This window comes from Paenibacillus sp. PL91 (genome assembly GCF_012935325.2).
Taxonomy (GTDB): Bacteria; Bacillota; Bacilli; order Paenibacillales; family Paenibacillaceae; genus Pristimantibacillus.
This window is the reverse complement of the sequence record NZ_JABBYG020000024.1, coordinates 1-57,671: the sequence shown is the minus strand read 5'-3', so window position 1 is coordinate 57,671 and position 57,671 is coordinate 1. Positions and strand designations below refer to the sequence as shown.

The window sequence follows — 57,671 nt, the reverse complement described above, 5'->3', positions numbered from 1 at the left end:
ATGGCGGAGGCGCTTGATGCTGGCGCCAGTGATTATGTGATGAAGCCTATCAATAAGATGGAGCTGCTGGCAAGGATAAGATCTGCATTAAGGCTAAAGAAGGAGATTGATTGGCATAAAGAAAGGGACAAGCAGGTGAACTTTAAGCTGGAGCTTGCCAAAAAAGTGCAAAGAAACGTATTAAGCCAGCCGATAAATGATGAGAAAGTTGGCATAAGCGCGATTTATCAGCCGTCAACGGAGCTTGCCGGCGATTTTTACGCCTGGTATCGCATTGACGAAAACCGATATGGCGTTATTTTACTCGATATGATGGGCCATGGCATTGCATCTTCGCTCGTTTGCATGTATATATCCTCGGTGCTCAAGGATACTATTACACGTATAACGGAGCCTGATCTGGTCATGCACGAGCTGAACCGGTATATGAACCAGCTATATAAGAAGGAAGAGCTGCTTAACTACTATTTTACCGCTATTTATTTAGTGCTCGATACAGCTAAGCGGACGATCGATTACGTAAATGCCGGACATCCTCCAGGCAAGCTGCTGATCGGTGATCAGGAGATGCTTCTGACGGAGGGCTGCTGTGCGATTGGATTGTTTCCAAGCATAGACATCCAAAAAGGAAGCCTAGCCTACAAAGATCAAATGAAGCTTGTCCTCTATACAGATGGTTTAAGCGAATCCTTGGGCGATAATGAAGAGGCTAAGCTGGATAAATTGGTGAATCAGTTAATTGAAACAGAAGCCGATGAGCATGCGGCGATCGTTAGCGATTTTATCGCGGAGCTTGACAATGAAACCCAGAAGGATGATATTTGCTTGGTTATGATCGCTACGAAGTAAGGCTTCGGGCATTAACTGCAGAAAATGATATTTTCATAAAATAAATCGCTTGTTCCTGTTTCAAGGCTTCGGATATGGTTTATATATACGTATAGCAACAAGATGAAGAACAATCCCGCAAAAGGAGGGAGATCATATGAAGAATATTATTATTATCGGCTGCTTGATCGGAGGCATATTCGCCTTTTCGAGTGATTACGGAAAGGTTACGAATACCTATTCCTTATCAACGAGCGCAAGCAAGGTGATGGCTGAGGCATCTGCTGAAGCAGCCGATGAAATGATGAATGCTTCTATGCCTCCCTCAACCGTAACGAAAGTTACCTATGCATCAAATGAAGCCGAAGCCGGAGCTGAAGCTAATAATCCAGAGGCGACGAAACAGCTTTTTACGCTTCAAGCGGTCAACGGCATCACTCTTTATGATGATCCCAGCAGTGTTGTGAAGAAGCTTGGCAAGCCTAAAAGTATTTCGGAAGATCCGCATTTAAAGGAATTGAAGATTTACGAATACCCGAATATGAATGTGGTATTCAGTGAGGGAATGGTTAATTTCGTGGAAATAACGGAGGGCTCCAAAACGTTGCTGATTGATGGCGTGGAGATTCCAGCAACGATTGAAGCGATTAAAGAAGCGCTGGGAGAGCCCGATTATGTGACGGAGGACGGTATTGCATTCGAGCGAAATGAAGCGATTTTAAAGGTATTTGTCGATTCGGATACACAAAAGCTAACGTCCATTCATTACTTCTACAGCTTTTCGATGTAAGAGGTGCTTGTCACCTTGTACAATGGGAACGATATTTGCTACTATTTATTAAACAAACGCGAGCGGAGTGAATAGAATGAAAGCTGAGCAATTTGAAGTTGTGCAGAAGGAAACGAAGGATCAATATATCCTTCATGTAAACGGAGAACTGGATTTATCGGTCGTACCGCAGCTTCGATCCGCTTTGGAGCTGGTCATGAACAAAACTGATAAAGCATTGGTGCTTAATCTTAAGCAATTAAAATATATCGACAGTACCGGAATCGGCATCATCGTTTCGGTGCTTAAATTACGTGACGAGCTGAACGCGCCGTTTTTTGTACGCGATATTCCGGCTTCGATTAGACGTCTATTTGATTTGACGGGCATCTCCAGATATTTAATAGAAGGGACAGAGGCCCAAGCATGAATGCCATTCGATTACAAATACCGGCCCATGCAGACTATATCGATATGGTCAGAATCTGTCTATTTGGAATCGCTTCGAAGATGAGCTACGCCTATGAGGAAATCGAGGATATGAAGGTAGCCGTTTCTGAAGCATGCAATAACGCAGTTATCCATGGCGATCAGTGGACCGATGAGGGTATCATCGACGTTACTTTTGAGCATGACGATACGGTACTAACGATAAAAGTAAAGAACAACGGCTCAGCCTTCCTAGTGCCTGACGCGCTTGATAAGGCTGCGCCTTTGCCTGAGGCAGACGTTAGCGGGCTCCGTGTTGGCGGTCTGGGCATCTATTTAATGCAGGCGCTGATGGACGAGGTAGAGGTTAACGCTTCAGAAAGTGGAACGGAAGTTGTTCTGACGAAATATTTGAATGCAGCTGAAGAGCACTAGGAGTTACGGCTGCAACATGCAATAAAAGAAGAGGAAACGACGCCAGCCGTCATTTCCTCTTCTTTTTTGTCATCCAACATTTGACATACAAGTGTATTACGTGCATAATACGCCTATGAAGTGTATTATGCGCGTAATACACACGCTTGTTAAGAATGAGAGGTAACGCGATGAACATAAACGACGGGTGGACGGAAATTCTGTTCAATACGAGGGACCCTGTATATTTGCAAGTCGTTAGGCATTTCAAAGAACGAATCGCAACGGGCCGGCTTGCTGCGGGTCAGGTGATTCCCTCTAGAAGGGAACTGGGCAGCCTAATGAAAATTAATCCGAACACGGTACAGAAAGCGTATAAGGAAATGGAGGAGCAGCAATTGATTATTACGGAAGGCAACTCTCCCAGCACAATTACGACGGAAACAGAGCTGCTCAAGCAAATAAGGTCGGAACTAATTGGCGAGGCGGTTATTTCCTTTGTGGCGTCCATCCGAAAAATTGATGTTCCAATCGACGAACTGCTGCAGCTGGTTAAAACCAAATATGAGGAAGGAGGGCCAGATCATGATTGAGGTCAAAGATATCCGCAAGCGGTATCGCCGCCGCAACGTGCTGAACGGCGTATCCTTCACTGCGAATAAGGAAGAAATCACTTGTCTGATCGGTGTGAATGGAGCAGGCAAGTCGACGATATTGAAAGCGATCATGGGACTGACTCCGATATCGGGCGGCACTATCCGAATTGATGGGCAATCGCTAAGTCCAAGCCTCTATGAGAAAATAACCTTCGTTCCTGACCATCTGACGATGCTTCCCGGCATGAAGCTATCCGAAGCACACCGGTTTATGGCAGACTTCTATGATAGCTGGAATAAGGAACGAGCAGACGAGCTCATGCAATTTTTTCGGCTCGAATACTCGGAAAGAATCGGCAACTTATCGAAGGGAACCGCTGCTAAATTCAATCTGCTGCTCGGTCTCGGACAAGATTCTGATTATATATTAATGGACGAACCGTTTTCCGGGATCGACTTATTCAGCCGCGAAGCGATAACGGAAGTATTTACGAGCGATTTGATCGAGGACCGGGGGGTGCTGCTCACGACGCATGAAATCGGAGAAATGGAGCATTTGATCGATAAAGCCGTTTTATTGCAGGACGGCAAGGTTAGCCGCTCGTTCAACTGCGAAGAAATGCGAAGCGAGGAAGGCAAATCCGTCATTGATGTCATGAGAGAGGTGTACAGGGCATGAACCGATATTTGAAGCTAGTCCATATGGAAGTGCATCGCTTTCGCTGGGTGCTTGCCGTCTTAATGGGAATCACGGCTATCTCTCAGATTAGTGCTCTAATCTGGACACTTACTAAAGAACTGTCTCGACGGAAAGAAGAGCTGCCGCTGAATATGGGAGACAGCTATCTAGCTCCGGCACCAGATCAACTTACTTTCGAGTGGGCGGTGTTTAATACGCAGATGTGGTTTATTTTGCCCATACTCGCATGTATAGGTGTACTTGCCTTATATGTTTTCTTCATCTGGTACCGCGAGTGGTTTGGGCGTCATACGTTTATTTATCGCTTGCTCGTACTGCCAACAGCAAGGCGCAACATTTATTTAGCAAAGGTATCCGCATTTCTCCTATTCGTTTTCGGCTTTGTTTCCTTTCAATTGGCGCTGCTGCCTGTCGAGAAAATGATATTCAAACTTGTTGTTCCTGCGGATCAGAGAGCAGACTCTCATATCGTGGACGCTATAAGCCGCAATCAAGCGCTAGTTGAGCTTATACCAAGGCAGTTTGAACAGTTTCTCTACTATTACGGAATAGGCACGATTGCGGTATTAGCGATCTTTACTGCTATATTGCTGGAAAGAAGCTATCGCCGTATGGGGATTTTGTATGGCGTGCTGTATTTGGCGGGCTGCGTGTCAGCTGTTATGCTTCCATTCTTTTTTCTTGGAGTAGATAACAATTTCATGTATGTCTATTCAAATGAAATGTTCGTCATTGAGCTAGCCATGTGCGTTCTTGTGCTCAGCCTATCGGTGTGGCTTGGAATGAGGCTGCTTGCCAAAAAGATTACGGTGTAAGGAGAATGCAAATGAGGCGTTATTGGTTATCCATCATTATTGTTGTGCTCGCAATTAGCGGGATTGGCACTTATTATTCGTTCGGCAGACTGAACCATTTGCCCGAGTACAGGCTCGAAACGATTCAAGGAGATTCTAAAGAAGGCGCAGCTGTCCAATTATTAGGTGGTTATCGCGGGGACATGAATTACGAATACTTAGAAGTAAATACAAGGGGCAGTGAATATGGCGGCTTGAATAAAAACCTTCGAGTAGAATTTTCTAAATTCGGTCCAGAATTGTACAGACAAGCTGATTTCCAGCAGCTATTAATCGATCATAAGTCGTTTATGCGGGGGAAGAACAATGAAAACGGCTTTTATCGTGATGAGGAGTGGGTGATCTATTCAGATGTATCTTTAAATATTAAGAAGTCAGAAGCTCCAGTAGCTGTATTGCAGCTCAATCTTCTCCATGAAGCAACAGATAAGATTACTGCATTTAAACAAACTTTCGAGCTGCCTGAACCGTTAAACAACTTATATATTGAAGATGTACAGCGCCTGAACGACAGGATCTATATTCTGGTTAACAAATACTATAATAGCAGTAAACCGAAACCAAGAGAATATGAAGTATTTGAATTGGACCTCGCTAACGGGAAGCTGCTAGGAAATGAGAAAATTGATATTGAGGGCAGCGACAAACCAGACATTCAACTGCAGCTTGCAGACATAACAACAGATGTGTCTTCCGCTCCCACCGAAACGATCTTCTTTATCGCAAGTGAAATGAAGGTCAACAAGAATGGAGAAGAAGAAGATATTTTTTCCGATAAGCTAAGTGAGAAGTATTATTCTTTTTCGTATCGTACGGGCTTGATGAGTGAATTGCCCGAAATGATTTCACAATCGAATGGTGATACGAAAAAGTCGCGAAGCCTGCAAGTTGATTATTTATATTTTGCGGAATACGATCCTGAGCATCTTACCTTAAAGCGTTATAACCCTCAGACTAAGAAATATGAAAACGCGTATGCAACGGTATCGGCTGAGCAGCTAGGCGTGGACGAGATTAAAAAGGTGCAGTTTGGATTAAACCGTTTGTACATTCTATTTAATCAAGCGGGCGTTCCTGGAACAGCCGTAATTGATATTTCAAACGGGAAGCTGCTGTTTACAGGTCGTGCAGCCGTAGTTGGTGACAAAGAGTATGAGAAGAAGGAGATAAACAATCTCCTTTTAACAAATATGAAGATCAACGAAACGATAAAAAACTGATTTGATGAGGAATACTTATGAACGTTATGAGCGCAGCATTACTAAGGGATCACAAGCTTCAACGATTAAGAGGACTTGAGCAGTTCGCCTATCAGGTTGCCCATTTCATCCTGCAAGATGAGGTTCTCGCTGCTGAGGCGGCAAAAGCGGCATTGTTGGAATTAAGCCGGATGGAGAAGCCGTTAGCGGGTTCAGAGGAAGACCTTCGCAGCCATGCGAAAAAGGTGACGATGAACGCCTCGATCAAGATAGCCCGCACGGCTTCTATTGCTAACCAAACAGCGGCATTATAACAATAAGAGCCAGATTCCTTGGGAGAGGAATCTGGCTCTATTTTTTATTAAAATTAACTGCTCATCTTGCGGAAAATGCGCTCTGGCGCATTAAAATCCTCGTATTTGTTCTTATGAGACGTTAAGAGCGATTCCATATTGCCTAAGGCCAGAAAGCCTTCCAAAGCAAGGCTTTCAAAAAACAGCTGATGCACATGGTTTTGCAGGTCAGAGTCAAAATAGATGAGAACGTTTCGGCATAAAATGACGTGAAATTCATTAAATGAACGATCCGTTGCCAGATTATGCTGCGCAAACATCATGTTTTCTTTGATATAAGAATGGAACGTGGCATGCTCATGATTGGCTGTATAGTAGGAGGAGAACTCCTTGGTTCCGCCAGCCCGCAAATAATTTTTTGTAAAGGACTGCATGCGCTTAAGCGAAAATTTACCTACTTTTGCGCTTTCGATTACATGCTCATTCATATCCGTTGCATAGATCTTTGCTTTATCCAGCAGCCCTTCCTCATGCAGCAGGATGGCCATGGAGTAAACCTCTTCCCCAGTCGCGCAGCCTGCATGCCATATCCGAATTTCGGGAAGCTCCCGAAGCAGCGGAATAACGTCTTTGCGGAAGGATGCAAAAAAACTGGGATCACGAAACATTTCGGTTACTTTTATCGAGAAGTCATTCAACAGCTTATCGATAAATTTTGGCTCATGAAGCACCTTCTCAAGAAGAGATGTTATCGTCGGCAAGCCTTCAAGATTGATCCGATGATAAATACGCCGACGCAGCGATGAGCGCAAGTAGTTTCGAAAATCGAAACCGTAGATGCTGTAAATGCCTTCGAGCAGCAAATTGATTTCTATGCGCTCCAGCTCGTCCTGCGTGATCGAATCCTCATTAATGAAGTCATCCTCATTCCAATCCTTGCTCAATTACCCACCTGCTTTGTAAGCCATACCCGCATAAGCGAGAATAACTGCTCCATATTGAGAGGCTTGCTAATATAATCGGAGGCGCCGGCCTCCAAGCATTTATCGCGGTCACTCTTCATCGCCTTGGCTGTCAACGCAATGATAGGCGTATCCTGCATTGCGGGAACAAGACGCAGCGCTTTCATCGTTTCAAAACCGTCCATAATGGGCATCATAATGTCCATGAGCACCAGGTCGAAGTCGGTATTTTTGTTGATAATGTCCATACATTGTTTGCCGTTGCTTGCCACTGTCACTTTAATTTTCTTATTCTCCAGCGATTTGACCAGGGCGAATACGTTGCGGGAATCATCCTCTACGAGCAGTACATTTTTCCCTTCAAAAAGCGAGCTCTCATTGTCCATTAACTCGGTATCCGTCTGTTCGATCATGTCTGGTGCTTGAGCGACGACCGAAGGTTCAAGCTCAGAGGCTGCTGCTATTTCCTGATGGTAGGAGACGAGCTGCTCTTTTTCCATATTCGGCAAGCTTGGCACAAAGAGTGTGAAAGTGCTGCCCATGTCCGGCTGGCTCTCCAATATAATACGTCCGCCTAGCAGTCTGCTGAATTCATTGCAGATCGATAATCCAAGGCCAGTACCGCCATATTGGCGATTCGTTTCGCCGTCAACCTGCTGGAACGCTTCAAAGATTAGCTGCTGCTTGTTCAGCGGAATGCCAATGCCCGTATCGGTTACCGATATAGCTAATACCTCTTTGTCGGCATGGGCAGGAAGATGCTGCTTCACGCTGTTCGGATCGGCGATTTGAATATTTAAGGAAACGCTCCCTTGCTCGGTAAATTTAAAAGCATTGGACAATAAATTTTTCAAAATTTGCTGCAGTCTCTGTCCGTCTGTATAGAGTACAGGCGGGACGTTTTCATCCACGTTGATCCGGAAAGCAATTTCTTTCGTTTCAGCTACAGGGTTAAAGAGAAGCTTCATATGCTCTGGAATCTCACTTACGTTTACTTCATCCATGATCAAAATGATCTTTCCGGCTTCGATTTTGGATAAATCGAGAATGTCATCAATAAGCGCAAGCAGATCATTGCCGGATGTATGGATGACTTTAGCATACCCTTCTTCCTCTGTATTCAACGTTCTATTCTCATTTTCAGCCAGAAGCTGAGACAAAATTAATATACTGTTGAGCGGAGTACGAAGCTCATGCGACATATTGGCGAGGAAGTTGGATTTGTATTGCGAGCTTTTCTTAAGCTGCTCGGAATACGATTCGAGCTCTTCCTTCGCTTTTTCCAATTCCTTCGTCTTCTGCTCGGCGAACAGGTTTTGCTCCTCTAGATGCTCGGTGGTCATGCGCATTTCTTCTTGCTGCATCTGCAGCTCCTCCGACTGCGTCTGAAGCTCCTCGGTTTGAGTCTGAAGCTCCTCCGTCAAAACTTGCGATTCGCTGAGCAGCCGCTCGACCTCCATACGCCCTGCGACATTATTGATCGCAACGCCAAATGAGCTTTCAATCTGCTCCAACAGCTTCAAATGCTGTGAAGTGAACGATTCAACAGATGCGAATTCAACGACAGCGGCTACCTTTCCTTCAAATTCGATCGGTACGATTAGAATGCTCTTCGGCTGCACGGATACAAGACCAGACGTAATGCTGATAGGATGGTCAGGAGCTGAGTTGAGCAGGAAATTGCGATTCTCTTGCGCTGCTTGGCCGATGAGGCCTTCGCCCATACGGAAGCTGACATGTCCGGCCCTCTCGCCTGTTACAGCATAGGAAGCGATTTTGAGCAGCTTCTGCTGATCGCCGTTTCCTTGCTTAATATAAAATAATCCATAGGTTGCATTAAGCATGGGAGCAATCTTTGATAGAAAGGAATCCGCTAACGTCGTCATATCGTTAATTCCCTGATTCATGGTTGCTACCTCTGCGACCTTCGTTTGAATCCAATTTTGATCGTTTAAATTGTCGAGCAGCGCATTGGTTGCATGAGCAAGATCCCTGATCTCATCTCGCGTGTTTACTTTAATCCGTGTGGAGAGATCTCCTCCGGAAGCAGCGATATCGGTTATCGTTTTGACGACATCTTTAATCGTTCTGACAATTGTCCCAGATACAAAAGATACGATTAAGAGAGCGACAACGGAAACGACCAGCAGCATGCTATACAGGCTGATAATGAGCATATCGTTCCGGTTTTCGAGCTGCATAATATGATTTTTTGTTGATAATATTTCCTTTTGGCGCATGGTTTCTAACTGCGTTCGAAGGTTTTCAATATCTTTTTTTCCTTTGTCTTCATTAAAAAAATCGATGATCCCTTGCGTGTTGTTCGCCTTGCGCAGCGCGACCGTAGGATCGCCGGCCACCTTGATCCAATTTTGAATGGTTAGCTTGATTTCCTCAAGGTTTTTGCGTGTAGTCGGGTCATCGGATAGGTATTGGTACAAGGCATTGTAGTTGGCCTCCCATTCCGCTTTTGCTTCAATATAGGGATCTAAATACGACTCATTGCCGGTAATGACAAATCCTCGCTGGCTAGACTCCATGCTCACGGCGTTATAGCGAATGGTCGTAATCAAATTATGGACTTCGATGTCACGACTTGTAATCGTCTCAATTTCACTTTGCAAGGATGATATTCTATCGCTTACTACAATAATGGAAGCTCCCAGACAGCAAATAATAAGAAAATAGCCGATTAAAATTTTCGAGCGAATGTTTAATCGTAAATTACTAAACATGATAAGCTCCTTTGTATTCAATATCGATATAATAGAATCTTTCTATTATATCATGAATAGATCAATTGACAATTTTCTTCCTGCTATTAGCAATGGATGTTTGCCAGTTGTTTCAAATAAGGCAATAGCGGGTAACTTATGAAAAAAAGAAAGTGGTGACGACGATGGATATGTTATTGCAAATCAGTATTGCTGTTATAGCAATTGCGTTTCTTGTTCTCTTGTATTCGCTCATTCAAACATTGAAAACTTTGCGCGGCACGTTGGAGGAGATGCGGGTAACGGTCGGTTCATTGCGAACAGAGGTGACGCAAATCAGCGTTGAAGTAAAAGAGGCCGTTCATAATACGAATGCGATGACGCTTGATGTAAGGTCGAAGCTTAGCTCGTTAGACGTGCTTTTTGCTTCCGTTAACGATCTTGGCCATGCGCTGCATTCGTTTACCGGAGCAGCCAAAGAGTCAGCAGCGAGCGTGGTAGCCTCAATAAAAGGCGAGGGCAAGAAGGCAAAGCCGGCAGGAGAGCCAGGATTAATTAGTACCGTTTATGATGGTGTTATATCCACGATAAGAGTTTGGAATAAAGTCAAAAACATATGAGCAATAATAGGAACTTACAAGAGAGGACAGAAGAAACTATGAACTCATTCATTCGGTTGACGATTCCTGCGAGGGCGGAATATATTGATATTGTTAGATTGACATTGTTTGGCATTGCGAACAAAGCAGGTTTCTCGTATGAGGAAATTGAAGATATGAAGGTAGCGGTTACGGAAGCCTGTACGAACGTGGTGCTTCATGCTTATAGCAATGCACAGCCAGGCGTAGTAGACATCACCTTTGAAATTGAGCAAGAAGGGCTATCCATCCGGATTAAGGATGAGGGCGAAAGCTTCAAATACGAGCCTGCGATAAGCAAGTCCGTCTCCCTCCACGGCAAGGAGTTGAAAGAAGCGACCGCGGGCGGACTTGGCCTTTTTATGATGCATGCGTTAATGGATAAGGTGGAGGTTTTTTCCGAAAGAGGTACAGAGGTGATTCTCACCAAGTTATTTGGTAGGAAAGAGGAGATGGCATGAGCGTGAATTCATCCTGCCTGGATCCAAAAGAAACGATAGAAAAAATGAAAATATATCAGGAAACGAATTGCAATGATACCGCGACGGTATTGCTGCAGCATTTTGAACCGATCGTGAAGATGGCAGCCGCCAAAATGTCCCGCAGTCGACCTGACCTCTATGAGGATCTGTATCAGGTGGGACAGCTTTCCATGCTTCGCTTGTTCAAGCAGTATGACAGCTCGCGGGAAATTCCATTTGAAGGCTACGCGATGAAGAGCATCATCGGCCACCTGAAAAACTACTTGCGCGATAAATCATGGTATATTCAAGTGCCAAGACGAATTAAAGAGAAGGGCCTGCTCATCCAGCAGGCAATCGATCATTTGACGGTGGAGCTTGGGCATTCGCCAAAAATGGAGGAAATTGCAGCCCATCTTGGTCTCTCTGTAGAGGAAACGATCGAGGTGCTGTCCTGCCGCGAATCCTATCATTATGTATCGCTCGATACGCCTTTATCTAGTGAAGGGGATAGCGCTGCCACGATCGGCGATCTTATCGGCACAGACAAGGACGATTATCAGAATGTTGATAATCGTTTGGACCTGGAGGAGGCGCTGGATCAGCTGAAGGCGGAGGAGAAAAAAGTGCTTCTGCTCGCTTATCACAGTGGCAAATCGCAGCGGGATATCGCTGAGGAGCTAGGCGTATCGCAGATGAGTGTGTCTCGCATTCAGAAGCGGGCGATTGAGAAGCTCAAGCTATTGCTCGTGGATCAGCGTGCGGATTATATCCTTTAACCTTTTATATAACATCAAAAAAACCCCTTTCCATATCGAGTATGGAAAGGGGTTTTTTGATTGTTATTGTTTTTTTATTGAGCGGGGTCTGGAATCAGACCCCGCTCAATAACCTCAGCGTTGGTTTCCATCTGCTCCATGTCCTCGCCCAGCTTGATCATTTCTTCCTCAGTCGGGGCCATGGAGTTTGTCGTTTCTTCAAGTTCGGTCTTCATCGCAGCATTACCTCCCTGAGGTTGCAAGACCATCCTTGACGTCCTCCTTAGTGGAGGAAAAGGAATCCATGATCGTTTGGTTTGATTTTTTGGCATGGTCGACCAGATCGCCGGCTTCCTCTTTGATGTTGCTGGCTAGGTCCTTTGTGTTCTGCCCGACAGTAGTGGCGAGCTCTTTCGTATTTTGTCCCACCGCAGTGGCGATGTCCTTTGTTTTCTCGCTGATCGACTTGAACTTGTTCGAGAGATCCTCCCGAAGGTTTGCGCCTGTTTTTGGTGCAAACAATAGAGCCGAAATGGCACCGATGGCACCTCCTACAATTGCGCCTAACAATACGCCGTTACTAGAGTTTTCTCGTGACATTTGTCATCTCTCCTCGTTTGGTATTTGTTGATCATGTGGACCAACGGTTGTTCAATTTCTTAGTTATATATAAACGTATACCGCTTTTTTGAAACAAATAATGAAGTAAATAATTTACATTTAACGATTATTGTGCTTCGCTGCGGATGAAATCTCAAGTTTTCAGGAGGGAGTGAGTAGAGCCATTCTGACAGTAAAAATATGGTACAATATAGCTTGATATTTATATTATTTAGCAAATTTTTTTCTGGAGGTGCTGACCGTGAGAAAAATACTAATTTTGGGCGGGACAAGATTTTTCGGGAAAAAGCTGGTTGAACTTCTGATAGAGGAACAAAACGATATAACAATTGCTACGAGGGGGAAGACAGCTGATTCGTTTGGCCATTCGGTAAAGCGGCTTCAGTTGGATCGAACCGATACTGCTGCGCTCAGCGAGGCGCTTGGTTCCAATGCGTTTGATGTGGTGTACGACAACATTTGCTACAACCCGCAGGAAGCGGAGGATGCAGTGAAGCTGTTTACGGGCCGAACAGGCAAATATATCGTAACTTCATCGCTCAGCGTCTATCCGTTCGGAGAACCCTGTAAGGTAGAAGGGGAGTTTGACCCTTACCGCTATCCTTTACCAGAGGTGCATGCAACTCAAGTAGATTACGCGGAGGGAAAAAGGCTGGTCGAAGCCGTTTTCTTTCAAAAAGCTGCATTTCCGGGAGCAGCTGTACGTTTTCCGATCGTATTAGGGCATGACGACTATACGCGGCGTTTACATTTTCACGTTGAGCATATTTTGCAAGGGCTGCCTATCGGCATCCCGAACCTAAATGCCAAAATGTCATTTATCCACTCTGATGAAGCGGCCTCCTTTCTAGCTTGGCTAGGGCATTCGAATTTGGTTGGACCGGTCAACGCTTGTTCTCATGGACAATTAACGATTAGGGAACTGATATCGCTCATCACGCAAACGACAGGCAAGAAGGCGAATATTGTAACGGAAAGTGAAGAAGCGCATAGCTCGCCATTCGGTGTCCCTGATTCATGGTATATGGATACAACAAAGGCTGAAGCAGCGGGCTTTGCGTTCAAGCAGCTTAGCGAGTGGATGCCGAATTTGATTAAAGAGATCGCTATTAAGCTATGACTATTAAAAGCATAAAGAACAGGAAAGAGCATGCTGAGCTTCAGCATGCTCTTTCCCGTTCTTAACGCATCGGCTCGCTTTGATCGCGCTCGAAGGCGATGATCCATTCCCTTTGCGTGGCTGCATAGCCGGTATCGCCTTCGACGACCAAGCCGTATATGTTTTTGACGTTCCAATATTCCTTGCGTGTCCCGTTATCGAATTCCAGGGTGATATAGTAGTAGTCAGCTTGAGATCATTTTTTATGAAACAAACCCTTTAAATATAGAACAATATATGTTATGTTATTTAACATAAGATTAAAATTAACGATTATCGTTCAGATACACGATTATATTGTGAGGAAATGTTCCATAAAAGTGAAAAATAATAGTTTTCTAGGGTTCCGCGGACGTTAGGTTCGGACTGGACCGAGAGAAAACGCACAGCATGCTGTGTTCACGGAGGGATAAAAGCCCGGGAGATTGTCTAACGACGATGCCTCCCGGGTTTTTCTTGTTTTTTAAAAGCAGAGAAAGACCAATTAACAGGGCAGAGGGTGCAGCAAATGGAAGAGAACGTGGCGTATCAGAGATCATTGACATTGTTTCAGGTTGTAACCTTAGGCCTCGCGTGGATGTCGCCTATGATTTATTTTACCGTGTATGGTATCGCTTACGAAGGCTCGCGCGGATGGATGACGAGCTCGTACAGCGTGGCGGCGGCAGCTATTCTATTAACGGCGTTCAGCTATATGATTATGTCCAAAAGATTTACATCCTCTGCCTCCGCATATAGCTATGTTAGGAAAGCTATCCATCCCTATGCCGGTTTCTTGGTCGGCTGGGTGGTGCTGCTCGAATATATTTTCTCCCCTGTCATCGCATGCTTGACGTTCGGCCTTTATATGCATGCCCAGTTCCCAGGTGTTCCAGCCTCGGTATGGATCATTGGCATCAACCTTATTTTTGCGGTTGTAAATATCGTGGGCATTAAGTTCTCTGCCGGTATCAGTAAAATATTTGTAGTCGTGCAAATATTGTTTATTGCGGTATTTTGCATCTTTCTGCTGAAGGGTCTGGCGGGCAGCGCTGCTGCGATTGCTGTTCAGCCGATTTTGCCGCAAGGGGAATGGGGGGGTTCCGCGATATTGACGGGCGCGTCGATCGTCTGCTTCTCCTTCCTTGGCTTTGACACGGTAACAACGCTAGCTGATGAGACCATCAACGCTCAGAAAACGATACCGCGCGCAATCATGCTCATTGTTCTTATTGCTGCTGTCATGTATATCGTCGTTTCTGTTTTGACGAAGCTGGTGTTTCCGAGCCTTGCGTTTACGAATGGAGATGCAGCTGGCTTTGAACTGATGCGTCTAGTCGGCGGTGCAGGCCTTCAGTCGCTTTTCATATCGGTGTTGATTATGGCTGTATTTACGCAAGGGGTCATCGCGGTGACGAGTGCTTCGAGACTTCTGCATGTCATGGGCACTGACTCCACGCTGCCTAGACGGTTTTTCGGCAAGCTGCATTTGAAATATAAAACGCCCGTCAACAGCATTGTCGTAGTATGCGTCATTTCGATGCTCGCGCTCGTCTTAAGCTTGGAGACAGCCATAAAATTCGTTAGTCTCGGCGCGTTAACTGCCTTTGTGTTCGTTAATGGTTCAGTCGTCGCGCAGATGTACGTGAAGGAGAAGCGAAGATCGTTTAAACAAACGATTATTTACCTGATTGTCCCGCTTATCGGGGCTTGCTTTGTAGGATGGCTCCTGACGCTGCTGGATCGAACCGCCTTACTGATGGGAGCATGCTGGCTAATAATTGGAGTGTTTTACCATTTGCATCGTACGAAGCCGATGCTTGCTGCCGTTATGCAGAAACGCCAGATGGATTAGAGGAAAATGGTTGACGGATAGAAAGCATCATGGTAAATTTAATTTATCCTATTGAATTAGTCGGAAATAGAAATGGGAATTGAATAAGAAAATTATGGCATTAGTGTCGCTGTATTTTATTCACATTCGCGCTCGCTAGAAAACTGGAGGCGCATGCCAACCGAATGCCGAATCGGTTGTCGTGCGCCTTCTTTTTATTTTTTTCAAAACATATAACTTTGGAGAGGGTGTTGATTATGTCTCGACCGGTTGAGGTTGCTGATGAGTGGTTGAAACGCATTAAGGAGCAATTGGTAGGGGTTCAATACGGCGTCATTCAAATTACGATTCATAACGGACAAATCGTCCAAATTGATCGGACAGAGCGCAGTCGCTATGACACGGAGAAATCTCCATCTGCTGCCCGGAAGCAGAGATAATGAAGAACAACCTTACTATAGGCGTATACGAATGGCCTGATTTGGCTTTTCATCATTATTGCTTGCAAATGTATCGGCTGAATCGTGGAATTTATAATACGATTGATCAGTGGCTATACGATAATGGCTATCCCGAAATTAAACGCAGACGGAAAATGATCATTCGTTTTTTGGACCTTATGACGCAGAGGCAGGCTGAGGAAGGGCGAAAGTTTTTATCCTTCGGAAAAGGCAAATTAATTGTGGAGCTCAGCGAGTTTGTGGCCGAGCAGGAAATTCATGCAAGAAGCGTATTGTCCGCATACTGAGCTAAATAACTGCAGAGATGATGGTTGACATCAGCCTGCGGTACTCTTATTATTTAAAATGCACTATTCTCATATGAATACTAATATTTATCGACCGGATAACCGGAGACATCTAGCATAGCATGTCTCCGTTTTTTTTGTTCATACGATGATCGATTATAGGAGGAGATTATAATTATGGAATATCGCAGATTAGGAAGAACAGGGCTCAAAGTATCGGAAGTAAGCTTAGGCACGATGGCATTTGGAAGATGGATTGATGAGCAGGCTTCGGCTACCATTTTGGATTTAGCGTTAGATCATGGCATTAACCTCGTCGACACCGCGAACGTCTACGGAGCTGGTGAATCCGAGCGAATTCTTGGCAATTTGCTCAAGGAAAGACGTCAGGACATCGTACTTGCAACCAAGGTTCATGGCCGTGTAGGCGAAGGCGTCAATGATTCCGGGCAAAGCCGCTATCATATTTTCAAAGCGGTTGAAGACAGCCTGAAGCGATTGAAAACCGACTACTTGGATCTCTATCAGGTTCATCGCTTTGATCCGAACACGCCGCTGGATGAGACGCTGAGAGCTTTGGATGATCTGGTTCGTCAAGGGAAAGTGAGATACATAGGGGCTTCGAATTTTGCTGCATGGCAGCTGGCGAAGGCTCATGGTATCAGCGCTCTTCATAGCCTGCATCGTTTTGAGAGCCTGCAGCCGGAATACAGCTTGATCTCGCGTGAAATTGAGCAGGAGATTATACCTTTCGTTCAATCGGAAAATGTTGGCGTTATCGTGTACAGCCCGCTTGGCAGAGGCATACTCTCAGGCAAATATCGCGCTGGAGAAGCGCCGCCTGAAGGCTCGCGACTAGCAGCAGGCGAACAACGGCTTGAAGAGCTGCTCAAGAAAAATGCGATCAAGCTGGCAGAGGCGATTAAGCCGCTAGCGCAGGAGCGCGGCTTAACCCAGGCGCAATATGCATTGTCTTGGGTGCTGAGCCGTCCGGGAATTACCTCGGCTATTCTTGGTGCATCTAAGCCGGAGCATATTACAGAGGCCGCAAAAAGCTGGCATGAGCGCTTGAGCGAAGAAGAGCTGGCGAAGGTTGACGAAGTGACTGCAAGGCTGCAAATCGCGAAAGAAGCAGCGGTTGTGAACTAATCCATTAACTTCATACATTCTACCGTATCAATGGAGGATATCAGAGCATCACATGATATCCTTATTTTTTTTGGCGGGAATCTTGTTCTGATAGGAGGTTGTTTTGTGGCGGGAGTTACGATTAATCATTTATATAAGCGCTATGGCAAAGACAAGCACGCAGTTGTGCAGGATTTCCAGCTGGAAATTAAGGATAAGGAATTCATTGTGTTTGTAGGGCCATCCGGCTGCGGCAAATCGACGACGCTGCGGATGATTGCCGGTCTGGAAGACATATCCGAGGGCGAAATTTTTATCGGCGACCAATTGGTCAACAAGCTTCCGCCTAAGGATCGCGACATTTCGATGGTCTTTCAAAACTATGCGCTTTATCCTAACCTGAGCGTATATGAGAATATTGCGTTCGGCCTACGGATGCGCAAGCTGCCTAAGCATGAGATCGATTTAGCGGTGAAAAATGCAAGCCGGATTTTGGAAATAGAGCCTTACTTAAACCGCAAGCCGAAGGAGCTGTCGGGCGGTCAGCGTCAACGGGTGGCGCTGGGCAGAGCGATCGTGCGCGATCCGAAGCTGTTTTTGATGGATGAGCCGCTGTCCAATTTGGATGCAAAGCTTAGGGTGACGATGCGAATGGAAATTACGAAGCTGCACAAAAAGCTAGGAACGACCTTTATTTTCGTCACGCATGACCAGGTCGAAGCGATGACGATGGCCGATCGAATCGTCGTGATGAAGGGCGGCGTCATTCAGCAGTGCGATACGCCTGAGCTTATTTATTCCAAGCCGGCAAACACCTTTGTGGCGAGCTTTATCGGCTCTCCCCAAATCAACTTTATCAATGGGCGCATTCAGGAAAACCCGCAAGGGAGGTTGGAGTTTCATACGAGCCGCTTTAGCTTGAAGATTCCTGAAGCAACGGAGGATATTTTGCGCAATCATAACCAAGTAAACAAATCAATTATATTGGGGATTAGGCCGGAAAATGTGAAGCTTGAGGGCTTATTCTCCGAGACGATCATTACCGGCACTTATCGCGATAATGAGCTAATGGGCGCCGATCGTTTTCTTTATTTGGACATTGGACAGGAGAAGCTGCTAATCGCTCGTGTGGACCCGGATAATCGTTTCGCTGAAAACGAGAAGGTAAAGGTTGAGCTCGATATTTCGAAGGCTCATTTTTTCCATAAGGATACGGGAGTAAGATTTGCAGACTGATCGGATTTTGGCGAAGGAGGGAGGCGGCTTCTCGTTATGAACATAAAGCGAAAATGGATGCTGTATAGCGGAAGCGTTGGAATTGCGGCACTGCTGCTCTTGTCTGGAGCGGCAGTAAGCCCCGTATCCGGCGAACAAACCGAAGCGGTCAATTATGACGGACTCATTACAACCTTTGATTATGAAACCGATCCTTATTTTAGCGAAGCGCTTAAGGCTTGGCAGGAGCAAGGAGTGAAAAACGCTAATGCTACGATACAGGTGGAGGGAGCGAAGCCATCCGCCGTATCGAATGATCGAGACATCAAGCCAGGCGAGTATGAGGGGAAATCGAATGTGCTGCTTTGGAATTCGAGCGATACAGGCTGGGTCGAATATAAAGTTGACGTTGCAGAGAGTGCGCTGTATGAAATCCATGTTTCTTATAATCCGCTAAAGGATGCAGGGAGAAAGGGCGCGATCGGGTGGGGGGTGACCATAGACGGTCAAAAGCCGTTTAGGGAAGCCTCCTCCGTCTCGTTATATCGTACATGGGAGGATGTCCGCCCTATTTTGAAAAACTCGGATGGCGATGAAATCAGGCCTCGTTCGAATGACGTTACGGGCTGGAGCGATAAGCCGTTAATTGATTCGGGTGGAGCATACGCGCAGCCTTTGCAGTGGCATTTTACTAGAGGGACGCATACGATTCGTTTGCAAGGCTTTGACCCGGTTGCAATAGAGAAAATCGAGCTTTCGCCAAGCAAAACGATTCCAGCGTATGAAGAGGTCGCCGCTCAAAATGCCGAGGCGCCTGCTATTGATGGGGATGCTTTAACCATTCAGGCAGAAGATTTTGCGTCCAAGAATGATACGGCAATCAAGCTGTATTCGGATAAGAACGCCCGAACGCTGCCGCGTTATAAGGGGCGAATTATTTACAACACCGTTGGCGGACCGCGCTGGCTGGAGCAGAATCAGGAAATAACATGGTCGTTTGAAGTGCCGGAGTCCGGGCTTTATAAAATCGGCTTTCGCGCCTTGCAAAATACGATCGCTCAGAAGACCTCCTATCGTGCCGTTCGGATCGACGGTGAGGTGCCGTTCAAGGAGTTTCTAGCTTATGGCTTTCCTTATTCAACCGGCTGGCAAGGGACGATTTTGCAGGATAAAAGCGAGAAGCCGTATCTCCTTAAGCTGGAGAAAGGAAAGCATACGCTGTCGCTCGCGGTTACGCTGTCGCCTGTCAAATCGATTATCGTCGATGTGGAGAAGCTGATTGCTCATCTTGATGCGATCGATTGGGATTTACGGACCATAACGGGCGCCAGCACGAAGAAGTCGATAGATCGCAATCGGACATGGAATATGGAGCAGGATTTCCCTGGCCTAACCGATCAAATGGCACTTGCGGCTGATGTGATGGAGTCATTGTCTAAGCGGGTTGTTCAGGCTAACGGCAATAAGGACTCGATCAGCCAAGGGCTGGATACTTCAGCGAAGGATTTGCGGGCATTGCTGGGGAAGCCGGAGGAAATTCCGTATCAGGTGGAAGAGATCTCGTCCATGAGAGAGAAATTCGGAACGTTCATCGATACCCTCATGAAGCAGTCGCTGCAGCTGGATGAGGTTTATATCATTCCGGAGAAGGCGGATGCGCCTAAGATGGAAGCCGCATTTTTGGACCGGGTATGGGGCGGGGCTCAAAACTTTATTTATTCATTCGACGCTAGGGACAGTCTGAACGACCTGGATGACACAAAGCTTAATATTTGGGTGCAGCGCGGAAGGGATTACGTTGATCAGCTGCAGCAATTGGCGGATGAGTCGTTCACGCCGGAGACAGGCATTGAGGTGAAGGTGAATTTGCTGCCGAATCCGGAGCTGCTGCTCATGTCCAACGCTGCCGGCGTTCAGCCAGATATTGCGCTTGGCCTGACGCAGGACTTGCCGGTTGATTATGCGATCCGAGGAACGCTTCAAGATTTAACAGAGTTTGATGATTTTGATGAGCTGTATCCCAAGTTTAGTCCCGGTTCCTGGCTGCCGCTGCATTATGATGGCGGCTACTATGGCGTACCGGAAACGCAATCGTTTCAGGTGCTCTACTATAGAAAGGATATTTTGCAGCGCTTAGGGGTTAAGATTCCGCAAACGTGGGATGAGGTGTACGATTTACTGCCTACGCTGCAGCAAAATTTCATGAACTTCTACGTGAATCCGAAGGAGTTTACACATTTCTTCTATCAGAACGGCGTCGAGTTCTATGAGCCAGGCGGGGTGAAATCGGGGCTGGATACGCCTGAGGCGTACCGCGCGTTCAAGCAGTGGACGGATTTGTTCAATACGTATGCGGTGGAGCGGGAGGTGCCGAGCTTCTATCAGCATTTCCGCAGCGGAACGATGCCGATCGGCATATCGGACTACAACATGTATGTGCAGCTGTCGGCAGCAGCGCCTGAACTGAACGGCCGCTGGGGTATCGCGCTTATTCCGGGAACGAAGCAAGCGGACGGGACGATTAGCCGCTGGGCTGGCGGGGGACAACGGACGGGCGTTATTTTCGACAAATCGAATAAGAAAAAAGAAAGCTGGCAGTTTCTGAAATGGTGGCTCTCTGCCGAGGTGCAGGAGCAATACGGCTCAGATCTAGAGGCTGTGAACGGCGTTGCTTTCCGCTGGAACACGTCCAACGTCGAGGCCTTTACCCGTCTTCCGTGGAAAAAAGAGGATGCCGACATTATTTTGAACCAATGGAAGTGGTATAAGGATATTCCGAATGTGCCGGGAGGCTATTTCCTTGAGCGCGAGACGAATAACGCTTGGATCAGGTCGGTCGTAAGGACGACAAACTATATGTCTTCGTTAGAGCAAGCGGTTAGGGATATCAATCGGGAGCTGCTGCGAAAGCAGCAGGAATTTGGCTTTATCGATGAGCTTGGCAATCAGGTGAAAACATTAGATATTCCAGTTGTCGATCAGCCTTGGGAAGGGATAGATCGCTATGTGGAGTAAGCTTTGGTCGTTTCGCATTTCGTACTTATTTATCGCGCCGTTCTTAATCTGCTTCGCCTTGTTTATCGTCATCCCGATTTTGGCTGCAATAGGCCTCAGCTTCACTTATTATAACGGGATCGAGCCGCCGCGCTGGATTGGCTGGAGCAACTTTCAATATTTGATCTCGCAGGATTTGCTGTTTCTCAAGTACGCGCTGCCGAACACGTTCAAGTTCGCGGTTATAGTAGGTCCAGGCGGCTACGCGGCTGCCTTCCTGCTTGCTTGGCTCATTTCAAGGCTGCGCGGAAGCTATCGCAAATGGGTGGCGCTCGCGATGTATACGCCATCGCTTACGGTAGGGATAGCCATGACGATTATTTGGCTGCCGCTGCTATCAGGCGATAGAATCGGCTATTTGAACAGCTTCCTATTAAAGCTTGGACTAATCGATGTGCCGAAGCTGTGGGTAACAAGCCCTGATTTTCTAATGAGCTCGATGGTCGTCGTAACGCTGTGGTCAAGCATGGGTGTTGGCTTTCTTGCGATGCTAGCCGGCATTCTTAACGTGGATACGATTTTGTATGAGGCGGGCAGAATCGACGGCATCAAAAACAACTTACAAGAGCTGTGGTATATTACGATTCCGTCCATGAAGCCGCAAATGCTGTTCGGAGCGGTTATGGCGATCGTCACAACGTTTAAGACAGGGGCTATTGGCGTTGAGCTTTCTGGTCAAAACCCGACGCCGGAATATGCCGGCCATCTAATCGTGAACCATATCAACGACTATGGCTTAATCCGCTTCGAAATGGGTTATGCGGCGACGATATCCGTATTTCTTCTTATATTAATGTATTTTGCGAACAAGCTTAGCTGGGGATTGTTCGGTACGAAGGAGGAATAACACCTGAAACAATCAAGCCTTGCCGCCAAAATTAGCTTTAACGTATTTATGCTTCTGTTGTCAATCATGATGGTGCTGCCTATCATTTATATTTTTAATCATGCTTTCAAGCCTTATCATGAGCTGTTTATCTATCCGCCGAGATTTTTTGTCAAGGAGCCGAACATACAGAACTTTGTGGAGCTGTTCTGGGTGACTTCAAATTCTGTCGTTCCGGTATCGCGTTATTTATTCAACAGCTTGTTTATCTCGGCTGCGAGCGTTATTGGCGTAACGGCAGTGAGCGCCCTGTGCGCTTATCCTTTGTCGAAGCACCCGTTCCCCGGACGTAAGTTTATTTTTGCCACCATTATATTAATGTTGATGTTCACGCCAGAGGTTATTCAAATTCCTAGGTATTTGGTCGTCAGCAATCTCGGCATTATGAACACGTATTGGGGGCACCTGCTGCCCGTGCTTGCTTTGCCGGTAGCCGTCTTCCTGCTTAAGCAATTCGTGGATCAGATCCCGGACTCGCTGCTGGAAGCTTCAAGAATAGACGGCGCAAATGAGTTTATCGTGTTTGCCCGCATCGTTATCCCGATGTGTATGCCGGCGATTGCGACGGTAGCGATTTTAGCCTTTCAAAACTCATGGGGCAACGTGGAGACGTCAATGCTGTTCATGCAGGATGACGAAATGAAAAACTTCCCGTTCTTTCTCTCGACGCTGACGAACAATCTTGCCAACAATGTAGCGCGCCAAGGCGCGGCTGCGGTAGCGGCGCTCATTATGCTCGTCCCGAATTTATTTTTCTTTATTATTCTTCAAAGCAAGGTCATTTCTACGATGGCGCATTCGGGAATTAAATAGATAAGGGGGAAATCGCTTGAAGAACAGGAGGCTGCGGATTCGTCTGGCCATCATTGTCTTGATTACGGCGATTTACATAGCGTGGCCCGGCTTGCAGGCTACAGCCTCACAGTTACCGTACGAAACCTACTATAAGGATGGATTCGGACAGCTGGTGCAAACGCAAGCGGCGTATATTCCAGCCGGCATTGTTGGCACGGATGTGATTCCTCAGGAAGCAAGCCAGTCAGCTGGCGCCAAGAAACTGGCTAAGCTGCAGCTAAACCAGCCTAAGGATATATTTGTGGACGAGAGGGATCACATCTATATTGCGGATACAGGCAACAATCGCATCGTTCATTTGGATGAGCAAGGACACTATATCCGAGAAATCAAAGTAAGCGAAAGTCCGCTTAAGAAGCCAAGCGGATTGTACGTTGACAGGGCAGGAGAAATTTACGTTGCGGATACTGGCAACAATCGGGTCGTTCGGCTCGATCCGAATGGGAAGCTGCTGAAGGCATTTGGCCGTCCCGAATCCAGCTACTTGCCTGCTGGCTTCAAATACGATCCGATCAATCTGATCGTTGATAAACGAGGCTTTATTTACGTAACGACGCTTGGCGCCTATCAAGGCCTGGTGCAGCTTGATCCCGAAGGAAGCTTCGTCAGCTTTTTTGGTCCGAACAGAGTGCCGTTCTCTTTATTTGATGCCTTTAAACGATTTGTCTATACGCGAGAGATGTATCAGCGGGAGCTGAAGAAGCTGCCGGGAGCGATTGCTAACTCTACAATAGACAAAAACGGCTATATTTACACGGTAACGAAGGAGATACAGCAGGACCAGGTTAAAAAGCTAAATATAGCGGGACTCGATCAGCTGGTTGGCAAGGGAGAGTTTGCCGCTTTGCAGCCCGTTAAATCGTACGGTGAGTATTTTCACTATTCGCAGCAAGGCATTAGCCCGCAGTTAAATGACATTACGGTCGATTCTGCCGGCAACATTACGGTTATCGATTCGGTCTGGAACATCATTAGCCAGTATGATCTTAATGGGAATCTGCTGTTTTTCTGGGGCGGCGACGTCATTACGGCTACCTCGAAGACTGGGGTCGTCAAAACGCCGGCTGCCATTGCAAGCAATTCGAAAGGCGAGCTGCTGGTGCTCGACAGCGTAAACAATTTGATTCAGGTTCTCCGGTTATCGGAGTTTGGAAAGCTCGTCCATGAGGCGAACGGGCTGACGCAGGAAGGGAAGTATGAGCAAAGCGAGCCCTTATGGCGCGAGGTTCATCGATTGAATGCACAGTATACGCCTGCCTTGATCGGTTTGGCGAAGGCAGCATACAAGAAAGAAGATTATGCGAGAGCCGAAAAGCTGTTTTATCAGGCGGGAGTCGTTGGCGGCTATTCGGAATCCTTTTGGCAAAATCGGTTGAAATGGTTTCAAAGCCATTTTGGCCTGCTCATGAATAGCGCGCTTGTACTCGGGATCATCTATCTGCTATGGAACGGTTTGTCCAAGAAGCTTCAATTGAAAACCAGACAGAGCGCCAAGCTTCGTCGTCCGAAGCCGTTGTGGATAGAACAGCTGAAGCATGTTTTCTATTTAATCAAGCATCCGGTTGATGGCTTCTATGCTATACGATATGAGAACAAAGCAGGCTTCTTAAGCAGCATCATTTTATTCGTATTAGCGGCGGTATCGTACGGTTATATGCAAGCTGGCACAAGCTTCATATTCAATCCGGCTGTCCATGTCGGCGTTGATTTGTTTCCGATCACGATTCAATTTGTAGGCATATGGCTTGGGTGGATCGTCTCCAACTATTTGATCAGCTCGCTGCTTAGAGGCGAGGGGAGGTTCCAGGACGTATTTTACAGCAGCTCGTACGCCTTATATCCGATTATTCTCATAGGAATACCGGTAACTCTACTCTCAAATGTGCTCACTCTGAATGAGCTTGCCATCTTTCATTTTTTGAAGCTGTTTATCGTCCTATGGGTGGCGCTGCTGTTTATTTGGATGGTTCAGGGGATACACAACTATACGTTCATCGAAGCGATCTTTATTATTCTGTTATCCTTGCTTGCGCTAGCGATCATCGTCATTCTGATCTTCATCTTAATCAGCCTTAGCATAGAATTGGTCAACTTTATTAATTCCTTATACCAGGAGGTGATCATCCGATGACTGCCCGTAAAATCAACGTTAAGCTCATTGCGAAGCTGGTGCTCGCTATCGTTTTGCTGGCCTTTATTGGATGGCTGGCTTTACTGGTAGGAGAGCAATGGAGCAAACCGTCTAATGAGGCTGCGATTGTCACTAGTCTTTTCGAGAAGAAGGGAGCTGCTCCCTATAAGGCGGGCTTGCCTGACGAAGGCGGCTTTGAACAGCTTGCCGAGTCCGGCAGCTTAAAGCTGCTTGCGGATAAGACGACTGGTCATTTTCAAGTGATCAACAAATCGACGGGGAAGGTATGGCGCTCGTATCCTGATCCGCAGTATTGGAAGGATGAGACGGTTCCTAATACGTGGAAAAATAATTTGACCTCGCCGATTATAGTCGAATACGTCAATGCCAAAAACTACAAGTCATCCTCGGTGACGGCAGGACTAATCGAAAACCAAGGCTATCTGGAAAACTTCCAGCCTACCGCAGCTGGATTTACCGTCACCTTTGCGCTGCCAAAGGCGGAGTTCAAAATTCCGATTGAGGTAAGTCTGCATGACGATTATGTGGAGACGCGGATCATGGATTCGGGCATCGTGGAAGGCGCTTTAAGCCTATTGAATATTAAGCTCTACCCGTTATTCGGAGCAGAGCCCTCAGTGGGGCAGGAGGGGTATATTTTGCTGCCGGACGGTTCAGGCTCGTTGATCAACTTCGCACAAGACCGGATTATGCAGCAGCTTACCTATAATGAGAGCGTGTATGGCCCGGACTTATCGTACTATAACGAGAATACCGGCCGGCAAAGAATCGGAATGCCCGTATATGGAATAAAGTCCGGCGATCAAGCGTTTGTTGCGATTATCTCGCAAGGGGAGGCGTTCGCGAACGTCTATGCTGCGCCATCGGGCGCGGTCGGGCGCTCGAACTGGGCGACGACTGAGTGGCAGTATCGCAAGCGATTTTTCCAAAGCGTAAGCAAAAGCACCGGCGAAGGCTTCTATACGTACAGCGGCGACAAGTTTTTAACGGATGGTCGCGCAATGCGCTACTATCCGCTGCTGCCGGAGAAAAGCAATTATGTCGGAATGGCAGAGGCTTATCGTAACTATTTGATTCATGAACAGGGTGTTAAGCCGCTGGCAGCGCCTAAGAAGGATATTCCGCTTTACGTCGATATTGTAGGGGCGGACATCGAGAAAGGGCTTTTTGCCGACTCTTACCTAAAAGCAACCACGACGGCAGAAGCGACCGAGCTTGTTCGTCAAATTTACGAGCTTGGCATTCAGCATATGCAAATTAACTTCGCGGGCTGGCAGCAGGATGGCTACAGCACCCATGGCGGCTATTTCCCGGTAGATAAGCGTTTAGGCGGGAACAGCGGCATGAGAAGCTTTATATCGTTTGCCCATTCCTTGAACATTCCCGTCTATTTAACGGCCAACTATACGCTAAATACGAATGGCGATGATCGGTTTTGGTGGAGGCGCGACGGCTTGCGGAATTTGGCGGGAACGGTGCTGGAGGAGCAGCGAAATGCCGATCAGGATGTCGGCAAATTCGTTAGCCCAAAATTTTACGAGAAGGTTGTCTCGGCTGATTTGAACGACTATAAGAGCTTAGGGGCGGACGGCATTTATTACGAGGATGGCATCGGTCAGCAGGTAAATACCGATTTCAACAGCCGTTACCGAGCAAGCAGGGCGGACGTCGTTGAGGTGCAGCGCGGCATTTTGAAAAAGAGCAAGGAAGCGCTTGGATCGATAGCAGCGAATAACGTAAACTTCTATGCGCTGGATCAGATCGATCATGTCCACCGATTAACGGACGATTATTCGTATGACGTCTTCATTAGCGAAGAAATTCCGTTTGCCCAAATTGTTCTTCATGGCCTTCGCACGTATACGCTGGAATGGTCGAATTTGCGCGATGAATTCGGCGATGAGTTTTTGCGGAGCATCGAGTACGGGGCATACCCTGCTTATGTGCTTAGCGGCGATAAGGCGGCTGACCTTAGAAAATCGTATTCCTTATGGTATTACAGCTTGAATTACAAGGATTGGATCGATGATCTAAAGGGTGAATATGCAAGATCGAATGAAGCGCTGGCAGCTGTGCAGGATGAGTATATAACGGCGCACCGCGAGCTCGCTCCTAAAGTAAAGGAGACGGTTTACGGCAGCGGCTATCGCATTGTCGTTAATTATAATGAGACGGATTACAGCAAGGACGGCGTATTCGTTCCGGCAAAAGACTTTGTGGTCATTAAAGGGGGAACGAAGCGATGAGGTGGAGCCGCAAGCTTGAGAATACGACGATACGGAAGCTGGAAGGCTCCTTGTTTATTGCGCCGTGGGTGTTTGGCTTTCTCGTCTTTGTGGCGTTTCCGCTAGGCTACTCGCTATACATGAGCTTTCATCAGGTCAAAATTACAGTAAACAGCGTCAATTATACGTTTATCGGATTGAGCCACTATAGAGAGATATTGATTGCCAACGGAAGCTTGCTCTATGAAGAGCTGTTCCCGTTTCTAAGAGAGTCGGCGATGATGATCCCGATCATTCTTGTATTCTCTCTATTAGTTGCCATTCTGTTAAATCTGCGGTTCCCAGGCAGGACGCTGTTTCGGGTTATCTTTTTTCTCCCTGTCATATTCTCCTCGGGCCAAATCGTACAGGAGTTTATCGCGCAGGGCGAAGGCTCGCTTAGCATTATGGAAACGCTGCGGATCGACTATTATTTGCAGGAATACGTGCCGGGAGCTTGGGTCGCTCCGATTCAGAAGGTGATGAGCTCGTTTGTGCTCGTTCTATGGTATTCGGGCGTTCAAATCTTAATCTTCCTTGCAGGGAGACAGACGCTGCCGGCGTCGGTCTATGAGGCTTCGCGCATTGATGGCTCGGGACCGTGGAATACGTTTTGGAAAATAACGCTTCCGGGACTTGTCCCCTATATTTTCTTGAATTTAATGTACACCGTCGTCGACCTGTTCACATTCCCGTCCAATCCGATTGTCAGCCGAGTGAATACGACCAATTACGGCAGCTCCAGCGCGCTGGCATGGATTTATTTTTCGATTATCCTCACCTTTGTGCTTCTGACCTTATTCCTCTACGGCAAGGTTGACAAATCGCTATCAGGAAAACGATAAACAGGAAAGAGAGGTGAGCTCTGATGAAGATAGTCAAAAGAGGCAGCGAGGCAGCGGCCAGGCTTTATTCGGAGGATAAGCTACGCCAGGGACTCGATTTGCTGAAATACCGGCTCCTTGGAGCGGAAATCGACAAAGGGCTGCTATTCAAGCTGTTTGTGTATGTCATTCTAATCAACGTCGCATTTATTTATATTAAACCGATTCTATACATGGTGACGACGATGGTGAAGGACGCCAAAAACATTCTTGATCCGACCGTCATATGGGTACCGAAAACGCTGTTCCTCGGCCATCTGCAGGAAGCATCGGAGATGCTGAACTATGGCAAAAGCTTTCTCATTAGCGTGTCGCTGGCGTCTTCCGTTGCGGTGCTGCAGGTTTTCTCCTGCGCGATTGCAGGTTACGCGTTCGCAAGGCTTGATTTCCCTTTCAAAAAAGTATGGGGAGCCCTGCTCTTATTTACCTTTATTATGCCGCCTCAGATTACGATTTTGCCGTCCATCATGCTCTTTAAGGGGTTTGGCTGGCTGAACACGTTTTTGCCGATGGTTGTGCCTGCTCTATTCGGACACGGGCTGAAGGGGGCGATGTTCGTCATTATTTACCGCGCCTTCTATTCCACGCTGCCGAAGGAGCTGGACGAGGCGGCGCGCATGGACGGAGCGGGACCTTTCCGCATGTTCTTCCGCGTCATGTTTCCGATATCGAGATCGGCTACCGTTGTAGTGGTGCTGTTCTCGTTTGTCTGGAACTGGAATGATTTTTATTTCCCGTCGTTGTTTATGTTTACGGCAGAAAACGTGCCGTTGTCCATAACGCTGGCGAGGATGGCAGGTGAAATGAAGCTGGCTGAAGGCGCGGGCGAAATAACGGTGTATGCCGAAGCGATCAAAATGGCTGCCTCTTTCCTCATCATTATGCCGCTGCTCGTCGTCTATCTGTTCGCGCAGCGCTGGTTTATTGAAGGGGTTGAACGTACGGGCTTGGTCGAGTAGAAACATGGAAATAATCGTTGACAGAATCACTTTGAGATGATAAATTCTTAGCACTTGCAATAAAGCTGATTATATATATTGGTTTACTTGGTAATTATCGACCGGATAGCCGGAGATGCCTTTAGGGCAGCTCTGGCTATTTTTTATTACAACGTTTAGAGGGGGATTAAGCATGACCAAGTCGGAGCGAAAGCTTAACCTTAACGCGTTTCTCGCGGCATCGGGCCACCATGAAGCCTCATGGCGCTATCCTGGCACCGAGCCGGAGAAAGGACTGAACATTCAGCACTATTTAAAGCTAGCCCAAATTGCCGAGAAAGGCTTGCTGGACTCGGTATTTCTCGCTGACGGCTATTGGGCAAGCTCCGGTACGCTTGAGCCGTTCACGCTGCTGTCGGCGCTAGCGGCGGCAACGAAGCATATCGGTCTGATCGCAACGGTGGAAACGACTTATAACGAGCCGTTCCATGTGGCAAGGAAGTTTGCCTCCTTGGACCATATCAGCAAAGGCCGGGCAGGCTGGAATATCGTAACCGGGGCGGGACCGGCAGCGGAGCAGTTCAGCAAGGAACAGCATCCGAAGCATCATGAGCGTTATGAATCGGCAGAGGAATTCGTGGAGGTCGTAAAGCGATTATGGGACAGCTGGGAGGATGAAGCCGTACGGAATGACAAAATAAACGGCGTCCTCATCGATCAGGCAAAGGTTCATACGATTGACTACTTAGGCAAGCATTTTGCTGTGAAGGGACCTCTTAATATTGCACGTCCGCCGCAGGGCTATCCGGTCCTTGTCCAAGCAGGCTCCTCGGAAACCGGCAAAGATTTTGCGGCAAAAACAGCGGAGGTGATCTTCACCGCTCAGCTGACGTTTGAAGAGGCTCGCGCTTTCTATAAGGACGTCAAATCACGTCTCGCGCAATATGGCCGTACACCCGGCCAGCTGAAAATATTGCCGGGCTTAAGTCCGATTTTGGCTGATACGGAGGCGGAAGCGAGAGAGATCGAAGAGGAATTATTTAATCTCATCGATCATGAGGGTGCAATAAGCCGACTATCCTCCCGCCTCGGAGTCGATCTATCCCGTCATTCCCTAGATGACGTAGTCAGCCTGGATGGAGCACAGTCCACAGATGAGGTAAACGGCATGAAGAGCCGCCATCAGCTGATTTTGGATTTGGTTGAACGGGAGCGGCCGACGCTCAGGCAATTAATTAATCGCTTAGCAGGAGCTAGAGGACATTTCACCTTCACGGGTACGCCGCTTGCGCTGGCTGATGTGATCGAGAAATGGTTCCATAGCGGCGCAGCTGACGGCTTTAACCTTATGCCGCAAATTTACCCGAGCGGCTTGGAGCGCTTTGTAGAGAAGGTGATTCCGGAGCTTCAAAATCGCGGCTTATTCCGCACTTCCTATGAAGAGCAAACGCTGCGGGGCAATCTTGGGCTTGCGCGTCCGGCTAATGCCTTCCTATCCCTTAAAGCTGAAAAAGAGGTGTATTCATAATGAGTGAAGACAATCGCAAAGTTCATCTAAATGTATTTTTGAGAGCAACCGGGCATCATGCAGGCGCTTGGCGCCATGCGGACTCCCATCCAGAGCTGGAGCTGGATATTGATTACTTAGGGCATCTGGCGAGAATTGCCGAGCGCGGCAAGCTGGATTCCGTATTTCTAGCCGATGGCTATGCAGGAGGAGGAAGCAAGCTGGAGCCGTTTACGCTGCTATCGGCATTAGCCTCCGTTACCGAGCATATAGGCTTAATCGCAACGGTTGGGACGGTCTATAATGATCCGTTCCACGTAGCCAGGCAATTTGCTTCCTTAGATCATATTAGCGGAGGCAGAGCAGGCTGGAACATCGTAACGGGCGCCGGCTCCGCTGCCCATAACTTCAGCAGGGATGAACATCCCGAGCATGCGGAGCGCTATGAGACGGGCGAGGAGTTCGTCGAAGTGGTGAAGCAGCTATGGGACAGCTGGGAGGATGACGCGCTCATCTTCGATAAGCAGGGAGGCAAATTGGTCGAGGCGGGCAAAGTGCATGAGATCAACTTCAAAGGCCATACCTATTCGGTGAAAGGGCCGCTTAACATACCGCGACCGCCGCAGGGCTATCCGGTACTCGTGCAGGCGGGCTCCTCCGAGCAGGGCAAGGAGCTTGCCGCCAAAACGGCAGAGGTCATTTTTACAGCCCAGCAGACCTTTGAAGCCGGTCAGGCGTTTTACAGCGATGTGAAATCACGTCTAGCCAAGTACGGAAGAAAGCAAAGCGAGCTTGTTATTTTGCCGGGGCTTGCTCCAATCGTAGCCGATACGGAGGCGGAAGCGCGCGATATTGAGGAGGAGTTGCATGCGTACGTGGATACGAAGCGGGCGCTGGATAGCTTATCCGAGAGGTTTACCGTTAATCTGAACGACTATCCGCTGGATGCGCCGGTACCGCTCGACAAAGCAAAGCCGCCGGAAGAGTTTAACGGCATTCGCAGCAGGCAAGAGGTTATTCTCGATGCGGCGCGCAGAGAAGGATTCACCATTCGTCAGCTGCTTTATCGCAGCAACGGCGGACACGGCCATATTACGTTCACAGGTTCAGTCCTCCAAACGGCGGATCTCATTGAGAAATGGTTCAAAAACCATGCGGCCGATGGCTTTAACGTCCTGCCGCAGCTATTCCCGACAGGGCTTGAGACCTTTGTGGATAAGGTCATTCCCGAATTGCAAAACCGCGGTTTATTCCGGACGGAATATGAAGGAAAGACATTGCGTGAAAGCCTTGGCTTAAAACGCCCGGCGAATACGCGCCATTTGCAGAAAATCTAAATTTAGCCGGAAAATAAGCTGCAGAAAAGAGAGGGTATATGATGAGGAAGCTAGGGTCTGTCATTGTTATTTTATTAGTAATTGCGCTGATCTCAGCTTGCGGAGGCAATAACGATGCTCCAGCGAGCAAGAATGATTCCACTACTGCAGCCGCTACATCCAACAGCTCGCAAGAGAAGGCGGATTTCAAGAAGCTGGGCGATGAGCCGCTTACGCTGACGTTCTACTCCACAGGGGCAACCTTTACCGATGTGGAATTCGAAGCGATGATCGCAGGGCCTATCCATGCGAAATATCCGAATGTGAAGATTGAACGCATTACGCCAGCCGCAACGACGACTCCGGAGGAGGTATTGTCGACGCATGTGCCTGACATTATTTTTGGCAGCGTTCAGCAGCGGGTCATTCGCACGGGCGTTTATCAGGACTTGCGGGAACTGATTAAGAAGCATCATTTTGACGAGAGCCGCCTCAAGCCAATCGGATACGGCTATATCAAGGAAATTACGAAGGGCCAAGGAGATGCTGTTTTGGCGCTTCCGTTCAATATTAACCAGCATGTGCTGTATTACAACAAAGATATTTTTGATAAATTCGGCGTCCCTTACCCAACCGACAAGCAGCTCACTTGGGATGAAGCGGTTGAGCTTGGAACGAAGCTGACCCGAACGGAAAATGGCGTGAATTACATTGGCCTTGCCGTAGATAATTTAACGGGCTTATCCAAATCGCTTGGCCTTCCGTACTTGGATCGCGAGACCGGTCAGGCTGCGCTGGATACGCCGGAGTGGCTGCGCGTGTTCGAGCTGCAGAAAAAGATTTTAGAGATACCGGGATATGTTACGCCAGATGGCACATGGAACTGGACGCGCGACAACTTTATGAAGGATCAAAATATTGCGATCCGCGTATCCTGGCTTGCCAACATGGTCGGTCCGCTCGAGGAGCTGCGCCAGCAGGGCGTGGAATTTAATTGGGATATTGCGCCGGCTCCAAACTTCAGCGATCAGCTCGGCAAAACGCGGGAAGCTCAAATTCACTCGATCGCGATTAACAGCCAAAGCCCGCATCAAGACGAGGCATTCCAGGTTATCGCGGAAATTTTGTCGGATGAGGGTCAACGCATAATCGCGAAGAACGGCCGTGTTCCTTCCATTATCAATGCTGAGCTGGAGAAGGATTACGGCGCTGAAATACCCGTCCTGCAAGGGAAAACCGTTCAAAACGTATTCATCGGCGAGCCGATTCAAGAGCATTACATTCATCCTTATGAGTCAAGTATTTCGATAAGGCTTACTGAGGCGGCAGAGGATCTTGCCGTTAAGGGACTGGATGTCAACTCGGCGATCCGCAAAGCGACGGACGCGATCAATAAGGATGTAGAGACGCTAAAAACGACGATTGGTCAATAAGCAAGCAAATGGAGAGGGGATAAAATATGAGTCATTCTCGGCGCAAGCTGAATCTCAACGCCTTTTTGTTCGGGACCGGCCACCATGAGGCATCATGGCGGCTCCCGGATGCGGAGCCGGAACGCAACCTCGACTTTCAGCAGGTGCTGCAAATCGTTCAGACCGCTGAGCGGGGGCTGATGGATTCCGTGTTTTTGGCAGACGGATATGTCGGACGCTCCAATAAGCTGGAGCCCTTCACGGAGCTGGCTGCTCTCGCTAGCAGGACAAAGCATATCGGGCTGATCGCTACCGTCGGCACAACCTACAACGAACCGTTTCACGTCGCGCGCAAATTTGCTTCGCTAGACCATATCAGCAAAGGGAGAGCAGGCTGGAATATTGTGACCGGCGCGGGATCGGCTGCCCATAATTTCGGGAGAGAGGAGCATCCGGATCATGCGCTGCGCTATGAAGAAGCGGATGAGTTTGTCGAGGTAGCCAAGCAGCTATGGGACAGCTGGGAGGATGGGGCGGTTATCAACGATAAAGCGTCAGGCACCCGCATTGTTCAAGATAAAGTCCATACGATCGATCACAAGGGAAAATATTATTCGGTTAAAGGACCGCTTAACATTGCCCGTCCGCCGCAGGGCTATCCGGTGCTTGTGCAGGCGGGCTCCTCGGAAAGCGGCAAGGAATTTGCTGCAAAAGTAGCGGAGGTTATTTTCACTGCCCATCAGAGCATTGAAAGCGCGCAGGCGTTCTATAAGGATGTTAAATCCAGACTGCCCAAGTATGGAAGAACAGCTGAGCAGCTCAAGATTTTGCCGGGCATTAGCCCGATCCTCGCCGATACGGTAGAAGAGGCGCAGGAAATCGAGAACGAGTTGTTTGCGTATGTGAATAAAGACGGCGCCGTTAAACGATTGTCAGAGCGATTGGGGATTGATCTGTCGAATCATCCGCTCGATGAGCCGCTGTCGCTTGCTGGCGTAAGAGAAACAGATGATGTGAATGGCAATAAAAGCCGGCATCAGCTCATCTTGGATCTCGTTTGTCATGAGCATTTGACGCTGAAGCAATTGATCAATCGTTTGGCGGGAGCGAGGGGGCATTTTACGTTTACTGGCACGCCTCTTCAGCTAGCAGATGTGATTGAAAATTGGTTTCTGAACGGAGCTGCCGATGGATTTAACGTCATGCCTCAAATTTATCCGAGCGGGCTGGAGAAGTTTGTAGATCAGGTCATTCCAGAGCTGCAAAATCGCGGGCTGTTCCGGACGGAATACGAGGGAGCAACTTTGCGCGAAAATCTTGGTCTAAAGAGACCCGCGAATATTCGCTATGAGGTTAATGCGGCATCGTCATAACAGCAGCTAACTATGAGGAGAGTATGTAAACATGAAGAAGCTAACTTTGGGGACGGTCATTCTAGTAATATTCGCTATATTGACGGCTTGCGCAAGTTCAGGCAGTACGCCGGAGAGCAATAAAGGGAGCAACAAGCAAGAGAGCGCAGCAGCGGAGGAAACAGAAGCTGAGGTGAAGGAGGATTTCAAAAAGCTCGGCGACGAGCCGCTGACCTTAACTTTTTTTAGTACGAGCGGAACGTTTCCTGACGTGGAATTCAATACCTTGATCGCAGATCCGATTAAGAAAAAATTTCCTAACGTAACGATCGAGCGGATAACTCCGGCTGCTACGACGACGAATGAAGAGGTGCTGTCGACGCATGTGCCGGACATCATCTATTCCTCATCTTCCTCGCACCAGCGCATTGTTCGTACCGGCGCTTATGAGGATTTGAGAGAGCTGATAAAGCGCCATAAATTCGATGAGAGCCGCATTAAGCCGATTTTGTACGATTATATCAAAGAAATTACGAAGGATAAGGGCGGGGAAATTTACGCAATTCCGTTCAATGCCAATCAGCATGTTCTTTATTATAATAAGGATATTTTTGATAAGTTTGGTGTTCCGTACCCGACCGAAAAGCAGCTGACTTGGGATGAAGTGCTGGACATCGCTGCGAAGCTGACGCGTACTGAGAATGGCGTGAACTATATCGGACTATCGGTTGATAACCTGTCAGGCTTAGCGAAAGGGCTAGGTTTGCCTTACTTGGAACGCGAGACAGGAAATGCTGCGCTCGATACGCCGGATTGGCTGCGCGTGTTCGAGCTTAACAAGCGTATCTTTGAAATTCCAGGCTACGTTACACCGGACAATACATGGAACTGGGGACGCGATCAGTTCATGAAGGATCAGGTGATCGGCATGCGCGTAACTTGGCTTGCGAACATGGTAGGGCCGCTTGAGGAGCTGCGTCAGCAGGGAGTGGAGTTTAATTGGGATATCGCGCCGGCGCCAAACTTTAGCGACCAGCTTGGCAAAACAAGAGAGGCGCAAATCCATTCGCTGTCCGTCAATAGCCAAAGCAAGCACAAAGACGAGGCATTTCAAGTAATTGCAGAAATTTTGTCGGATGAGGGACAGACGATTTTAGCTAGAAACGGACGTATTCCGGCTGTTATTAATCCAGAGCTTGAGAAGGAATATGGACTGGACATTCCGGTGCTGCAAGGCAAATCGGTGCAAAATGTATTTGTCGGCGAGCCGCTGCAGGAGCACTATATCCACCCGTATGAGCTTGAAATTACGACAAGGCTTACCGAGGCTGCTGAGGATTTAGCCATTAAAGGGCTGGACGTGAATTCAGCGATTCGTAAAGCGACTGATGCGATTAATAAAGATGTCGAAACGTTAAGAACGACGCTCGGCGATCAATAGAACGTAAAAACGAAGCAAAGGCGCAGCGAATGAGGCGGCCCCTTTGCTTTGTGCTGCTCGATTTTGGATCAATTGGATTATAGTTGGAGAGAAAAGAGCAAGCGGACTAGGAAGTCCGCTGCTCCTGTTCTTTTTTGGCATGCTGCTGGATGTGAGGAATGATCGAAAAACACGCCTTACGCAAGCCGGCGACGAAGCCAAAGGCTGGTCCGTGGGTATGTGAGGCAAGCGGTCCAGTAAAGTAAAGCCCGGGCACACTGCTTTCAAAGTGGGCGCTAAGAAGAGGAAATGCGGTAAAGCGGTCTGGCTCTCTTTCTATGGCTTGCAGCAAATAGGGAGGTAGAAACGGCACCTGCTCGAGATTGATTTTGTAGCCGGTAGCGGCAATGACATGGTCGACGACACGGGTTTGTTTGTTCGTCAAAGTCAGAAGCACCTTGCCGTCGCTCGTTTCTTCTGCCCGCTCGATGGCGGCGCCGGCAGTAATAGGAAGCTTGCCTTCAACGTATGGCCTCAAAAAAGGAGCTACGCTTCCTTGCCGCGGCGAATTCCATCTCTCCTGCTTCTGCTCATGAGGGAGGCGGTAGAACTGCTCTGCCGTATCGAGAAGCTTTTGGCCGGAAGCGGTATTGTCCTCGCCTGCATAGTGAACGGCATCGCGCCTAAAGAGAAGCTCGGGTTCGCTTCCTGCCAGATGCAGCAGCGCAGCGGCTTCCCAAGCGCTCTGTCCGCTTCCGATTACGGCTACTTTTTGGCCTGCAAATTTATTGAATTCGGTCTGGCCAAACGTATGGGAGAGAAGATGGGAGGGAAGCAAGCTTAATTCGGCGGGGATGTAGCTGTAATGCTGTAAGCCGGTTGCAACGATGACGCGTTTGGCTTCATAAAGCTTGCCTTCATTTGTCGTTACGTGAAAGCCAGCGGAGGAATGATCAAGCTGTGCCGCTAGTTCAGGCGTAAACGAAACACGGGTCTGCTGAGCGAACCAGAGGGCATAATCGACAAAGGCAGGCCGCGGAAAAGGCGATTCCAGCGTGGCGCCTGTCTCGCTGCTAAAGCGTTCAATCGTGAAGGCGCCATCTTTGTCGGAGAGGCTGATGTAACGCGGATTGGTCCGAATGAACATGCTTTGGGGCATTTGCTCCTTCCAGAAATGCATAGGCTCCCCTAGTAAAACGTAAGATAAATGGCTGGCGGCTGCATGTGCGGCGAGTGAGATGCCATAAGGGCCGGCGCCAATGATGATGAGATCAACCAATGTCTTCTCCTCCAATCGGGATATGATTTCGTTTATACCGAGCATTATACTGTGATTAGTGAGGATTACAATATTTTATTGTAGAAATTGATTATATTGGATGCTCGGAATGAAATGAGCGCGATCGCGGGTTGACAAAAAAATAATAACGTGATAAATTTTCAATGATATTTTCAAACTAAGCTTCTTGGAATAATAGGATTTAATCCTCTACCGGACGACCGGAGACAACAGTTAACTGTGTCTCCGGTTTTTTTTGTTTAAAACTAAAAGAAGATAAGGAGCTGAACCGATGAACGAGGTCATTGAATTATTGAAAAAGCATCGCTCGATTCGCAAGTATAAGCCGACTCCTATACCCGAATCCGACTTGGAGCAAATTTTATTAGCAGGTCAAGCAGCCTCTACCTCCTCGAATATTCAAGCTTACAGTGTAGTGGCCGTCACCGATCCGGAGCGGAAGAGGAAATTTGCAGAGCTTGCGGGAAATCAGCAGCAAATCGTAGAGAGTCCTGTATTTCTCGTATGGTGTGCGGATCTGAACAAAATTCGAATAGCGGCTAATTTGCATGAGGATGTCGAGCTGCACCAAAACGTTGAGCAATTTCTGCTCGGTACGATCGATGCGACTTTGGCTGCTCAAAACGCGACAATAGCGGCGGAATCGCTTGGCTACGGGATGGTTTACATCGGAGGAATCCGTAACAATCCGCAGGGCGTTACGGATCTGCTGGCGCTGCCGCCGCTCGTTTATCCGGTATTTGGCATGTGCGTAGGCGTTCCGGATCAAGAGCCGGACATCCGTCCTAGATTGCCGCTTGCGGCTGTCTACCACAAAGAGGTGTACAAGGAGGAAGGGCTGATATCTGAAATAAAAGCATACGACGAGACTACTCGCGTCTATTATGCGACCCGCAAGGGCGGCGGCAAAGGCGGAGATCAGGAAACGAAATGGTCGCGTGAAATGCTGAGAAGATTTAAATCGGATCGCCTTCGCGGTCACCTGCATGATTTTCTCGTAGGCCAGGGCTTTAAATTGCGATAAGCCGGCAGAGGCCATTCGCTTGATTTAGAACGAATTTGTTAGGGGGGCTGCGCGTGAGCGTTAATCTGGAGATTGAGCCGGAGTTTGGCTGGTATATGCCAACTAGAGGGGATGGACCTTTTGTTGGCGTGAAGTCAGAGCGAGTAGTCGATATTGCTTATCATATCAAAGTGGCTCAAGCTGTGGAGGCTGCGGGCTACACTTTCGCGCTTATCCCGACAGGCGGCAATTGCTCCGATGCTTGGATTATAGGCGCAACGCTGGCGGCCCATACGAAAATATTCAAGCCGCTCGTCGCGATGCGCCCAGGCTTAATTGCTCCAGCACTTGCGGCTCGCATGGGCGCTACGCTGGATGAGGCTACAGGCGGCAGGGCGCTAATGAATATCGTAACGGGAAGCTCGCCGGCTGATATGAAGGCAATGGGCGATGAGCTCGCCTTCGACAAGGATGCCCGTTACGAGCGAACGCTAGAATATATTAAAATCGTGAAGCAGCTGTGGATCAACTCGGCGGCTGAGCGAGGCGAGCAGCTGCTGGCAGCGCATGATGCCTTTAAGCACATTGAACCGCTCGATTACAAAGGCAAATACTTTCAGCTTGAAGGCGGGGTTAGCTATCCGCCTCCGGTTCAGCGCCCGCATCCGCCGTTTTATTTTGGCGGCAGCTCCGCCGCCGCCAAAAAAACGGCGGCTGAAATTGCTGACGTATATTTGATGTGGGCGGAGCCGCTTGATTGGATCAAAGAACAAATCGATGAGGTGGAATATCATCGAAGGGAGCTGCTTGAGACACAAGGGATCGAGCGAAGCATCCGTTACGGCCTGCGTGCCCAGGTCGTCATTCGCGACACGGAAGAGGAGGCTTGGGCAGCTGCGAAGCTGATTGTCAGCCGCATTGAGCCGGAAGTGAAGCAGGGGCTTGAAGGGCAGTTGTTTTATAATCTCTCGGCAGGCCAGCAGCGGCAAAATGAGCTGAGAAAGCTGGCTGAAGCGAATGACTATGTGATAGGGCCCAATTTCTGGGCAGGTCTTGCCCAGGTGCGGGGCGGAGGCGCAATGGCGTTTGTCGGGACGCCCGAGCAGGTAGCAGATCGATTGCTCGAATATGCGGACATGGGCATTACCTCGTTTATTTTATCTGGCTATCCAAATTTGGAGGAAGCGACCTCCTCAGGCGAAGCGCTGCTTCCCGTATTCCGGAAAAAGTGGGCAGCCAGGAAACAAGCAGCTGTGGTCTAACGTATCTTCTGATCCATTGACAACGGAAAAGCAACGTATTACTATTAAATCATACTATTAACCTAAAAATTATCGGAATAATACGACCGGACCACCGGAGATTTAGCTTATTCAAAGCTGAATCTCCTTTTTTTATGATCGCAAAGAGAACGGGGGATGATCCATGACTAATATAAACAGGGACAAAAAAGCGCATTTTAACGTGTTTTTGCGAGGCGCAGGGCATCATGCTGCCGCTTGGAAGCATCCGGACTCGACGCCTAAGGAAGATCTGGATTTGGAATATTACGCGAATATTGCAAGGATAGCGGAGAAAGGGCTGTTCGATTCCTTATTCACAGCGGACAACTATTCTGGACTAGGCAGAAGGCTGGAGCCTTTTACGCTGCTCTCCGGGCTTGCAGCGCTGACTAAGCATGTTGGCTTAATTGCTACCGTCAGTACGACGTACAATGATCCCTTTCACGTGGCACGGAAGTTTGCGTCACTTGATCATATCAGCAAAGGCAGGGCAGCCTGGAACATCGTGACGGGACATTCGCAATCAGATGCGGAAAACTTCAACAAAACCGAGCATCCCGAGGTAACGAAGCGATATGAGATCGGCGACGAATTTGTTGAAGTCACGAAGCAGCTGTGGAATAGCTGGGAAGAGGATGCTCTTATCTATGATCGTGAGTCTGAAGTAGCTTTAGATACGAGCAAGGTCTACGAGATTAACTTTAAGGGCAAGTATCATTCCGTTAAGGGGCCGCTCAACATTCCCCGCCCGCCGCAGGGCTTCCCCGTGCTGGTTCAGGCGGGTTCATCGGAAAGCGGCAAGGAGTTGGCAGCGAAAACAGCGGATGTGATTTTTACGGCTCAGCAAACACTCGGCGCGGCGCAGCAGTTTTATGCGGATGTGAAAGCAAGGCTGCAGAAGCATGGACGAACGAGCGATCAATTGCTGATCATGCCGGGTCTAAGCCCGATCGTCGCCGATACGGAAGCGGAAGCACGGGATATCGAGGACGAGTTTAATGCCTTATTGAACACGAAGCAATCGCTTAAGCGGCTGTCCAATTATTTTACAGTCGATTTGTCGGAATACCCGCTCGATAGTCTTGTTCCGGTTGATAAGGCAAAGCCTTACGGCACGATAACGACAGGCATCACCAGCCGGCAAGAGGTCGTGGTTGACGCGGCCATACGAGACAAAATGACGATACGCCAATTTTTAGCTCGCAGCGCAGCAGGTCATGGGCATGTATCATTTACCGGCTCCGTCATCCAAACCGCTGATTTTATTGAAAGCTGGATTCGAAATAACGGAGCGGACGGCTTTAATATTTTGCCGCATATTTATTACAGCGGATTTGAGACGTTTGTGGATAAGGTTATTCCTGAGCTGCAAAACCGTGGACTTTTCCGTACATCGTATGAAGGGAAAACGCTGCGCGAAAATTTAGGTCTTCAGAAGCCGGAAAACAAACATAAAGCGATCTGGGCACTTGGTAAAGAAGCCGAAAAGCTAAAATCATAAAATGGTTAAATGAGGGCCATTCAGCAACGAAGCGGCAGAGGTAGAGGAACAACAGCTTGTTCAAATTAGAGGAGGAAATAAAATGTCAGTTAACTATCGGAATTTGGGCGCAAGCGGTCTTAAGGTTAGTGAAATCAGTCTCGGAAGCTGGCTAACGTATGGCGGCTATGTGGAACGTGAAAACGCAGTAAAGTCGATTCAAACCGCTTATGATCTAGGCGTTAATTTTTTTGATACAGCCAACGTCTATGCGAAGGGCGAGGCAGAGAAGGTCGTCGGCGAGACGCTTCGCGCTTATCCACGCGAGTCTTATGTGCTGGCAACGAAGGTGTTCGGCAAAATTGGAGACGGACCGAATGATCGCGGCTTGTCCCGCAAGCATGTTATCGAATCGGCTAACGCAAGCTTGAAGCGGCTCGGTCTCGAATATGTGGACGTATTCTATAGCCATCGCTTTGATACGGAAACGCCGCTGGAAGAAACGCTTCGCGCCTTCGAGGACTTGGTTCGCCAAGGCAAGGTGCATTATGTAGGCGTCAGCGAATGGACCGCGGCACAAATTACGGAAGCCTTTGCGATTGCGGACAAATATTTGCTGGATCGTATCGTCGTTAACCAACCGATTTATAACGTATTCGAGCGTTATATTGAGAAGGAAATCATACCGCTCGGCATCAAGAAGGGCTTTGGCCAGGTAGTCTTCTCGCCGCTTGCTCAAGGTCTGCTTACAGGCAAATATTCGGCAAGCAATCAAGTGCCTGACGAGTCTCGCGCTGCGAAGCATGAGAACTTTAAAAATAAAATTACAGAGGAGAAGCTGGCAAAGGTTGAGCAGCTAAAGGTAATCGCTTCCGAGCTTGACATTACGGTAGGCCAGCTCTCTCTCGCTTGGATTCTCCGTCAGCCTAACGTGTCCAGCGCTTTGGTCGGTGCCAGCCGGCCTGAGCAAATCGAAGAGAACGTGAAGGCATCGGGCATCGTTCTAGATGAAAATACGATAGAGCGTATCTCGGCCATAATCGATAATGATCCCGCCGCTTCTAAAGGGAAATTCTAAATACTACTGACTGAGATCCATACAAATCCAGTAAAGTACATTTACTGGATTTTTTCATGGGAAAAATAGCGGAGCGGTCTAGCTGCCTTGTATGGCATCGTCCAAACAGCTGCCTATTTCGCTACAAAAATAATTGCCAATTAACGATATATCGTATAGTATTTAAAATAATACGATATATCGTTAATAAAGGAGCATGCGGGATGACAGAGGAATGGCAACCAGAGGAACGATTGTTTTTAAATCATGCTCTTGAAAGAGAGGTGAGCGGCTCAGGAAGACGTTATTTCAGTCGCGGCGGAGTCAAATTTGCTTTGCTCGAGCTTCTTGAACATGAGAGCATGCATGGCTATCAAATGATGAAGGCGCTAGAGGACCAATCGGGAGGCACGTACAAGCCGAGTGCAGGCTCGATTTATCCTACCCTTCAGATGCTGCGGGATCAAGGATTTGTGGAGTCCTCAAAGCAGGATGGCAAGAAGATTTTTGAAATTACGGATAACGGCAGAGCTTATTTGCTTGAAGAGAAAGAGAACGCCGTTAATATGCCCGAGCGCAGAGAATATGGCTACGCTGAGGAGGAAGGCATGCCATGCGATCGAAGCAAGCCGAATCGTCGTTTGACGCCGGCGGGCAAGGAACTGCTGCATTTGCTGAAGGCGGCAGAGCGTGCGGTCGTGAACGACAGCAGAAAGGCGGCGCAGCTGCGCACGATCCTCGATCATTTGCGCGTCTCGCTCCGGCAAGTGGCTGCGGAAGCGGAAAACGGCGATGGGGAGGGTGAAGAGGTTGAGCAATAATTACAATTCCACTCCTGCGTTTCGGCCAGGCAGCGGAATGGGCGGCATGAGGAAATTCGGAAACGGCGAGAAGGCGAAGCCCGCCAGCATTGTCAGCATGTTCGTCCGAATCTATACCCATGCGCGAATGCAGCTGCCCTTGTTAATCGCTGCCGTTGCTTGCGTAATCGCGATTTCGCTGCTGGAGTTTATCGTTCCACAGTTAACTCGTTTTACGATTGACCACATTATTCCAAATAAGCTGTTTTCCAAGCTGTTTCTTATTGGCGGCGGAGTACTCGGAGCGGCAATATTACTTGGCGCCTTGCGCTATATCAGTACTTCTCTGATGGCCTCTATCGGCCAGAAGGTGCTCTACAATCTTCGCAATGATTTGTACCGCCACATGCAAAGTCTAGACGTCTCTTTTTTTGACCGAAATCGTACCGGCGATCTGATGTCCCGGGTTACGAACGACGTAAGCATCCTTCAGCAAATGATTTCCTCCAGCATGATGCAGTTATTTACCGATTTTTTCACCTTTACAGCGATTGCGATTTATATGCTTTGGATCGATTGGAAGCTGACGCTGCTGCTGCTCGCAACCTTCCCGTTTATGATACTTACGACCAAAATATTTGGCAAAAGAATGCGCTCCTCGTTCCGGACGGTGCAGGAGTCCGTAGCGGATGTCAGCGATCATTTGCAAAACACGCTGACGGGCATTCGGCTGATCAAAGCGTTTACCGCTGAGGCCTACGAGTCGGAGCGTTTCTCTGAGCGTACCCAGCGGAATATGGATGCAAATATTCAGGTGACTCGCTTGCGAGCCGCTTATGAACCTATTATTGATTTTCTTAACTTCCTCGGCCTTGCTATCGTTCTTGTGTTTGGCGCGTGGCTTGCGATGAAGGATCAGATGACGGTTGGCACGATCGTCGCTTTCATTGCCTATTTACGGCTTTTGCAAAATCCGATCCGCCATTTTAGCCGAATTATTAATACGATCCAGCAATCGGCTGCCGCGTATGAGCGCATTATGGAGGTTATGAACACGAATGCGGAAATCGTTGAGAAGAAGGGCGCGATCAAGCTGCCGCGAGTGAACGGTCAAATCGTGTTTAATCACATTGATTTTGCTTATTCCAGCGACTCGTCCGTATTAAAGGACTTTCATTTGGAGCTTGCAGCGGGCAAGGTGACCGCGCTTGTCGGATCATCGGGCTCAGGCAAAACGACGATCGCACATCTCATCGCTAGATTTTATGATCCACAAGCAGGAGAAATAACGATTGACGGCTATTCGCTCAAGGATATTACGTTAGCCTCGCTGAGGGAGCAAATTGGCATCGTCTCGCAGGATATTATTTTGTTCAACGGCACGATTGAGGAAAATATCCGGTACGGCAATTTGCATGCGACGGATGCGGAGGTGCTGGCTGCCGCCAAAGCTGCGAATGCCGACGGCTTTATTGATTCGTTCCCGCAGGGCTACGAAACCCAAATCGGCGAGCGGGGTGTGAAGCTCTCCGGCGGACAGAAGCAGCGGCTGTCCATTGCAAGGGCGATTTTGAAAAATCCACGGGTCATTATTTTGGATGAGGCGACCGCTTCGCTCGACACGGAGTCGGAGCAGCATATTCAAGAGGCGCTGGCGCAATTGCTGCAGGGACGTACCTGCCTCGTTATTGCGCACCGACTGTCTACCATTCAACAGGCGGATCAGATTTACGTGCTGGAGCAAGGACAAATTGTAGAGAACGGCACGCATGATGAGCTGCTGCTTCATCAAGGACGCTACAGCCAGCTTTATGAATTGCAATTCCCGCAAACGGATGTATCGTAAACCATACTTTGAAAATGGGAAGTGATCGTTTTTTGAAATCAAAAAGATTGCTAACTGATTTTTTTCGGAAAACGTGGTATATATACCTGACCTCTTTTTTCTTTCATTTGATAGCTAACACGATAAACGTATTTTTTCCGAAGGTGCTCGGACAGTTTACGGATAAACTGCACATTGGCGGCTTAACGAGCAAGCTGATCGTGGACTACAGCCTGCTGCTGCTATTAATTGGCGTTGGTCATGTGCTGTTTAACGGTTTAGCGATGTATTTGGTCATGTATGTGGGCAGAAAGTTTGAATTTCTCGTCCGGCGAGGGCTTTTCAAGCACTTTACGGAAATGAGCGAACGGTTTCATTCGAAAAATGGTGTCGGAAAGCTGCTCAGCTATTTTATGAATGACGTTACTGCGGTTCGGGAATCGATCTCTATGGGCGTCAACCAGACTGCAAACGCATCCATGCTGCTTGTGGCGGCCATTACGATGATGCTTCTCAGTCATATTCCTTATTATCTGATATTGGCTTCCGTATTCCCGCTCTTGATTATTCCTATTATCGTCGTTTATTTGGGGCCCATTATTAGAAAAAGATCGCTCGAGGTGCAGGAAGCGCTAGGGACGATGACGGAAACGGCGGAGGAGCAGTTTGGCGGCATCCGTGTAACGAAAAAGTTTGCGGTGGAAGACATCATGAATGAGCGCTTCGGCAAAACGGTGGATCAAATCCGGCATAATCAATTGCGGCTGGTACGCGTCTCGTCTTTTTTTCAGGCGTTGATTCCGTTTCTTGGGGCGATTGGACTGATCGTCGCGCTTTCCTATGGCGGCTATATGACGATAACGAAACAAATTACGCTTGGCAATTTCGTTGCGTTAACGCTCTATATTCGCATGCTGATGAATCCGCTTCAACAAATCGGCAACGTTATCAACACGATTCAACGCTCGCGTGCTTCTCTGGAGCGGCTGAACGACTTGCTGTCTCAGCGTTCTGAAATTGTGGAGCTTGAGGATGCGAAGGCAGTAAATTTGAGTGATGCGGGTATCCGAATTGACCATTTATCGTTTGCTTACGAGCAAGGAGGCAATCCTGTGCTGAAAGACATCACCCTGAGCGTTGAGCCAGGAACGACGCTGGGCATCATTGGCCGTACCGGCAGCGGGAAGACGACGCTGATGAAGCTGCTGCTCCGAACCTATGACCCGCCTCCCGGGACAGTATGGTATGGGCAGACGGATGTGAGAGAGATGAAGCTGGAGAGTTTGCGCACCCAAGTTGCCTACGTGCCGCAGGATGGCTTTTTGTTTAGTACAACGATTAGGGAGAATATTGCATTCTCCGATCGCGAACGGAAGCTTGAAGCGGTAGAGGCTGCTGCCAAGCATGCCCAAATATACGATAATGTCGCTGAACTGCCGAATAAGTTTGAAACGCGGCTTGGCGAGCGCGGCTTAACGTTATCCGGCGGCCAGCGCCAGCGTACCAGCTTGGCTCGCGGAATGATTAAGGAATCTCCGATTATGATATTAGATGATAGCGTAAGCGCAGTGGATGCCGTGACGGAGAAGGATATTATTGACGCGATCCAAACGGAGAGAAACGAGAAAACAACGATTATTATTGCGCATCGCATTAGCGCGATCAAGCATGCGGAGCAAATCATTGTGCTTGATGACGGCGTAATTGTGCAGCGCGGCACCCACTCGGAGCTGCTTGAGCAGCAAGGACTCTACGCAACGCTTCACGCCATACAGGAGGAGGGGAGTCAACATGCGACCGGCACAAGCCATTCATAATTGGCAGGCGGACCAGAAGGGTGATCCCAATTTGCCAGATCAGAAGCCGAAATATGTACCTGCCTTTCGTACGCTTTTCAGCTACGCGAGGCCGCATCTTTGGGCATTCATCGGTGTATTTTGCTGTACGTTAATTGCAATTCTGTCTGATTTGCTGCAGCCATTTTTAATGAAAATCGCGATTGACGACAATTTGCTGTCTGGCAAAAACGATTACAAAGGCTTGCTTACGATTTGTTTTATTTATTTGGGCTTATCGGTATCCAGCTTGCTGTTCACGTATTTGCAAAGCAACCTGCTCCAAAATATCGGTCAAAGCATCGTGTCGCGCATCCGTAAGCAGCTATTTGGCCATATATTGAAGCAGTCGATGCGGTATTTCGACCGTATGTCGAGCGGGAGCCTCATCACGCACGTATCGAGCGATACGGAGGCGCTGAACCAGTTTTTTAATCAGGTGCTGCTGAGTTTATTCAGGGATGGGCTTACGCTCATCTTCATCGTCGTGATGATGTTCCAGCTGGATACGAAGCTCGCGCTTTATTGCTTGATTTTGTTGCCGATTATTTGGGCCATTGCGGTAGCCTTCCGATCCTTCATGCGTGCGACCTATCAGCTGGCAAGAACGAGATTGTCCCGTATGGTGGCGTTTGTAGCCGAGAACTTATCGGGCATGAATCTTGTGCAGGTGTTCCACCAGCAGAAGGAGCAGGAGAAGCAATTCAATGAGCGGAACGGCTTGTATTTTAAAGCCAATCTTCGGGAAATTCGGACGAATGTCGTATTTGGCCGCACCTTTGATATTTTGAGCAATCTATCGATTGCCTTTGTCACTTGGATCGGCGGCAACGCTGTGCTCGGGCAGCAGCTTGAATTCGGCGTGCTGTACGCGTTCATTACGTATATCCGCCAGTTTTTTCAGCCCATCAATACGATTACGCAGCAGTGGAATACGCTGCAATCCGCCACGGTTGCGATTACAAGAATTTGGAGCGTGTTTGAGAATAAGCCGGATGTTACGGATCGCGTGCCGGAGCCGATCGATTTGCATAAATCGCATACGGAAGACGAAGCGGATGAGCGTCAGGCTTCCTTGCCGAGCTACAACTTAGAGAAAGTGAAGGGCAGAATCGACTTTAATCACATCTCTTTCTCGTATGAGGAAGGGATACCGATCATTCGCGATTTGGATTTGCATATCGATTCCGGCGAGCTAATCGGCGTCGTAGGAACGACTGGAGCAGGCAAAAGCTCGCTCATCAGCCTGCTGTGCCGCTTTTACGATGTGAAGGAAGGAAGCATCCGGATCGATGAGACGGATGTGAGGGACATTCCGCAAGCGACCCTGCACCGATTAGTAGGGCTGGTGCAGCAGGAGCCTTATCTATATTCGGGCAGCATCATCGAAAATATAAGGATGTTCGATGAGTCGATCTCCCGCGAGGAGGTTATTCGAGCCTGTGAGTTCGTTGGAGCGGATATGATTATTAAGAAGCTGAAGAACGGGTATGATACGAAGCTGTCGGAGCGGGGCAGCGGCTTGTCTGCCGGCGAGCGCCAGCTGATTTCTTTTGCGAGAATTATCGTCTTCAAGCCAAAGGTTCTTATCCTCGATGAGGCAAGCGCCAACCTTGATTCGCACACGGAGCAGCTGATTCAGAACGCGCTTCAGGTCGTCTCGCAGGATCGGACGACAATCGTCATCGCGCATCGTTTGTCTACCATTATGCAGGCCGACCGAATCATTGTAATGAGCCATGGCGAAATCGTGGAGCAGGGCAATCATCAGCAGCTTCTGGAGCATGACGGTCATTATAAGGAGCTGTATGAGCATTCGCAGGGCAATATCGCTGTATAGCTCATGCCACGCTCCCTCTAATTATTTCGGCACGTGCCGCAAGGCCATTCACTATAGGAGGTAGGGAAGATGAGTCTCGTAGTTAACAACATCACCGATTTGATAGGGAGCACGCCTTTGGTTCGTTTAAACAAGGTAGTGCCGGATGACAGCGCTGAAATTTATTTGAAGCTGGAGTTTTTTAATCCAGGCAGCAGCGTGAAGGATCGCATTGCGATTAGCATTATTGAAGAAGCAGAGCGCGAGGGGAAGCTGAAGCCGGGCGATACGATTATTGAAGCAACGAGCGGCAATACAGGCATCGGCATTGCGCTCGTTGCGGCGGCAAGGGGCTACAAAGCCATTCTCGTTATGCCGGAAACGATGAGCTTGGAGCGGCGCAATCTGCTGCGTGCTTATGGCGCTGAGCTGGTGCTTACGCCAGGACCCGAAGGCATGAAGGGGGCAATCCGAGTAGCACAGGAGCTGCAGGAGAAGCATCCTGATTATTTTCCGGCGCTGCAGTTCGATAATCCGGCCAATGTGAAAATTCACCGCGAAACGACCGGTCCGGAAATTGTAAAAGCGATTGAATCGCTGGACGGCAATTTGGACGGTTTCGTAGCGGGCGTCGGTACGGGCGGCACGATTACGGGTGCAGGCGAGGCATTGCGCGAGCGCTTTCCGAATATTCATATTGCAGCCGTTGAGCCAACTTCGTCGCCAGTTCTGTCTGGCGGATCTCCCGGCTTGCACAAAATTCAAGGAATCGGAGCAGGCTTCGTTCCGTCGATACTGGACACTCATATTTATAATGAAATCATCCAGGTCAGCAATGAGGATGCCTTTGAAACGGCAAGACGAGTAGCGAAGGAGGAAGGGATTCTTGGAGGCATTTCTTCCGGCGCAGCTGTTTTCGCCGCTATTCAATTGGCGCAGAAGCTAGGTGCGGGCAAGCGCGTTGTCGCTGTTATTCCAAGCAACGGCGAGCGTTACTTGTCGACGGTGCTGTATCAGCAGGAGCAGCAGCTATAGTAGCATAAGCAGATCTAAACGGGCAGCGCTCGCCAACGACGGCGGCTGTCCGTTTTTGCATGCTAACAAAAAAGTAGGCTTGCCTAATAGACGATGAACCTATTAAAATTAGTGAAGCAAACCGTAGAGAGACGATTCGGCCCGTTGCCCACACTATATAATAGAAGGAAGCAGATGCAGCAATGAATATTTTTGTTCATATATTGATGACAAACGTTCTTCCGATGGTTATTATGATTGGCCTTGGCATTATCATTCAACGTGCGTTTAAGCTGGATATCAAGACGTTATCGAAGCTGAATTTTTATTTATTTTCGCCGGCGATTATGTTCGACCTGTTATACAAAACCGATATTTCCGTACAGGTGATTGGCAAAATCTTGTTTTTCTTCGTCGTATTTATGGTCGCGCAGTATCTGATCGTAGAGGTCGTTATCCGCATGAGAGGGTATAAACCGAGCATGAAGAGCGCCATGCGCAACAGCGTCCTATTTTATAACAGCGCCAATTATGGCATACCGCTGAATCAGCTGGCATTCGCCGGAAATGAGAAGACGCTTGCCATTCAGGTGCTGATTATGATGACGCAATCATTTGTGCCCAATACATACGGGATCTATAGCGTAAATGCCCATAAAGCCGATATGCGTGCGATTTGGCGAACTATTATTTCGATGCCGATCATATATGTCATCCCGCTTGCTTTTCTACTGAGAGGATTCCATGTCGCGATTCCGCAGCCGATTGCTACGCCGATCGGCTATTTGGCCGATGCGTTTATCGGTACAGCGCTCATTACGCTCGGCGTTCAGCTTGGCAATATGGAGTGGAAAATCAAGCGTTCCCTCCTTATTGATGTAAGCTTGTCGGGCATGCTAAGGCTCGTTGCCGGCCCTTTGCTCGCTTGGCTGATCGTATGGCTGATGGGACTCGATAAGCTAACGGCAGCAGCCTTAATCGTATCATCAGCGGTACCGACTTCCCTCAGCAGCGTCTTGTTGGCGGTTGAATTTGACAATGAAGCGGAATTTGCCTCGCAGTCCGTGTTTGTTTCTACTATTTTAAGCATTATAACCGTCACGGCTGTTATCTTTTTCTTAAATATCGACATCTAAGCAGATGTAAGGCCTACTTATCCTGAAGCAGGGATTGTAGGCTTTTTTTGTTATTATTTTAGTAGTAATAGAATTGCTTGTACATAATGCTAGATGGGTTTAAAATGGAAAATGATATGAATGTAAACGTTTTATTGGAGACGGGGGTTTTCTTCTAGATGCAGCCGATACCAGAGGATATGATTTATGCAAACGCTTTAAAAAGAACGTTCGGTCGAGGTAGCAGCGCAGTTACGGTTTTGAAGGGTGTTGATTTATCGATCCCCTCCGGCAAGCTCATTGCGTTCAAAGGAAGATCCGGATCGGGCAAAACAACGCTTATTAACCTGTTAAGCGCGCTGGACCGTCCGACGGAAGGACAAATTACGTTTGCAGGACGTGACTTGACCGCGATGTCGAATCAAGAGAGAGATATGGTGCGCCGCAAGGAAATGGGACTTATTTTTCAATCCTTCGCGCTCATCCCTCTTATGTCTGCCTATGAGAATGTAGAGTTTATATTGCGGGTTGCCGGCGTGGCAGCTAATGGCCGCAAGGAAGCAGCTGTCCACGCATTGGAGCAGGTCGGATTGAAGGGGCGCATGCATCACCGGCCGTTCGAGCTGTCCGGCGGGGAGCAGCAGCGTACGGCAATTGCTAGAGCAATCGCGCATAAGCCGAAGCTTCTGCTGGCTGATGAGCCTACGGCAGAGCTGGATAGCCGGACTGGACTGCAAATTATGAAGGTGTTCCGCGGTTTAGTAGAGACGGCGGGAATGACGATCATTATGACTACGCATGATCCTGCCATTATGGAAATCGTTGACCAAGTGTATGAATTGGAGGATGGACAAATTGTCGCAAAAGCTTAAGCCGCTGCTCGGCTGGTCATTCGCGCTGCTCATTAGCGCTTCATTAACAGGCTGCTCCTTGCTGCCTGCCGAGGAGGAAGCTCTGAAGCCTCCGTTAATCAAGCCGGCGCAAGAAAATTACCGAACGGTAACGGTCGAGAAGGGTACGATTACGCAGGATATTAACGGAAGCGGAAGCTTGGAATCTACGCATACGGAAATTGCGCAGTTTGTAGGCCAAGGCGGCCGCATTGCGAAGATGATGGTAACCTCAGGCAGCCAGGTGAAGAAGGGCGATGTGCTCGTTCAGCTGAATGTAGACGGATTAGACATTCAATTGAAAGAGCAGGAGCTTGCGGTTGCAAAGGCTAAGGTGTCGCTCAAGCAAGCCAAATTGGGCGATGACAGCGATGCGCTTGATATTGCCAATTTGCAAATGGAAATTGAGATGTTAAAGCTGGAGCGGTTGATGAAAACCTTCAATAGCAAGCAGCTCGTTGCCGGTATGGACGGTCAGGTCACTTTCGTCGAGGATTTAGAGGAAGGCGATTTTGTGGAGGCCTATCAGACGCTTGTCATTATATCTGATCCATCGAAGCTGCGCGTGGCGCTTCGGGTCGAAGCGGGCGCGGAAATTAGCGGAGTAGACGTCGGCTATCCGGCTTTGGTTAAGTTCGGCTCGCAGGAGCTGCAGGGCAAAGTGGTGCAGACGCCATCCTCCGCTCCAACGACATTGAATGAACAGCTCCAAGATCGTTACTCCAAAACCTTGTTTATTGAAGTGCCGAAGGTGCCGAGCGACGCGTCGATAGGGGCTTTTGCGGATGTGAAAATCATTTTGCAGCAGCGTGATGATATTTTGAAGATTCCGCGCAGCGGCGTACGCAGCTTCCTAGGCCGTACCTTCGTAAGAACGCTGGAGGAAGGCAATAAAATTCGTGAGATCGATGTGGAGACGGGCATTAAGGGCTCGACGGAAATTGAAATCACGAAAGGCTTGGAAGAAGGCGCGATCGTCGTACTGCAATAATATATGTCCACCAGAAGATGGTATCAGTCGTTTACGCTTGAAATATAAGATTTTTGGATTAATCATCCCATAATCGGCTTATATTTCGTCGCGAAACGAACTTTTTCCACCAGAAGATGGTATCAGTCGTTTACGCTTGGGAGGTTTTCGAGTGGCTTTGTTCGTCATGATTATTCGCAAAATGGTCCAAAACAAGTGGTTAGTCGCAAGCTTGTTTATTGGTTTAGTTATGTCTGTTGCCTTGGTAAGCAGCATGCCTATTTATTCGGAAGCGGTATTATCTCGGATGCTGGTCAAGGATTTGGAGACGATGCAAACCAAGAAGAGCGTCTATCCGGGTAATCAATACAATAAATTGTTTTATACCAAAGAAACGCCTGAGCAAATGAATAAGATCTATACGAAAGTGGATCGATACATACATGAGCAAGCAGCGAAGGGCTTCCAAATACCGGTGCAGGAGCTGGTTGTCGATTTTCAATCCAAGTCGATGAAGATCAGGCCCAAAAATGATCCGGAGCCGAATACAAAAAAATCGGTAAAAACAATGGCGCTCCGCTCCTTCTCTGATCTTGAGGAGCATATTAAGCTGACGGATGGCAGAATGCCTGCGGAACAGCAGCCGGTTGATGGGGTTTATGAAGTGCTCGTTACAGAGCGGGCACTTATTCAGTACAAGACGGTGCTCGATTCCGAATTTTTTGTCGACGACAGTAAAATTGCCGGGGAAATAAAGTTTAAACCAGTAGGCGTATTCGAGAAAAAGCAGGATGACGACCCCTATTTTAGGGATACCGACCTTAGCGAGCTAAGCGGCAGCTTCGTCATTAGCGATAAGCTGGCTAAGCAGCATCTTATGCAGGAAGCTCGCATTCCGGTTGCGTCAGTGGGCTGGTTCTTCGTGCTCGATTATTCGAAGCTTGAGCTGAGATTCGTAGAGGATTTCATTCAGACGACGAATAAGATCCGCAACGTTATGCTCAATAACGTCACGATGTATCAGGCTGTATCGGAGACGCCGGCGCTGGATACGATCGCGAAATATTTGGAGCGGGCAGAGCAGCTAAGAACGTTAATGTGGTCGCTGAATGTTCCGGTGTTGATTATGCTCGGTTTTTATATGTTCATGGTGTCGAATCTGATCGCAGATCGGCAAAAGAATGAAATCGCCGTCCTGCGCAGCAGAGGAGCGGCACGCTGGCAGGTGATTACCTCCTATGCGGTAGAAGGCATTATTTTATGCGGCGTCGCATTTGGTGTAGGGCCCTTGCTTGGGGTAGTATTGACCGAGCTGCTTGGCGCATCAAATGGGTTCCTGGAGTTTGTGCAGCGCGTGCGACTGCCGGTCAGGCTTACGGAGGAAGCTTACCGTTACGGAGCAATCGCTTCGGGCGTTTGCTTCGTCATTATGCTAATTCCGATCATCATGGCTACTCGCGTCTCCATTGTTGGTCATAAGCAGCAGCTAGCCAGAATGCTGAAGTCGCCGCTTTGGCATAAAATGTTTCTGGATGTCATTGCGCTTGCGCTCGCTATTTACGGCTTGTACACGTTCAGAAAGCGGCTTGCCGATTTGCAAAGCTTGGGACTGAATGCTGACGATTTGAACATCGATCCGCTGCAGTTCGTTATTCCGGCTTTGTTTATTATGGGCGCGGGCTTGCTGCTGCTTCGATTGTATCCGTGGGTGCTTAGACTCGTATACTGGATTGGAAAAAAATGGTGGCCACCTTCCGTATATGCGACATTGATACAGGTCGGACGCTCCAGCTCGCAATACCAATTTTTGATGATTTTCCTCATCATGACGATAGCTACAGGCGTATTCAGCGCCTCGGCTGCAAGAACGATCAACAATAATACGGAAGATAGGATTAAGTATGGCAACGGTGCGGAGATCGTGCTGACTGCCCAGTGGGTCAATGATGCGCCGCCTCCGGCAGCACCGGGACAGCAGCAGCCGGCAACGCCCGTTATCCAATCTCCTGTTCATTATTTAGAGCCGGCGTTCGAGCCCTTTAAGACGATAAAGGGAGTCGAGCATGCCGCGAAAGTGTTCAAGAAGGAGGCGGCCTTTAGCGTAAATGATAGCACGGGTGCGGCTACGCTGATTGGCATCGATTCCGACGAATTCGGAGAAACGACTTGGTTCCGTGACAGCCTGCTTGATTACCCGATCAACGACTACTTGAACCTTCTTGCCGGGGATTCGCAGGCCGTGCTCATTTCGAAAACGCTTGCCGATCAGAAAAAGGTAAAGCCGGGCGACACGATTTGGGTAGGCTGGAGCGATGTGCCGCAGCAGCCGTTCAAGGTGTATGGCATCATTGAGTACTTCCCGACCTTTAACCCAAATCCGGCTGTAGGCAGCGTGGATGTCAGTGAGGAAGAATCGAAAGGCAACGCGCCAATGCTGATCGTAGGGCATCTGCCGCGCATTCAGGTGATGCTTGCGCTTGAGCCTTATGATGTCTGGATTAAGCTGAAGCCAGAGACCAGCACTGCTGAATTTTATGAAGGGCTCAAGGAATCAAAGCTGCCGATTACGAATATCGTCAATACGAGACTGGAGCTTGTGGATGCTAAAAATGATCCATTCCTCATGGCGCTGAACGGAATTTTGACGCTGGGCTTCGTTCTTTCGATACTCGTTAGCTTTATCGGCTTTTTGTTATATTGGGTACTATCGCTGCGCGGCAGAACGCTGCAAAATGGTATTTTGCGTGCGATCGGCATGTCGCTCAAGCAGCTCATTGGCATGCTTGGCGTCGAGCAGCTGCTCACATCCGGAGTTGCCGTTCTTATCGGAATCGGCGTCGGCAATGTTGCGAGTCTGCTGTATGTGCCAAACTTTCAAATCGCCTTTAATCCGAGCAGCCTCGTCCCGCCGTTTAAGGTCATGTTCGATTCGTCGGATTTAATGCGCATTTATATACTTGTCGGCTTCATGCTGCTCTTCGGTCTTGGCATACTGGCCTATATGCTGTCCCGTCTGCGCATCCATCAAGCGATCAAGCTAGGGGAGGATTGACGGATGATTCATTGCGAAGGGCTAGTCAAAATATACAAAACTGCCGACCTAGAAGTATTCGCCCTGCAAGGCCTCGATCTTCATATTGAAAGCGGCGAGCTTATGGCGATCATCGGCAACAGCGGCAGCGGCAAGTCGACGCTGCTTAATATGCTCGGGGGACTAGACCGTCCTACAGCCGGCAAGCTGACCGTTGACGGCAGAGACATGCTGAAGTTCAAGGAACGTGATTTTGTGCGTTACAAGCGCGAAAGCGTAGGCTTCGTCTGGCAAAATAATGCGAGAAACCTTATTCCGTATTTGACGGCGCTCGAAAATGTAGAGCTGCCGATATTGTTGACGGGAAGCCGCAAGCGCTGGCGGGCGAAGGAGCTGCTTGATGCTGTTGGGCTCAGCCACCGCGCATCGAATAAGCTGTATGAGCTGTCCGGAGGCGAGCAGCAAAGGGTCGCGATTGCCATCGCGCTTGCGAATCATCCCAAGCTGCTGCTTGCCGACGAGCCGACAGGATCAGTAGATTCGCGCATGGCAAATCAGATATTGGATTTGTTCCGCGAGCTGAACCGGACGATTGGCATTACGGTCGTTATCGTTACGCATGATCCTGAGCTTGCGAAGAAGGTAGACCGCGTAGCGGCTATCCGCGATGGGAAAATTTCATCCGAGATGCTGCGCAGGCGGTCCTATGCGGAGGAGCTTGCCGAGCTTGAGCAAGCGGAGGATGAAGAGGGCACGCATGTCGAGTATGCGGTGCTTGATAAAGCCGGCCGTCTGCAGGTGCCGGCAAGCTACTTGGAGTCGATTGGCGTTAAAAACTCCAATAAGCTTCGGGTGGAGCTGGGGGAAGGCCGTATCGTGCTGCTCCCTCCAGAGGAGAAATCAGAGTAACCAAACAGGGCTGTGCCAAGTCATTGATGACTTGGGCAGCTTTTTTGTCATTAGAGTTTATAGAAAATACGGAAAAGCTGCTTTATCGTTTGTATAATTGGCGGTATAGAGTTATGGAGATAAAACGTAATGAAAATAAGGGAAGGCGGTATAAGATGAGATTATTTCATGTAAGCGAGGAATGTGATATTTCTATTTTTAAGCCTAGAATACCCACGAGAAAGGATATGAATCAGGAGAAAGGGTTAGTTTGGGCAATCAATGAAAAATGCTTGCCTAACTTCCTTACACCGAGAAACTGTCCAAGAGTGACCTATCATTGCAATGAAACGACTACGGAAGAGGATAAGAGACATTTTTTATCCTCTAGTTCTGCCAGCCATGTTGTGGCAATCGAGCATAAATGGTTTGAAATAATGAGAGGTACAAAGCTATATTTGTATGAATTTGATACTTCTGATTTTTATCTTAATGATCGAAGTGCAGGGTATTACGTCAGTGAGAAATGCCAGATTCCGGTCAATACGATTATCATTAACGATTTATTTGGAGAATTAATGAGGAGAAAAGTTGAAGTGCGGCTTATTGATAATCTGTGGGACTTATGCGAAAAAATCCAAAAAACGAGCTTTGATTGGTCCATGTGCAGAATGGGCTTCGCTGAACAAAAACACGGTTAAGATGCCTCTCCAAAAACAAACGAGACAATGCGTTTGATTTTCAAATGATGATTCATCCCTATTTATTTCGCAGCAACGCAGGTGGTGGATGCGGATATCGAAACCTCAGGAAGCAGGATTAACGGGAAAAGCTCCCTTTATTTCGAGGGATTTGTGGAAATATTAAGCATTAGATGGATTTTCTCCCGTTAATTTTTTGTTTTTGGCCAAGTTTGGGACGAAGCGCTCTGATTAACGGGAGGTTTCTCCACGGCCCCCTAATTAAACTGGAGTCTTAGCCCCCAATTAATTAAACTATTAGCAAAGGGGAGGCATGTTAGA

General features: G+C 48.3%; 50 protein-coding genes, 1 pseudogene and 1 riboswitch (1 of these 52 running past the window's edge). Of the genes and pseudogenes, 45 read left to right on the top strand and 6 right to left on the bottom strand.

Going from position 1 to position 57,671, the window contains the following annotated elements; translation table 11 throughout:
• The 9 genes from HI950_RS31325 to HI950_RS31285 all read left to right on the top strand — a co-directional run.
• Window positions 1-849 carry the 3' portion of a SpoIIE family protein phosphatase gene (locus HI950_RS31325; RefSeq protein ID WP_169090373.1) on the top strand. It extends 288 nt beyond the left edge of the window, so only the last 849 of its 1,137 coding nucleotides appear in the window; its start codon lies off the left edge, out of view; the stop codon is at window positions 847-849.
• Window positions 850-985: 136 nt separating this feature from the next.
• Window positions 986-1,618 (top strand): hypothetical protein, encoded by a 633-nt coding sequence (locus HI950_RS31320; protein WP_169090371.1) that lies wholly within the window; start codon window positions 986-988, stop codon window positions 1,616-1,618.
• Window positions 1,619-1,694: 76 nt separating this feature from the next.
• On the top strand, window positions 1,695-2,027 hold the full coding sequence (locus HI950_RS31315; protein ID WP_169090368.1) for an STAS domain-containing protein: 333 nt from the start codon (window positions 1,695-1,697) through the stop codon (window positions 2,025-2,027).
• Window positions 2,024-2,461 carry an anti-sigma B factor RsbW gene (rsbW, locus tag HI950_RS31310; RefSeq protein WP_169090366.1) on the top strand — a complete coding sequence of 146 codons (438 nt, stop codon included), beginning with the start codon at window positions 2,024-2,026 and terminating at the stop codon, window positions 2,459-2,461. Before HI950_RS31315 ends, rsbW (HI950_RS31310) begins: the two co-directional genes overlap by 4 nt.
• Before the next feature lie 170 nt (window positions 2,462-2,631).
• A complete protein-coding gene (locus HI950_RS31305; protein ID WP_169090364.1) occupies window positions 2,632-3,033 on the top strand; it encodes a GntR family transcriptional regulator in 402 nt (133 codons plus the stop codon).
• Window positions 3,026-3,715 (top strand): ATP-binding cassette domain-containing protein, encoded by a 690-nt coding sequence (locus HI950_RS31300; RefSeq protein ID WP_169090362.1) that lies wholly within the window; start codon window positions 3,026-3,028, stop codon window positions 3,713-3,715. The genes HI950_RS31305 and HI950_RS31300 overlap by 8 nt, the downstream gene beginning before the upstream one ends.
• Window positions 3,712-4,551, top strand: a complete 840-nt coding sequence (locus tag HI950_RS31295; RefSeq protein WP_169090360.1) for a hypothetical protein — start codon at window positions 3,712-3,714, stop codon at window positions 4,549-4,551. Before HI950_RS31300 ends, HI950_RS31295 begins: the two co-directional genes overlap by 4 nt.
• A gap of 11 nt (window positions 4,552-4,562) precedes the next feature.
• Complete coding sequence (locus HI950_RS31290) at window positions 4,563-5,810, top strand: hypothetical protein (RefSeq protein ID WP_169090358.1); 1,248 nt, start codon at window positions 4,563-4,565, stop codon at window positions 5,808-5,810.
• A 17-nt stretch (window positions 5,811-5,827) separates the two neighbouring features.
• On the top strand, window positions 5,828-6,103 hold the full coding sequence (locus HI950_RS31285) for a hypothetical protein (RefSeq protein ID WP_169090356.1): 276 nt from the start codon (window positions 5,828-5,830) through the stop codon (window positions 6,101-6,103).
• Window positions 6,104-6,156: 53 nt separating this feature from the next.
• Here HI950_RS31285 and HI950_RS31280 read toward each other — a convergent pair whose 3' ends face one another.
• Together HI950_RS31280 and HI950_RS31275 are read right to left on the bottom strand one after the other, a co-directional pair.
• Complete coding sequence (locus HI950_RS31280; protein ID WP_223285629.1) at window positions 6,157-7,026, bottom strand: CheR family methyltransferase; 870 nt, start codon at window positions 7,024-7,026, stop codon at window positions 6,157-6,159.
• Entirely contained in the window at window positions 7,023-9,779 is a 2,757-nt protein-coding gene (locus HI950_RS31275) for a response regulator (protein ID WP_169090354.1), read from the bottom strand. The genes HI950_RS31280 and HI950_RS31275 overlap by 4 nt, the downstream gene beginning before the upstream one ends.
• A gap of 164 nt (window positions 9,780-9,943) precedes the next feature.
• On the opposite strand from HI950_RS31275, the gene HI950_RS31270 reads away from it, so the two are divergent.
• From HI950_RS31270 to HI950_RS31260, 3 genes are read left to right on the top strand one after another with little or no spacing between them, the layout of a single operon-like run.
• Window positions 9,944-10,378 carry a DUF948 domain-containing protein gene (locus HI950_RS31270; protein ID WP_169090352.1) on the top strand — a complete coding sequence of 145 codons (435 nt, stop codon included), beginning with the start codon at window positions 9,944-9,946 and terminating at the stop codon, window positions 10,376-10,378.
• A gap of 38 nt (window positions 10,379-10,416) precedes the next feature.
• On the top strand, window positions 10,417-10,857 hold the full coding sequence (gene rsbW / locus HI950_RS31265) for an anti-sigma B factor RsbW (protein WP_169090350.1): 441 nt from the start codon (window positions 10,417-10,419) through the stop codon (window positions 10,855-10,857).
• Window positions 10,854-11,636: a sigma-70 family RNA polymerase sigma factor gene (locus tag HI950_RS31260; protein ID WP_169090348.1), complete on the top strand. Its 783-nt coding sequence runs from the start codon at window positions 10,854-10,856 to the stop codon at window positions 11,634-11,636. Before rsbW (HI950_RS31265) ends, HI950_RS31260 begins: the two co-directional genes overlap by 4 nt.
• A gap of 74 nt (window positions 11,637-11,710) precedes the next feature.
• Here HI950_RS31260 and HI950_RS31255 read toward each other — a convergent pair whose 3' ends face one another.
• Window positions 11,711-11,851 (bottom strand): hypothetical protein, encoded by a 141-nt coding sequence (locus tag HI950_RS31255; RefSeq protein WP_169090347.1) that lies wholly within the window; start codon window positions 11,849-11,851, stop codon window positions 11,711-11,713.
• Window positions 11,852-11,858: 7 nt separating this feature from the next.
• Window positions 11,859-12,215, bottom strand: a complete 357-nt coding sequence (locus HI950_RS31250) for a YtxH domain-containing protein (RefSeq protein WP_169090346.1) — start codon at window positions 12,213-12,215, stop codon at window positions 11,859-11,861.
• 262 nt (window positions 12,216-12,477) lie between these two features.
• On the opposite strand from HI950_RS31250, the gene HI950_RS31245 reads away from it, so the two are divergent.
• On the top strand, window positions 12,478-13,356 hold the full coding sequence (locus HI950_RS31245; RefSeq protein WP_169090344.1) for an NAD-dependent epimerase/dehydratase family protein: 879 nt from the start codon (window positions 12,478-12,480) through the stop codon (window positions 13,354-13,356).
• 61 nt (window positions 13,357-13,417) lie between these two features.
• Here the strand turns inward: HI950_RS31245 and HI950_RS36210 are convergent.
• Window positions 13,418-13,591, bottom strand: a pseudogene (locus HI950_RS36210) (DUF2500 domain-containing protein); the annotation flags it as partial.
• Between the two features lie 131 nt (window positions 13,592-13,722).
• Window positions 13,723-13,821: riboswitch (guanidine-I (ykkC/yxkD leader) on the top strand.
• Window positions 13,822-13,903: 82 nt separating this feature from the next.
• On the opposite strand from HI950_RS36210, the gene HI950_RS31240 reads away from it, so the two are divergent.
• The 17 genes from HI950_RS31240 (at window position 13,904) to HI950_RS31160 (ending at window position 36,360) form a co-directional block, all read left to right on the top strand.
• Window positions 13,904-15,229 carry an APC family permease gene (locus tag HI950_RS31240; RefSeq protein WP_169090342.1) on the top strand — a complete coding sequence of 442 codons (1,326 nt, stop codon included), beginning with the start codon at window positions 13,904-13,906 and terminating at the stop codon, window positions 15,227-15,229.
• 236 nt (window positions 15,230-15,465) lie between these two features.
• Entirely contained in the window at window positions 15,466-15,648 is a 183-nt protein-coding gene (locus HI950_RS31235; protein ID WP_169090340.1) for a YezD family protein, read from the top strand.
• Window positions 15,648-15,956, top strand: coding sequence for a hypothetical protein (locus tag HI950_RS31230; RefSeq protein ID WP_169090338.1), 309 nt, complete (start codon window positions 15,648-15,650; stop codon window positions 15,954-15,956). Before HI950_RS31235 ends, HI950_RS31230 begins: the two co-directional genes overlap by 1 nt.
• 177 nt (window positions 15,957-16,133) lie before the next feature.
• A complete protein-coding gene (locus tag HI950_RS31225) occupies window positions 16,134-17,105 on the top strand; it encodes an aldo/keto reductase (RefSeq protein WP_187768199.1) in 972 nt (323 codons plus the stop codon).
• A 105-nt stretch (window positions 17,106-17,210) separates the two neighbouring features.
• Window positions 17,211-18,320 (top strand): ABC transporter ATP-binding protein, encoded by a 1,110-nt coding sequence (locus HI950_RS31220; RefSeq protein WP_169090336.1) that lies wholly within the window; start codon window positions 17,211-17,213, stop codon window positions 18,318-18,320.
• A gap of 36 nt (window positions 18,321-18,356) precedes the next feature.
• Window positions 18,357-21,314: an extracellular solute-binding protein gene (locus HI950_RS31215; protein ID WP_169090334.1), complete on the top strand. Its 2,958-nt coding sequence runs from the start codon at window positions 18,357-18,359 to the stop codon at window positions 21,312-21,314.
• Entirely contained in the window at window positions 21,304-22,200 is an 897-nt protein-coding gene (locus HI950_RS31210; protein WP_169090332.1) for a carbohydrate ABC transporter permease, read from the top strand. Before HI950_RS31215 ends, HI950_RS31210 begins: the two co-directional genes overlap by 11 nt.
• Before the next feature lie 192 nt (window positions 22,201-22,392).
• A complete protein-coding gene (locus HI950_RS31205; protein WP_317618486.1) occupies window positions 22,393-23,052 on the top strand; it encodes a carbohydrate ABC transporter permease in 660 nt (219 codons plus the stop codon).
• A gap of 16 nt (window positions 23,053-23,068) precedes the next feature.
• A complete protein-coding gene (locus HI950_RS31200; RefSeq protein ID WP_169090328.1) occupies window positions 23,069-25,225 on the top strand; it encodes a YIP1 family protein in 2,157 nt (718 codons plus the stop codon).
• Entirely contained in the window at window positions 25,222-27,492 is a 2,271-nt protein-coding gene (locus tag HI950_RS31195; RefSeq protein ID WP_169090326.1) for a DUF5696 domain-containing protein, read from the top strand. The genes HI950_RS31200 and HI950_RS31195 overlap by 4 nt, the downstream gene beginning before the upstream one ends.
• Complete coding sequence (locus HI950_RS31190; protein ID WP_169090324.1) at window positions 27,489-28,355, top strand: carbohydrate ABC transporter permease; 867 nt, start codon at window positions 27,489-27,491, stop codon at window positions 28,353-28,355. The genes HI950_RS31195 and HI950_RS31190 overlap by 4 nt, the downstream gene beginning before the upstream one ends.
• Window positions 28,356-28,378: 23 nt before the next feature.
• Window positions 28,379-29,353 carry a carbohydrate ABC transporter permease gene (locus HI950_RS31185; RefSeq protein WP_169090322.1) on the top strand — a complete coding sequence of 325 codons (975 nt, stop codon included), beginning with the start codon at window positions 28,379-28,381 and terminating at the stop codon, window positions 29,351-29,353.
• A 172-nt stretch (window positions 29,354-29,525) separates the two neighbouring features.
• The gene (locus HI950_RS31180) at window positions 29,526-30,860 is read left to right on the top strand and encodes an LLM class flavin-dependent oxidoreductase (protein ID WP_169090320.1); all 1,335 of its coding nucleotides are present in this window, start codon (window positions 29,526-29,528) and stop codon (window positions 30,858-30,860) included.
• Window positions 30,860-32,176 (top strand): LLM class flavin-dependent oxidoreductase, encoded by a 1,317-nt coding sequence (locus HI950_RS31175; protein ID WP_169090318.1) that lies wholly within the window; start codon window positions 30,860-30,862, stop codon window positions 32,174-32,176. Before HI950_RS31180 ends, HI950_RS31175 begins: the two co-directional genes overlap by 1 nt.
• Before the next feature lie 38 nt (window positions 32,177-32,214).
• A complete protein-coding gene (locus HI950_RS31170) occupies window positions 32,215-33,588 on the top strand; it encodes an ABC transporter substrate-binding protein (protein ID WP_169090316.1) in 1,374 nt (457 codons plus the stop codon).
• Window positions 33,589-33,614: 26 nt separating this feature from the next.
• Window positions 33,615-34,940, top strand: coding sequence for an LLM class flavin-dependent oxidoreductase (locus HI950_RS31165; RefSeq protein WP_169090314.1), 1,326 nt, complete (start codon window positions 33,615-33,617; stop codon window positions 34,938-34,940).
• Between the two features lie 31 nt (window positions 34,941-34,971).
• Window positions 34,972-36,360 carry an ABC transporter substrate-binding protein gene (locus HI950_RS31160; protein ID WP_169090312.1) on the top strand — a complete coding sequence of 463 codons (1,389 nt, stop codon included), beginning with the start codon at window positions 34,972-34,974 and terminating at the stop codon, window positions 36,358-36,360.
• Between the two features lie 106 nt (window positions 36,361-36,466).
• Here HI950_RS31160 and HI950_RS31155 read toward each other — a convergent pair whose 3' ends face one another.
• Window positions 36,467-37,618, bottom strand: a complete 1,152-nt coding sequence (locus tag HI950_RS31155; RefSeq protein ID WP_169090309.1) for an NAD(P)-binding domain-containing protein — start codon at window positions 37,616-37,618, stop codon at window positions 36,467-36,469.
• Window positions 37,619-37,910: 292 nt separating this feature from the next.
• Here HI950_RS31155 and nfsA point away from each other — a divergent pair, with 292 nt between their 5' ends.
• The 15 genes from nfsA to HI950_RS31080 all read left to right on the top strand — a co-directional run bounded on the left by nfsA (window position 37,911) and on the right by HI950_RS31080 (window position 57,350).
• Window positions 37,911-38,663 (top strand): oxygen-insensitive NADPH nitroreductase, encoded by a 753-nt coding sequence (gene nfsA / locus HI950_RS31150; RefSeq protein ID WP_169090307.1) that lies wholly within the window; start codon window positions 37,911-37,913, stop codon window positions 38,661-38,663.
• A gap of 53 nt (window positions 38,664-38,716) precedes the next feature.
• Window positions 38,717-39,904: an LLM class flavin-dependent oxidoreductase gene (locus HI950_RS31145; protein ID WP_317618484.1), complete on the top strand. Its 1,188-nt coding sequence runs from the start codon at window positions 38,717-38,719 to the stop codon at window positions 39,902-39,904.
• A gap of 163 nt (window positions 39,905-40,067) precedes the next feature.
• Window positions 40,068-41,426: an LLM class flavin-dependent oxidoreductase gene (locus HI950_RS31140; RefSeq protein ID WP_169090305.1), complete on the top strand. Its 1,359-nt coding sequence runs from the start codon at window positions 40,068-40,070 to the stop codon at window positions 41,424-41,426.
• 82 nt (window positions 41,427-41,508) lie between these two features.
• A complete protein-coding gene (locus HI950_RS31135; RefSeq protein ID WP_169090303.1) occupies window positions 41,509-42,483 on the top strand; it encodes an aldo/keto reductase family protein in 975 nt (324 codons plus the stop codon).
• 203 nt (window positions 42,484-42,686) lie between these two features.
• On the top strand, window positions 42,687-43,283 hold the full coding sequence (locus tag HI950_RS31130) for a PadR family transcriptional regulator (RefSeq protein ID WP_169090301.1): 597 nt from the start codon (window positions 42,687-42,689) through the stop codon (window positions 43,281-43,283).
• Complete coding sequence (locus HI950_RS31125) at window positions 43,273-45,108, top strand: ABC transporter ATP-binding protein (protein WP_223285628.1); 1,836 nt, start codon at window positions 43,273-43,275, stop codon at window positions 45,106-45,108. Before HI950_RS31130 ends, HI950_RS31125 begins: the two co-directional genes overlap by 11 nt.
• A gap of 32 nt (window positions 45,109-45,140) precedes the next feature.
• A complete protein-coding gene (locus HI950_RS31120; protein WP_169090299.1) occupies window positions 45,141-46,904 on the top strand; it encodes an ABC transporter ATP-binding protein in 1,764 nt (587 codons plus the stop codon).
• Window positions 46,879-48,762: an ABC transporter ATP-binding protein gene (locus tag HI950_RS31115; protein ID WP_169090297.1), complete on the top strand. Its 1,884-nt coding sequence runs from the start codon at window positions 46,879-46,881 to the stop codon at window positions 48,760-48,762. Before HI950_RS31120 ends, HI950_RS31115 begins: the two co-directional genes overlap by 26 nt.
• A gap of 69 nt (window positions 48,763-48,831) precedes the next feature.
• Window positions 48,832-49,776, top strand: coding sequence for a cysteine synthase A (gene cysK / locus HI950_RS31110; protein ID WP_169090295.1), 945 nt, complete (start codon window positions 48,832-48,834; stop codon window positions 49,774-49,776).
• Between the two features lie 182 nt (window positions 49,777-49,958).
• Window positions 49,959-50,891 carry an AEC family transporter gene (locus HI950_RS31105; protein WP_169090293.1) on the top strand — a complete coding sequence of 311 codons (933 nt, stop codon included), beginning with the start codon at window positions 49,959-49,961 and terminating at the stop codon, window positions 50,889-50,891.
• 158 nt (window positions 50,892-51,049) lie between these two features.
• The gene (locus tag HI950_RS31100) at window positions 51,050-51,742 is read left to right on the top strand and encodes an ABC transporter ATP-binding protein (RefSeq protein WP_169090291.1); all 693 of its coding nucleotides are present in this window, start codon (window positions 51,050-51,052) and stop codon (window positions 51,740-51,742) included.
• Window positions 51,726-52,751, top strand: coding sequence for an efflux RND transporter periplasmic adaptor subunit (locus HI950_RS31095; RefSeq protein WP_169090288.1), 1,026 nt, complete (start codon window positions 51,726-51,728; stop codon window positions 52,749-52,751). The genes HI950_RS31100 and HI950_RS31095 overlap by 17 nt, the downstream gene beginning before the upstream one ends.
• Window positions 52,752-52,902: 151 nt before the next feature.
• Window positions 52,903-55,782, top strand: a complete 2,880-nt coding sequence (locus HI950_RS31090; protein WP_317618483.1) for an FtsX-like permease family protein — start codon at window positions 52,903-52,905, stop codon at window positions 55,780-55,782.
• 3 nt (window positions 55,783-55,785) lie between these two features.
• Window positions 55,786-56,670 carry an ABC transporter ATP-binding protein gene (locus tag HI950_RS31085; RefSeq protein ID WP_169090286.1) on the top strand — a complete coding sequence of 295 codons (885 nt, stop codon included), beginning with the start codon at window positions 55,786-55,788 and terminating at the stop codon, window positions 56,668-56,670.
• Between the two features lie 113 nt (window positions 56,671-56,783).
• Window positions 56,784-57,350, top strand: coding sequence for a DUF6886 family protein (locus HI950_RS31080; RefSeq protein ID WP_411268174.1), 567 nt, complete (start codon window positions 56,784-56,786; stop codon window positions 57,348-57,350).
• Window positions 57,351-57,671 lie beyond the last annotated feature (321 nt).

Bases quoted from the DNA above. Each gene is read 5' to 3' on its own strand.
- cysK (WP_169090295.1), top strand. From the start codon at position 48,832: ATGAGTCTCGTAGTTAACAACATCACCGATTTGATAGGGAGCACGCCT.
- HI950_RS31165 (WP_169090314.1), top strand. From the start codon at position 33,615: ATGAGTCATTCTCGGCGCAAGCTGAATCTCAACGCCTTTTTGTTCGGG.
- HI950_RS31240 (WP_169090342.1), top strand. From the start codon at position 13,904: ATGGAAGAGAACGTGGCGTATCAGAGATCATTGACATTGTTTCAGGTT.
- HI950_RS31080 (WP_411268174.1), top strand. From the start codon at position 56,784: ATGGAGATAAAACGTAATGAAAATAAGGGAAGGCGGTATAAGATGAGA.
- rsbW (WP_169090366.1), top strand. From the start codon at position 2,024: ATGAATGCCATTCGATTACAAATACCGGCCCATGCAGACTATATCGAT.
- HI950_RS31115 (WP_169090297.1), top strand. From the start codon at position 46,879: ATGCGACCGGCACAAGCCATTCATAATTGGCAGGCGGACCAGAAGGGT.
- HI950_RS31260 (WP_169090348.1), top strand. From the start codon at position 10,854: ATGAGCGTGAATTCATCCTGCCTGGATCCAAAAGAAACGATAGAAAAA.
- HI950_RS31135 (WP_169090303.1), top strand. From the start codon at position 41,509: ATGTCAGTTAACTATCGGAATTTGGGCGCAAGCGGTCTTAAGGTTAGT.
- HI950_RS31230 (WP_169090338.1), top strand. From the start codon at position 15,648: ATGAAGAACAACCTTACTATAGGCGTATACGAATGGCCTGATTTGGCT.
- HI950_RS31250 (WP_169090346.1), bottom strand. From the start codon at position 12,215: ATGTCACGAGAAAACTCTAGTAACGGCGTATTGTTAGGCGCAATTGTA.
- HI950_RS31210 (WP_169090332.1), top strand. From the start codon at position 21,304: ATGTGGAGTAAGCTTTGGTCGTTTCGCATTTCGTACTTATTTATCGCG.
- HI950_RS31160 (WP_169090312.1), top strand. From the start codon at position 34,972: ATGAAGAAGCTAACTTTGGGGACGGTCATTCTAGTAATATTCGCTATA.
- HI950_RS31170 (WP_169090316.1), top strand. From the start codon at position 32,215: ATGATGAGGAAGCTAGGGTCTGTCATTGTTATTTTATTAGTAATTGCG.
- HI950_RS31195 (WP_169090326.1), top strand. From the start codon at position 25,222: ATGACTGCCCGTAAAATCAACGTTAAGCTCATTGCGAAGCTGGTGCTC.
- HI950_RS31235 (WP_169090340.1), top strand. From the start codon at position 15,466: ATGTCTCGACCGGTTGAGGTTGCTGATGAGTGGTTGAAACGCATTAAG.
- HI950_RS31290 (WP_169090358.1), top strand. From the start codon at position 4,563: ATGAGGCGTTATTGGTTATCCATCATTATTGTTGTGCTCGCAATTAGC.
- HI950_RS31175 (WP_169090318.1), top strand. From the start codon at position 30,860: ATGAGTGAAGACAATCGCAAAGTTCATCTAAATGTATTTTTGAGAGCA.
- HI950_RS31320 (WP_169090371.1), top strand. From the start codon at position 986: ATGAAGAATATTATTATTATCGGCTGCTTGATCGGAGGCATATTCGCC.
- HI950_RS31085 (WP_169090286.1), top strand. From the start codon at position 55,786: ATGATTCATTGCGAAGGGCTAGTCAAAATATACAAAACTGCCGACCTA.
- HI950_RS31285 (WP_169090356.1), top strand. From the start codon at position 5,828: ATGAACGTTATGAGCGCAGCATTACTAAGGGATCACAAGCTTCAACGA.
- HI950_RS31275 (WP_169090354.1), bottom strand. From the start codon at position 9,779: ATGTTTAGTAATTTACGATTAAACATTCGCTCGAAAATTTTAATCGGC.
- HI950_RS31255 (WP_169090347.1), bottom strand. From the start codon at position 11,851: ATGAAGACCGAACTTGAAGAAACGACAAACTCCATGGCCCCGACTGAG.
- HI950_RS31295 (WP_169090360.1), top strand. From the start codon at position 3,712: ATGAACCGATATTTGAAGCTAGTCCATATGGAAGTGCATCGCTTTCGC.
- HI950_RS31270 (WP_169090352.1), top strand. From the start codon at position 9,944: ATGGATATGTTATTGCAAATCAGTATTGCTGTTATAGCAATTGCGTTT.
- HI950_RS31130 (WP_169090301.1), top strand. From the start codon at position 42,687: ATGACAGAGGAATGGCAACCAGAGGAACGATTGTTTTTAAATCATGCT.
- HI950_RS31185 (WP_169090322.1), top strand. From the start codon at position 28,379: ATGAAGATAGTCAAAAGAGGCAGCGAGGCAGCGGCCAGGCTTTATTCG.
- HI950_RS31190 (WP_169090324.1), top strand. From the start codon at position 27,489: ATGAGGTGGAGCCGCAAGCTTGAGAATACGACGATACGGAAGCTGGAA.
- HI950_RS31305 (WP_169090364.1), top strand. From the start codon at position 2,632: ATGAACATAAACGACGGGTGGACGGAAATTCTGTTCAATACGAGGGAC.
- rsbW (WP_169090350.1), top strand. From the start codon at position 10,417: ATGAACTCATTCATTCGGTTGACGATTCCTGCGAGGGCGGAATATATT.
- HI950_RS31105 (WP_169090293.1), top strand. From the start codon at position 49,959: ATGAATATTTTTGTTCATATATTGATGACAAACGTTCTTCCGATGGTT.
- HI950_RS31225 (WP_187768199.1), top strand. From the start codon at position 16,134: ATGGAATATCGCAGATTAGGAAGAACAGGGCTCAAAGTATCGGAAGTA.
- HI950_RS31300 (WP_169090362.1), top strand. From the start codon at position 3,026: ATGATTGAGGTCAAAGATATCCGCAAGCGGTATCGCCGCCGCAACGTG.
- HI950_RS31100 (WP_169090291.1), top strand. From the start codon at position 51,050: ATGCAGCCGATACCAGAGGATATGATTTATGCAAACGCTTTAAAAAGA.
- HI950_RS31315 (WP_169090368.1), top strand. From the start codon at position 1,695: ATGAAAGCTGAGCAATTTGAAGTTGTGCAGAAGGAAACGAAGGATCAA.
- HI950_RS31180 (WP_169090320.1), top strand. From the start codon at position 29,526: ATGACCAAGTCGGAGCGAAAGCTTAACCTTAACGCGTTTCTCGCGGCA.
- nfsA (WP_169090307.1), top strand. From the start codon at position 37,911: ATGAACGAGGTCATTGAATTATTGAAAAAGCATCGCTCGATTCGCAAG.
- HI950_RS31215 (WP_169090334.1), top strand. From the start codon at position 18,357: ATGAACATAAAGCGAAAATGGATGCTGTATAGCGGAAGCGTTGGAATT.
- HI950_RS31140 (WP_169090305.1), top strand. From the start codon at position 40,068: ATGACTAATATAAACAGGGACAAAAAAGCGCATTTTAACGTGTTTTTG.